Origin of the sequence: Persicobacter psychrovividus, from assembly GCF_036492425.1 — a bacterium.
GTDB lineage: Bacteria > Bacteroidota > Bacteroidia > Cytophagales > Cyclobacteriaceae > Persicobacter > Persicobacter psychrovividus.
This window is the reverse complement of record NZ_AP025293.1, coordinates 461,372-519,042: the sequence shown is the minus strand read 5'-3', so window position 1 is coordinate 519,042 and position 57,671 is coordinate 461,372. Positions and strand designations below refer to the sequence as shown.

At 44.7% G+C, this 57,671-nt stretch carries 34 protein-coding genes (2 of these 34 running past the window's edge); 21 read left to right on the top strand and 13 right to left on the bottom strand.

Going from position 1 to position 57,671, the window contains the following annotated elements; translation table 11 throughout:
* The 3 genes from AABK40_RS15625 to AABK40_RS15615 all read left to right on the top strand — a co-directional run.
* On the top strand, positions 1–520 hold the end of the coding sequence (locus AABK40_RS15625; RefSeq protein ID WP_338398590.1) for a SusC/RagA family TonB-linked outer membrane protein. The gene continues 2,678 nt to the left of window position 1, outside the view; 520 of the gene's 3,198 nt are visible here — the last part of the coding sequence; the start codon falls outside the window, past its left edge; its stop codon occupies positions 518–520.
* Between the two features lie 10 nt (positions 521–530).
* Entirely contained in the window at positions 531–2,096 is a 1,566-nt protein-coding gene (locus AABK40_RS15620) for a RagB/SusD family nutrient uptake outer membrane protein (RefSeq protein WP_338398589.1), read from the top strand.
* Positions 2,097–2,181: 85 nt separating this feature from the next.
* Positions 2,182–4,227, top strand: coding sequence for a T9SS type A sorting domain-containing protein (locus AABK40_RS15615; protein ID WP_338398588.1), 2,046 nt, complete (start codon positions 2,182–2,184; stop codon positions 4,225–4,227).
* Between the two features lie 260 nt (positions 4,228–4,487).
* Here the strand turns inward: AABK40_RS15615 and AABK40_RS15610 are convergent, their stop codons facing one another.
* Positions 4,488–4,799 carry a hypothetical protein gene (locus AABK40_RS15610; RefSeq protein ID WP_338398587.1) on the bottom strand — a complete coding sequence of 104 codons (312 nt, stop codon included), beginning with the start codon at positions 4,797–4,799 and terminating at the stop codon, positions 4,488–4,490.
* Between the two features lie 290 nt (positions 4,800–5,089).
* Here AABK40_RS15610 and AABK40_RS15605 point away from each other — a divergent pair, with 290 nt between their 5' ends.
* The 3 genes from AABK40_RS15605 (at position 5,090) to AABK40_RS15595 (ending at position 15,888) form a co-directional block, all read left to right on the top strand.
* Positions 5,090–6,736 (top strand): arylsulfatase, encoded by a 1,647-nt coding sequence (locus tag AABK40_RS15605; protein ID WP_338398586.1) that lies wholly within the window; start codon positions 5,090–5,092, stop codon positions 6,734–6,736.
* 261 nt (positions 6,737–6,997) lie between these two features.
* Positions 6,998–11,251: a PKD domain-containing protein gene (locus AABK40_RS15600; RefSeq protein ID WP_338398585.1), complete on the top strand. Its 4,254-nt coding sequence runs from the start codon at positions 6,998–7,000 to the stop codon at positions 11,249–11,251.
* A complete protein-coding gene (locus tag AABK40_RS15595; protein WP_338398584.1) occupies positions 11,248–15,888 on the top strand; it encodes a hypothetical protein in 4,641 nt (1,546 codons plus the stop codon). The genes AABK40_RS15600 and AABK40_RS15595 overlap by 4 nt, the downstream gene beginning before the upstream one ends.
* Before the next feature lie 1,518 nt (positions 15,889–17,406).
* Here the strand turns inward: AABK40_RS15595 and AABK40_RS15590 are convergent.
* The 4 genes from AABK40_RS15590 to AABK40_RS15575 form a co-directional block, all read right to left on the bottom strand.
* The gene (locus AABK40_RS15590) at positions 17,407–17,562 is read right to left on the bottom strand and encodes a DUF1328 domain-containing protein (protein ID WP_332921213.1); all 156 of its coding nucleotides are present in this window, start codon (positions 17,560–17,562) and stop codon (positions 17,407–17,409) included.
* A 279-nt stretch (positions 17,563–17,841) separates the two neighbouring features.
* Entirely contained in the window at positions 17,842–18,267 is a 426-nt protein-coding gene (locus tag AABK40_RS15585; protein WP_332921214.1) for a sll1863 family stress response protein, read from the bottom strand.
* A gap of 77 nt (positions 18,268–18,344) precedes the next feature.
* Positions 18,345–19,262, bottom strand: a complete 918-nt coding sequence (locus AABK40_RS15580) for a mechanosensitive ion channel family protein (protein WP_338398583.1) — start codon at positions 19,260–19,262, stop codon at positions 18,345–18,347.
* A gap of 15 nt (positions 19,263–19,277) precedes the next feature.
* Positions 19,278–19,472 (bottom strand): CsbD family protein, encoded by a 195-nt coding sequence (locus AABK40_RS15575; protein WP_332921216.1) that lies wholly within the window; start codon positions 19,470–19,472, stop codon positions 19,278–19,280.
* A gap of 356 nt (positions 19,473–19,828) precedes the next feature.
* Here AABK40_RS15575 and AABK40_RS15570 point away from each other — a divergent pair, with 356 nt between their 5' ends.
* A complete protein-coding gene (locus AABK40_RS15570) occupies positions 19,829–20,887 on the top strand; it encodes an AI-2E family transporter (protein WP_332921217.1) in 1,059 nt (352 codons plus the stop codon).
* A gap of 724 nt (positions 20,888–21,611) precedes the next feature.
* On the opposite strand, the gene AABK40_RS15565 is transcribed toward AABK40_RS15570, so the two are convergent.
* The 3 genes from AABK40_RS15565 to AABK40_RS15555 all read right to left on the bottom strand — a co-directional run bounded on the left by AABK40_RS15565 (position 21,612) and on the right by AABK40_RS15555 (position 25,667).
* Positions 21,612–22,709: a fibrobacter succinogenes major paralogous domain-containing protein gene (locus AABK40_RS15565; protein ID WP_338398582.1), complete on the bottom strand. Its 1,098-nt coding sequence runs from the start codon at positions 22,707–22,709 to the stop codon at positions 21,612–21,614.
* A 692-nt stretch (positions 22,710–23,401) separates the two neighbouring features.
* The gene (locus AABK40_RS15560; RefSeq protein ID WP_338398581.1) at positions 23,402–23,725 is read right to left on the bottom strand and encodes a hypothetical protein; all 324 of its coding nucleotides are present in this window, start codon (positions 23,723–23,725) and stop codon (positions 23,402–23,404) included.
* 307 nt (positions 23,726–24,032) lie between these two features.
* Entirely contained in the window at positions 24,033–25,667 is a 1,635-nt protein-coding gene (locus AABK40_RS15555) for an alpha-L-arabinofuranosidase C-terminal domain-containing protein (RefSeq protein ID WP_338398580.1), read from the bottom strand.
* A gap of 489 nt (positions 25,668–26,156) precedes the next feature.
* Between AABK40_RS15555 and AABK40_RS15550 the strand changes: the two genes are divergently transcribed.
* On the top strand, positions 26,157–29,771 hold the full coding sequence (locus AABK40_RS15550) for an Ig-like domain-containing protein (RefSeq protein ID WP_338398578.1): 3,615 nt from the start codon (positions 26,157–26,159) through the stop codon (positions 29,769–29,771).
* 618 nt (positions 29,772–30,389) lie between these two features.
* Positions 30,390–33,560 carry a TonB-dependent receptor gene (locus tag AABK40_RS15545; protein WP_338398577.1) on the top strand — a complete coding sequence of 1,057 codons (3,171 nt, stop codon included), beginning with the start codon at positions 30,390–30,392 and terminating at the stop codon, positions 33,558–33,560.
* A 74-nt stretch (positions 33,561–33,634) separates the two neighbouring features.
* On the opposite strand, the gene AABK40_RS15540 is transcribed toward AABK40_RS15545, so the two are convergent.
* Positions 33,635–33,781 (bottom strand): hypothetical protein, encoded by a 147-nt coding sequence (locus AABK40_RS15540; protein ID WP_338398576.1) that lies wholly within the window; start codon positions 33,779–33,781, stop codon positions 33,635–33,637.
* Between AABK40_RS15540 and AABK40_RS15535 the strand changes: the two genes are divergently transcribed.
* From AABK40_RS15535 to AABK40_RS15525, 3 genes are all read left to right on the top strand, one after another.
* Positions 33,780–34,178 (top strand): phospholipase D-like domain-containing protein, encoded by a 399-nt coding sequence (locus tag AABK40_RS15535; RefSeq protein WP_338398575.1) that lies wholly within the window; start codon positions 33,780–33,782, stop codon positions 34,176–34,178. The two genes, AABK40_RS15540 and AABK40_RS15535, sit on opposite strands and share 2 nt — an antisense overlap.
* Positions 34,179–34,614: 436 nt before the next feature.
* The gene (locus AABK40_RS15530; protein ID WP_338398574.1) at positions 34,615–36,528 is read left to right on the top strand and encodes a sodium:solute symporter family protein; all 1,914 of its coding nucleotides are present in this window, start codon (positions 34,615–34,617) and stop codon (positions 36,526–36,528) included.
* 44 nt (positions 36,529–36,572) lie between these two features.
* On the top strand, positions 36,573–37,544 hold the full coding sequence (locus AABK40_RS15525) for a glycoside hydrolase family 130 protein (protein WP_338398573.1): 972 nt from the start codon (positions 36,573–36,575) through the stop codon (positions 37,542–37,544).
* A 496-nt stretch (positions 37,545–38,040) separates the two neighbouring features.
* Here AABK40_RS15525 and AABK40_RS15520 read toward each other — a convergent pair whose 3' ends face one another.
* The 4 genes from AABK40_RS15520 to AABK40_RS15505 form a co-directional block, all read right to left on the bottom strand.
* Positions 38,041–39,060, bottom strand: coding sequence for a LacI family DNA-binding transcriptional regulator (locus AABK40_RS15520; protein ID WP_338398572.1), 1,020 nt, complete (start codon positions 39,058–39,060; stop codon positions 38,041–38,043).
* A 111-nt stretch (positions 39,061–39,171) separates the two neighbouring features.
* Positions 39,172–39,795: a hypothetical protein gene (locus tag AABK40_RS15515; protein WP_338398571.1), complete on the bottom strand. Its 624-nt coding sequence runs from the start codon at positions 39,793–39,795 to the stop codon at positions 39,172–39,174.
* Between the two features lie 59 nt (positions 39,796–39,854).
* On the bottom strand, positions 39,855–41,426 hold the full coding sequence (locus AABK40_RS15510) for a S1C family serine protease (RefSeq protein ID WP_338398570.1): 1,572 nt from the start codon (positions 41,424–41,426) through the stop codon (positions 39,855–39,857).
* 242 nt (positions 41,427–41,668) lie between these two features.
* The gene (locus AABK40_RS15505; protein ID WP_338398569.1) at positions 41,669–43,384 is read right to left on the bottom strand and encodes a sulfatase family protein; all 1,716 of its coding nucleotides are present in this window, start codon (positions 43,382–43,384) and stop codon (positions 41,669–41,671) included.
* Between the two features lie 981 nt (positions 43,385–44,365).
* On the opposite strand from AABK40_RS15505, the gene AABK40_RS15500 reads away from it, so the two are divergent.
* The 9 genes from AABK40_RS15500 to AABK40_RS15460 form a co-directional block, all read left to right on the top strand.
* Positions 44,366–46,645, top strand: a complete 2,280-nt coding sequence (locus tag AABK40_RS15500) for a GH92 family glycosyl hydrolase (RefSeq protein WP_338398568.1) — start codon at positions 44,366–44,368, stop codon at positions 46,643–46,645.
* A 97-nt stretch (positions 46,646–46,742) separates the two neighbouring features.
* Positions 46,743–48,023 (top strand): sugar isomerase, encoded by a 1,281-nt coding sequence (locus AABK40_RS15495; RefSeq protein ID WP_338398567.1) that lies wholly within the window; start codon positions 46,743–46,745, stop codon positions 48,021–48,023.
* Positions 48,020–49,381, top strand: coding sequence for an FGGY family carbohydrate kinase (locus AABK40_RS15490; protein WP_338398566.1), 1,362 nt, complete (start codon positions 48,020–48,022; stop codon positions 49,379–49,381). The genes AABK40_RS15495 and AABK40_RS15490 overlap by 4 nt, the downstream gene beginning before the upstream one ends.
* A 154-nt stretch (positions 49,382–49,535) precedes the next feature.
* A complete protein-coding gene (locus tag AABK40_RS15485; RefSeq protein ID WP_332921948.1) occupies positions 49,536–50,819 on the top strand; it encodes a class II aldolase/adducin family protein in 1,284 nt (427 codons plus the stop codon).
* Between the two features lie 245 nt (positions 50,820–51,064).
* Complete coding sequence (locus AABK40_RS15480; RefSeq protein WP_332921949.1) at positions 51,065–52,495, top strand: purine-cytosine permease family protein; 1,431 nt, start codon at positions 51,065–51,067, stop codon at positions 52,493–52,495.
* Between the two features lie 532 nt (positions 52,496–53,027).
* A complete protein-coding gene (locus AABK40_RS15475; RefSeq protein ID WP_338398565.1) occupies positions 53,028–53,216 on the top strand; it encodes a hypothetical protein in 189 nt (62 codons plus the stop codon).
* 615 nt (positions 53,217–53,831) lie between these two features.
* On the top strand, positions 53,832–54,257 hold the full coding sequence (locus AABK40_RS15470; protein ID WP_338398564.1) for a hypothetical protein: 426 nt from the start codon (positions 53,832–53,834) through the stop codon (positions 54,255–54,257).
* A 202-nt stretch (positions 54,258–54,459) separates the two neighbouring features.
* Positions 54,460–54,903 carry a hypothetical protein gene (locus AABK40_RS15465; RefSeq protein WP_338398563.1) on the top strand — a complete coding sequence of 148 codons (444 nt, stop codon included), beginning with the start codon at positions 54,460–54,462 and terminating at the stop codon, positions 54,901–54,903.
* A gap of 108 nt (positions 54,904–55,011) precedes the next feature.
* Positions 55,012–57,671, top strand: partial view of a BspA family leucine-rich repeat surface protein gene (locus AABK40_RS15460; RefSeq protein ID WP_338398562.1) — the start only. 3,394 nt of this gene lie beyond the right edge of the window; the window shows 2,660 of its 6,054 coding nt (coding positions 1–2,660); its start codon is at positions 55,012–55,014; the stop codon falls past the right edge of the window.

The following is a 57,671-nucleotide window of genomic DNA, read 5'->3' as shown; positions in this document are numbered from 1 at the left end:
CAACATCAGCTATAAGGGTATTTCCCTGAGCTTTATGTTCTCTTTCCGTCAGGGAAACTGGTTGTATGATGATGAATTGCACACCATGGCCTATATGAAAGAAGGGAACCAGCTGACCAACGTTCCGCAGATGTTTTTCGATGAGCGCTGGCAACAACCCGGAGATCAGACAGATGTGCCTGCACCAATGTACAATCACCCTTTTGGACAGGGAAATCCTGACCGCGGTTCACGTTCTACAAGATTTTTGTATGATGGTTCCTTCATCCGATTGCGAAACCTGACGGTTGCCTATACGCTGCCGAAGTCCATGACCAGCAAAGTGGGGCTTAACAATGTTCGTGTTTTCGCTACTGGAAACAACCTGCTGACTTTCACCAAATATCCAGGATGGGACCCTGAATCGGCCAACTCCATTGGTAATTTCAGCCCTACAGAAGCCAACATCGCTCCGGGGGTTATCAGTGGTAACCCACCTCAGGCAATGATGGTCAAATTAGGCGTGAATCTTAAATTTTAATCCCTGAGCCATGACATTTTTTAAACACTATAACTTTAGCCTTTTCGCAGCGGTTTGCCTGCTGCTGGCCACTTCATGTACAAAGTTCGAGGATGTAAATCCTACAGATGAATTCCCTGGCAGTGAAGTTCCGACAAGTACTTATAATATTGAATTGGTACTGACGCAAAGCTATACCTATTGGTCGCAGCTGATGTGTATGGATCATATTCCGGATGCCAATGTAATTGCCGATCATACCGATGCCCGTATTGATGGACAGAAACTTGGTGCTTACAAGTTCCGATATGAATATGCGCGATTCAACTTTAACAATGATGGGCTTTGGACTGATGGCTATAATGCCATTAACCTGGCCAACCATGTGATTAAATACACCGAAGGAACGGAAGAGATTGATAACATTTATGCGCTGCATAGAAATAGACTCCGTGGAGAAGCCTTGTTTATTCGTGCTTATGCCAACTTTATCCTTTTGAGGTATTATGGCGCACAATATACCACCGCGAATATGGACATGCCAGGGATTATCTTGCGCACCGAGCCTGCTGTGGGCTTTGCCAATGGTGGACGCGCTACGGTGGGCGAAGGTTATCAAATGATTAAAGAGGATTTGGAAGAAGCCATTTCATTGATTCCTATCCGTTTTGATGATACGGAGCACAAATCCTTTCCAAACTATCGTGTGCGTGCCAATAAATTTGACGTGATGGCTTTGTATGCGCGCGTACAGCTTCAGATGAATGACATTGACGGCGCAAATGAAACCGTCACCACTTTGATCGGTAAAGTACCGGGGGAAATCATGGTGAGAGAGGAAATTGCCCCAGCAGGGATGGATTTTGTGCCTATGGCACAGGTACGGTCACTGTTCAAGAATACCTCCATCACGGCAGCTTCACAGTTGCGTCCATTTGCCGCCAACTATGCGGTATCTGACCCCATCAACCTGATGCTCAATATGGATCAGATCACCGATTCGCAGCAATCAGCCATTTATCTTACCAAGTCGTTCATGAACAATTTTATGGATGAAAAAGGAGATTTTGCGAATAATGATACCCTACGCTTAAATGCTTTTGTGAAAGAGTATGCGATGGAAGACGCTGACGGTTTGGTTTACGATACTGCCTTCGTTTTCAATAAGTTCGCCCTCGATCCTACTTCTGAAACCAACTGGCCGCTGATTCGCCTGGAGGAATTACTATTGATCCGTGCCGAAACCTGGGCGTTGAAAGGCTCAACAAGTGGTGCTATTCCCGATATCAATAAGCTCAGAGCTTTAAGAGGAGCAAACCCTGTGGCCGGTTCTCCAAACCGAATACAGGCGATCAACTTGGTGGTGCGGGAACGTATGCTGGAAATGATTGGTGAAGGCGAACGTTTTTTCCACTGGAAACGCATGGGCGCTTTCAACGAAACAGTAGAGCAGGTGTACAGCCCGGAAGTGTATAGCACTTTCGACCGTGCCGAAGCAAAGGGAATTTCATGGAATGGGCCTGAAACCTTGTATCGTTTGCCTATTGCTGAATTGCAGAGAAATACGGATTTGTCTGAAGCAGACCAAAATCCTTAAGATATAATTAGGGGGGCGTATAAAGCGCCCCCTTACCAACTGTTCAACCTCATTTTTATATTTTTTTACGATTAATATTAACCCTATGAAAAAGTTTTTTTTACGAACAAAGGTGCTTTTTGTAGCATTAATTTTATGCTTCTTCGGAGGTTTAAACTTGCAGGCGCAGACTATTGGCGAGTTTAATGCGGGTGCTTTTCCTTCCGATACCTTGAGCCTTGCGGGCGAAGATTTATCGAAAGTAACAGCGATTACGATCAATTCACTTGATTGTAGTATTGTTCCTGGAGGTACAGATGAAATGATCTATTTTGTAGTACCTGCTGATGCTTCTACTGGCCCGATTGTATTTGTCGGTGAGACCACCTTCACGGCAGAGCAGCCTTTCAGTGTATTGGGTCGTATTTCTGATGCAGAACAAATGATTTTCTTTGAGCCAATGGAGAATTCTCCGTTCGGGGGTGGACAGGTAGGGCAGGTTGCCTCAGCATATCCATTCGATAACCAAGCACCTATTTCTTTTACCGGTACTGCTACTGGTAACTGGGGATGGCAGGGTGGAGGACACCCTTCCTACTCTGGGCGTATGGCGATGTCTATCACAGGCGGACAAGAATTGGTGATCTCTGGCATCAATACAACAGGTTATGAGAACATTCGTTTCGCCTATGCAATTGCCGGTGCTAATGGTTGGGATGTTGTAGATGGCCGTTTGAAAATTGCTTATTCTGCGAATGGTTCAGATTTTGTAAACATCAATCCAAGCACGCCTTGGGGTGCGGGTGGTTGGTATTCATTCATTCGTACTTCAGCACAATTGCCGGCTACAGAGAATCTGACGATCAAGATTTATGCTGAAGGTGATATGACTGGGACCGTAAATATTGATGATGTTCAAATTACAGGTTACCCAGAAGGTTCGGCCAACATTGCTGGCTTTGCACCTGCTCAGCAGGTAGTGGGTAAGCAAGTGGTTATTCAAGGTTCTGCTTTGACTGATGTAACCAATGTTGAGTTTGGTAAACTATCGACTACCGATTTCGAAATGTCAGCCAACGGCAAGACACTTACTTTTACTTTGCCTAAAGGAGCTGAGCACGAAGGTGATTCTGTGAAGGTGAAAAACGACAATGATGAGTGGGAGTGGGCAGGATACATGACTGGTGAAGCGAACGTTAAAGTGATTCGTTCCAAAGGTGGAAATGTTTCTTCAGTTGACAAACTCAAGGCTTTGCCGGCGGTTCCGACCATTGAAGCACTAAGCCCAACGCAAGCACCTGTAGGTGGAGCAGTTTACATTACCGGTATGAACCTTCATAAAACAACCAAAGTAATGTTGGGTGATGTGGAGATTACGGAATTCATGGAACACACCTACAAAATTGGCGAGGAAGGTAACATGAGAGACACCACCTTTTTGGAGTTCTATGTTCCTGAAGGTGCCGCTCAAGGGATGGTTAAAGTAGCTACGGATAACAACGATGATGTTGCAGAATCATCTGATCAGCTTGAGATTGATATGGAGTTCCCTGCGGTATCGATTACTGTAAGCGCAGAAGAAGGTAACGAGCAGGAAGAAACTGAGATTGATGTGATCCTCGAAGCAACAGAAAATGCTATTGATGAGACTTCATTCACCATTGTAGTGAGCGGCGAAGGCATCAACGATGATGACTATGATCTGTCTGCCGATGAATTGACGATCGCTAAAGGGGAGAAAATGTCTGATACAGCAGTATTGAAAATCTTGAACGACGGTGATGATTTGGAAGAAGAAGAGGTGTTGATCATGACTTTGGGTATGCGTATCGGTTCTGGTGCGGTAATCACTAAAGATGGTCGTCAGGCTTCTGTAACCATCACCTTACCATTGTCAATCGGTACTGAAGAGGTATTGGCAGATGATTTGGCGGTAATTGCTAAGGATGGTCAGGTGACACTATTCACTAAAGATGGCCGAGTATTGAACAACGCTCAGGTGGGCTTGTATGATGCTTCAGGTCGTTTGAAATCTGTTCATACCGTAAACGGTTCAGAAGTGAGCCTGCCAGCAAACGCACAGGTAGGAGTTTATTTCCTAAGAGTTGTTGAAGCGAACAAAGTAAGCGTAAAACGTTTCTTGATGCAGTAATTCAGCATTGAGCATACAAATTTATTGATGAAAGCCACTCCTGTTTAGGGAGTGGCTTTTTTAGTTATACAAAGGCACACTTTTAAGCGCCGAACAATAATGTTTTAGGGCTTATGATCAGGCTATTATTGTTGCTGTAAGGGCGCGCCAGATTGCTCGCGCAAATGCCATTAAATTCAAGATTTTAAGGTGGATGGATGCTAAATTTGAAATAGCTGTAGCGACCTTATTCTTAACAACTCACAAATCGAAACCCGACTTTATTTAACCGCTCCAATAGGATTTCCACCCTGACCATTTTCAAAATAAAATGTCATATTAACAATGCGAGTTGTCCGATACTCAAAGCATTTGAGCCGATCTGTGCGCGACAAATTAACCATGCTGAATAGAAGAAATGTAGCAATGAAATAGTGCACCAAAGGACAATTTTCACCTTCTGTTTTAGCCCTTGAATGATCATTCATTGCATGACACACCAGCCTATGCCATGAAGCAGAAAACGGAGACGTGGCAACCATCAGCCAGCCCAATAATGATCGGTGATGACTGAAAAGTAAATTGTAATCCATGATGACGATGGCTGTTTTTGGGCCGAAAAAGGCATGAGGAGTGGCTGTGAATTCAATCGGTCACTCATGGGCCTGTGGGTGGGGGTACTGTGTAAAACGCCGTTGAGCGGCTTCTACCGCACTTTTTTTCTCAATTTTTTAAAAATCAAAGAGATTTAAGCCACGGTTTTCCTCTTGAATCTCGAAAGAGAAGGAAGCTCTGTCGGGAAATTAGGAATATAGATTACCAATCGATGCTTTCCCCTAAAGGAAGGCAGATCAATTAAAGTGAAATTTTTTAATCCTATACGATGAATTATTGCTATACTTTTTTCTTCCGATGTTGCCTGATTTTGGGGCTTTGCTTCACGCTCAGTTGTAGCCAGACCAAAGAAAATACCTCTGCGAATTCGGCACCAAAGCCGAACATTATTTTGATCCTTGCGGATGATATGGGCTTCTCGGATTTGGGGGCTTACGGAGGCGAAATCAATACCCCTTCCATTGATAAAATGGCAGACAATGGTTTGCGCATGACCCAGTTTTACAATGCCTCGCGCTGTTGCCCAACGCGTGCGAGCTTGCTGACGGGCTTGTACCCGCATCAGGCGAATATGGGTTTCATGCAGGAGGATTGTCATTTGCCGGGTTACGGAGGGTTCATCCCGAATACGGCTGTTACGATGGCGCAAGCACTGAAGGCCAATGGCTATCAGACGGCCATGTCGGGGAAGTGGCATGTGGGCAATGATCCGCAGTATTGGCCAACGAAAAAAGGCTTTGATAAATTCTATGGCTTCCCACATCATGGCGGGGCTTATTTCTATCCATTCCCTGGCGATCAGGTGGTAGCGATTGGCGATAGCCTGTTGGCGCATCCGGGCGAAGACTATTACAGTACCGAGGCGATCAACGATTATGCAGGCAAATATGTAAGGGAGATGGCACAGCAGGAAGACCCTTTCTTCCTTTATTTGGCGCATGTAGCACCTCATTTTCCTTTGCAGGCACGGGCGGAAGACATTGCCAAATACAGAGGTAAATATAAAGTTGGTTTTGAGAAGATCCGTCAGGCGAGATATGAAAAGCAAAAGCAATTGGGCATCATCGCTCAAGATACACCACTGTCGAAAGTGGATGGATTAGTGCCCGACTGGGACAAACTTTCTGAGGCAGAAAAAGATGATTACGATTTGAGAATGTCGATCTATGCCGCACAGATTGAATGTATGGACCGAGGCATTGGTCAGTTGGTCAATACGCTGAAAGATTTGGGCGAGTTGGATAACACCATGATCATCTTCATGTCTGATAACGGTGGAACACGAGAAGATTATTCTTGGGGCGATGCTTCGATTCCATTAGGCGAGCAGGGTTCATTCGGTTGTTACAAGTTGCCTTGGGCGAATGTGAGTAACACTCCTTACCGCATGTTCAAACATTGGGGACATGAAGGCGGTATTCGCACCCCTTTCATTGTACAGTATCCGAAGATGATCAAGGCGGGAAGTATCGATCGTCAGCCGGCACACATTGTCGATGTGATGACCACTTTCATGGAATTGGCGCAGGGAGAATATCCAAAACAATATAAGGGTCATGAGATCCAGCCGATGGAAGGTATCAGCCTGGTGCCGGTGTTCAAAGGCGAGCAGCGTCAGGGACACGATGGATTATTTTGGGAACATGAAGGCAATAAGGCCGCAAGAGTGGGCGACTGGAAGTGGGTGAATATTTATCCTGAAGGAACCGACGAGCTGTATAACCTGGCTGAAGACCAAGTGGAGCAGACCAATCTTGCAGCGAGCAATCCAGAAAAATTACAGGAGATGAAACAAAGATGGCAGCAGTGGGCCGACCGTGTGGGCGTGCAGCCATGGGAGAAAGTCATCGAGGTGGAGCCGTCGCAGAAGCGCCTGCAGATTTGGTACGAGCATCCGCCGAAGGCGAATAGTTAACGATTAATCTTAGTGTAGGGTCAGGCCTATGTGCCTGACCTAACACGACCCATCCATGGTTCAAGCGTCCCGCTTGGACCATCATACCAGCTGTCTCAGCATGAACAAATTTCAACCCTATCGCAAGAGTCCCTATCGCGAGAGTCCCTCTCGTGATGGGGTACATATCTACATATCAGCTGTCACGAGACGGAGTCTCGCGACAGCTTACCTTACCCAACCCCAACGAAACAAATTTTTTAAATATAATCCAACATCAACATGAGAATGATTTACAGTTTTCATATGAGAATGCTGTGCCTGCTGATGATATTTTTTGGCACTTTCAGCCAGTCAGCGGTAGCACAGTGGCTCAATGCCAACCCCGGCCATGGGGGGCAGTTGCAGCACTTAATTTGTGATCCTAACACCGAAGGGCGTATGTACCTTTGTTCCGATATGGAGGGTTATTATGTCAGCGATGATTACGGTCAGCACTGGGCACCCTATACTTTTCAGTCACCTTTTAATAATGTATTCAATATTGCGGTCGCAAAAGGAAATTCCGACCGGATGTTGCTCGGTTCCACATATGGCGCGGCGGTCAGTCAGGATGGGGGTGAAAACTGGACAATCCTCGAGGAGCTTATCGGTACGCCGGTTTCAGCCATGACGATCGACCCTGCCGATCAGAACAATATGTACTTTGCGCCTTCATGGCTGGAGGATCTGGTAAGGGGTTTCAATGAGGAAGGACCTCGTAACGTTTACCGTTCGATTGACGGGGGAACCACCTGGAGCAAGCATACCTTCGCTTCCGGCAACGGGCCACGCAATGTACTGACCATTAATGTGCACCCTGCCAATGGGGAGGTGCTGCTGGCCAGTTTCGCCGGTCTATATCAGTCCACAAATCAGGGGCAAAACTGGTCGTTGGTGGAGGCACCTACGGGTACCGGTGATTGTATGGGGGCTGATATTACCCCTGACGGTCAGTATATTTATGTTATTTACAAAAGAACGGATGGCAACACAGGGCTTTATGTGCGCCCATATGCTGGAGGCGATTGGACGGAGCTTGACGCCAATGGGGTGATGCAGGCCAAAGCACAGGTACACTGGCGCCCGTTGGTGGACCCAAATTCCACAGGAACCACCCACCATGTCATGATGGGGACTCTCTTGCGTGGTGGAAACGGAAATGAAAATGCACTGCTCGAAGGAACGTTCAATGTTGTTGGCGACAACATCAGCGGGACGGTCAGTGAGGCTTTTAAATACACGGGCACAGAAAATATTGCCGATGCCGGATGGAACAAATACCACGGTGTATCGAGAACTTATGACTACTTCCCGGCTTCATGGAAAAATTATTCACAGCAAAGAGGCGCGCTGATCATGAATCAGCAGACCGCCATGATCGGGGACCTTACCGATAGGCTTTCCTGGAAAACGGTTTCTTCCTATCGCGTGCAGACCCTCAACGGGCGAGATTTTTACCGGACCACCGGTACCGCCTCTACCTATAACTGGGATATGGCCGGCACCGATAATTATGTGGTGGCAACATTGGCAGATAACGGCCTGGTGGAAAGTTATGATGGCGGTTTTTCCTGGAATCAGCCGGCAATTGTTACGCAGGGGAACTGGAATGGCGATGCCGCAGCGGTATTGAAAAGAGAAAATCAGCCGAGCATTATGCTTGTGGCTACGGCCAACGGATTTGGCGGTGCCGTGCAGGAGTGGGAGGGGCGTCTGTTAATGAAAACCCTCAACAACCTCAATGGTCCTTCAGACACTTATACCGTTTTGATCGACGGAAAAACGGCCAACAGAAAAGGCCTTGATGCTTCCCAAAACCGAATCAGCTCTATATATGTCGATCCCAATGTTCCGGAGCGTGTTTATGTTTCTACCATTGGCGGGGCATATGTAACAGACAATATCCATGAACTGATCGCCAACAATACGGAGCATTATTTCAGAAAAATCACCAATGGCGATGCCAATGCACAAGGCCGCGTGATCATCGGTGATCCTAACGATGCAGATGTGATTTACTACCGATGTGCAAATGGTACTTTCCGTGGAGACAGATCCAATACCGGTAATTACTCCTGGACGAAATTATTGATCAACGGCAGTAGTAATGGCATGGAAGGGCAGTGGGGATCCAATGGCGATTTAACCACCTGGGCCAATGGCGACAAAAGTTATGTGCTGATCACCAAAGGGAACTCGGGGACAGATATGAACTTTGAATTATACCTTTCTGATGATCAGGGGGCGAATTTCACCAAAGTAGTGGACCGCAGCATGGCCACGGCCTTTCATGATCCTCAATGGCTGACCACCTTCAGCGCCAAAACTTCTTTTGGTGGTTTAGTGGGGCATGGCAATGAGTTCTATTTTACCTTCCATGTGCGTCAGCACGGTGAGGCAATTTCCAAAGGAATAGCATTTTTTAAAGCCACCCTCAATGAGGATGACCTGTCGGTGAACCTGGAAGATTATACGGGAACCATTGGCGCCAATTTCATGGAGTTTCCAGTAGCTCGCCGAGCGAAAATCTGGGCGGATGAAACCGGTGAGCAGCACCTTTATATTGCCACTATGGGAACGGGCTTGTGGAAGCGTGATCTAAAAAAGGCAGACGCACCGACCTCGGTAATTGAAGCTGACCGGACCGAAGCGGAAGTACCCGCCACCATTCAGTTTGATGGTACCAAATCTACGGCTGTTGATGGCCGCACGCTCGTCTCTTATGAGTGGGATTTCGGTGATGGCACCACGGCAGAAGGGCAGACGGCAAGCCATACTTATACCGAGGAAGGACAGTACACCGTGAGCCTGAAAGTTACCGATGATGCCGGTGAGGAAGACGCTTCCTCGCTACGGTTGAAGATGATCGACAACAGCGTTCGCGCAAATATTACGGTGCCATTTACCCGCGGCTTTGCTCCTTTATACATCACCCTCGATGGCTCTTCTTCAAAATCTCCTTTGAGTCCGATCACGAAATACACCTGGTATCAGGGGACAGAAGTGATAGGCAATACGGAAAAAATGACCCACTTTATGGCGGCTCCTGTGGAGGCAAAAATTAAGCTGGTCATTGAAAATGAGGCAGGGGAAACGGCCGCAAGTGAAGTCACCATTGAGGTACTGAAATTTACCGGAGAGCAGGACAACTATGTCAAACTTTTGCAGGAAGATATGGAGGGTTTTGAAATTATCGACCCTGACAATAACGGTCAGCAGTGGGGAGGCGAGCCCAAGTATGGGGAAGTGGCGGAGGACAATACAGCAAAAATTCATTACGGACGGGTGTGGGGAATCCATGAGAGCTCTGGTTATAATGGCGCCTCAGGAAAGTACAGCGCACTGATTCAGCCGGGCGAAGAGATTTTCTCATTGCAGTCGCTGGATGTGTCAGGGCACGAGCATGTAAAGTTAGCCTTCGGCATGATGAAAATGTCGGTTGTTGATGGTGAGGCAGTGCCCAATAATGACAATGGCGAAGGGATGAAATTTGAATATTCTACCGATGGGGTCAATTATACTGAAATCTCACTGGTGAACCGTTTCGGCAACCCGACGGCCACAAATCCTATATGGTATTGGGTGACCCTCGAAGAGGAAATCCCTTCGGTGGAAAATCTCAGGTTGCGATGGACAAGGCAGGGCGATGCCAACGATTACAACACTTTTTGGCGGGTAGATGACCTGCTGGTAACGCACCCTTCAGGGGTAAGCATGACCAAGCCAAGCATGCTCGTGATGTCAGATAAAACTTCTGCCAATAAAAATGAGCAAGTAACCTTCTCTACGGCCATCGACGGTACCGCCTCGATGATCGAATGGGATTTCGGTACAGCGGCCACACCAAGGCATGCTTTCGGAACTGGCCCTCACGAAGTGATTTTCGGTAAAGCCGGTTTACAGAAAGTTACCGCTAAGGCCATCAATCAGGTGGGCTTTTCTCTGGCGGAATCGCAAATCGTGATTAATGAACGCACCGAAGCACTTTTCGGGGAAATTGTACCAAGTGTAGATGAAGCGGCAAAAAATCAGCAAGTCGCTTTCTCGTTCCGCACCACGGATAAAATCTATTCCTACAAATGGAATTTTGGGGAGGATGCCTCAAGTCCAACGGCTGAAGGTGCCGGCCCGCACTTTATTGCTTTTAGTGAAGAAGGCTGGAAAACCATCTCGGTAAAGGTAGTCGCTACGGACGGTACCACGGGCGAGTTCACGGCAGAAGAACTGATCGAAATTCTCGCCGGCCCACTGAACAACGACCAGCAGTCGGTCATCAGTATTTATCCAAATCCGGCAACGGATCATATTCGGGTAGATACCGCACTCGAACAGGCTCAGCTGGTGATATTCGACCTCAACGGCCGTCAGGTATTGGAGCAGAACCTCAGTTTCAATACCGAGATCAGCACCGCAAACCTGTCCTCAGGCATGTATATCGTGCAAATTGTTGCTCAGGGGCAACTTGTTGAAACCCAAAAACTTTTAATCAAATGAGGAAGTTAAGTCAATCAAATTATATAGGAAAGGCACTGGCGCTTTTAGCCGCCCTGCTGATCCACGGGAGCCTTTGGGCTCAGGAAATCACGGATTTTTATCCGAAGCAGACCAAAGAAACTGGTGCCGTAACGGTTATCGGATCGGGATTGAGTGCCGCAACAGGCGTGACGATCGATGGGCAAAGCAGTCCTTACTTCAAAAAAATATCCGATACCCGCCTGACCTTTCAGGTACCAAAGGGAGTAACCACTTCCACTTTTACCATTGAAGGGATTAACCTTACCTCTTCCGAAGCGGTGAAGGTCAATGATTTTGCCGGCCGTACCTCCTTTGGTGTGGAGGCTTTCAGCAATACCACCAATAATGGCACAGACATCAGCGATTTGGGCGATGGCGCACCTTATACATTAAGTGCAGTTGCTGGCGATGGTCTGGAGAAATTCATCAATAATGGAAATGGGCATTCCAGCGACGCCTATCAAGGGGGCAGTGGCCCGAACTATTTGCGTCTGGAAAACAACGGAGGTGCATTGTTCTCAGGAATCAACACCATGGGTTATGGCGATATCCGCATTCAGTTTGGTTTTGCCTCCTGGCAGAACAGAAACATTGATGATGTGGTGGAATTATCGTTTCGGGATGCCGCAAACAATGGCGCATGGACGTCGGTGGACTTCCCAAGCTTTAATAATAATAATGCGCACCTCTGGCTTTATATTGTTGCGGGGCATGGGGTAAATATCCCGCAGACTGAGCAATTGGAGGTGAAAATCATGACCAAGAATCCAGGAAATAGCTGCGCCATGCGTATTGATGATTTTGAAGTGACGGGCAGGTTATTGCCTCCTTATGTTGCATTCAATCAATCAGAAATTGTCAGCAGTGAAGATGCCGGGCAGGTAGAAATTGGGGTCACCCTGACCAAGGCTGTGGAAGCGGACAGAACAATAAGCCTGTCGGCGAATTTTGACGAGGCTAAATATTCCTTGACCGACAAAAATGGAACGAATGCGGCCAATACCATCACCATTGTGGCGGGAGAAAACACAGGAGCAGCGATTCTTCATATTACTGATAATGATATTGCCGATGGAACGGATGAGTTCACAATTCAGATGCTATCGGCAGATGCACCTGTTGAGATCGCCAATCCATCGGAAGTGGCCGTTACGGTTTTTGATGATGACGGTCCAGCATTGATCTATGCGCTGGAGGCGGACATGGAGCAAATCACCGAAGGTAGTGACGAGACCATTACGGTTACGGCCAAATTCACTAAAGAGGTTACGGGCGATCAGGAAATCACTTTCACCTTAGGCGAACGAACACATGCACGTGAATATACTTTTGGCAATGAGTTCAAAATGATGGTGGCCGACGGTACCAAAGAAGCTACGGCTGTTTTTGCGGTAGTGGATGATGAGCTTTTGGAGCAACCTGAGCAGGTAATGCTTTCAGTAGAAAGTGTAACGGATGGGGTGTCTTTGGGTGAGCTGATCCCGTCGGTAGGCTTTATGGTTTATGATGATGAATTGCCAACAGTAACGATTGCCTTGGATCAGGAAGTGGTTCAAGAAGAAGCGTCTCCAGAAGTAACCATTACGGTTACGGCAGAGATTCCGGTGGTAGAGGATCAAGTTATCAGCCTTGATATTGCTGGTGAGGGTATCGATGAAAATGATTATCAGATCACAAGTAGCATTGGTGAAGTGGGAGTGGCAGAGGTGTTGATCCGTGCCGGGGAGCAAAGCGGACAGGCAACGATGACCATTATCCGTGATAAAGTGAATGAAGGCAATGAGCAGATGTTGGTGGGTATGGCTTCGGCCACTTCGGGAATTGATACAGAGCGCGAGGTTGTGGCGGCGGAATTATTGATTTTGGATGAGTTCGTGCTTCAATATTTTATTGGTCCAGAAACCAACGGATGGAGAGAGAATGGATCGATTGACACTTATCGTAACAATGGATATTTTGATTTGGATTATCAATACACTGGTACGGCCAAAATAGGGAAAGCAGCAGTAAGTGGAGGTGAGCAGGCTTTTGATAGCTATGTGAAATTTACAGGCAACGATGGCACTAATAACCATACCAACACCTTCATCATGCCGGGCATCAACACAACAGGGCACGACGACCTGAAGTTGGGCTTTTTGCTAAGACCTGAAAAGGCAGGTAATTCAGCCACGGCAGATTTCCGGGTAGAATACAGCCTGGACGGCGGATCAAACTATGCTGTTTTGGATCTGGCTTATGACCATAGTGGTGATCAGGTTTATGAGCAGATGCAGATCGAAGGCTTCTTGCCGCAGGCAGAGAACATGACGCTGCGTTTTACCAATTTGGAAGACAACAGCAAAAACGGCTGGTGGATGGATGATTTGTCGATCTACCATCATGTGGAACGTCCGTCGGTTGTATTCAGTGTGGATCAAACCATGGTCAATGAGGCGGACAGTCCAACCGTAACGATCTCGGCGACTTTAAAAGAGGCTTTGGAGTCAGATGAATATGTGTTCTTGAAAGCACCAAAGGGTTATCATTATGCCGCAGAGATCGACCCTTCTAATGGGGGAGCAACGGTTAAACAGGTGGCGAGTACAGCGGAAGATTTCCAAATCAGTGGTACGGTGATTAAGATTCCGGCAGGGGAACTGAGTGCTTCGGTAAGTTTGCAGGTACTGGATGATGATAAAAAGGAGTATGATGAAACGATCGAGTTGGAGGTGGATGGCACTTCGGCAGGCTTGTCGGATATTGTTCGTCCTTCAAGGTTGAGCGTGCAGGTGTATGATAATGACTGGGGAGGTGTAGGTGAATTTTGGTTAAAAGAGACACTGAATAACTATGAAAACCTTGAACGAAATCCTTGGTATGAAGGGCCTACATTCTTGAATAGGGAAAACCGTCCGTGGTCAAACATGCGGGATCATATGTTGCGTCAGCATTTCTGGAATGCCAGCACCATTCATACCGCTGCACCTCACTACATTACTGGCAATGCCAAAATAAGTTGTGAGGCCTTCCTTGGGGGGATGTCCAAAGAGGAACATTCGGATTGGAACAAAGGAGCAGAAAAATACCCTGGGGCATCCGGCGAGCATTATTTCTTCTTTGATCATGAAAATGATTATGTGCAGATTGATTTGCTGAGAAACTATAAGGCTAATGCCACCCTTCAGTTTGGCTTGTATCGCTTCGAGAACTGGGCATCGGATGGAACAGAGATGAAGGTGGAATATCAGGTGAATCATGATGGGCAATGGCGTGAAATGACCTTTGATCCTCTGCCTAATCAGCAGACATGGCATTTGGTTACTTTGAATGAAGACCTGCCTCGCAGTGGAACGGACATTTTGACCGTTCGCTTTCAGGTACGGGGTTTAAAAGGCAGTAACATCTTTAAGATTGATGATATTGAGTTGGTTGAAAGAAAACTTGAAGTTACCGGACTCGACAGTGATTACAAAAAAGTTGGTGAGCAGTTCGTTATTCAAGGTCGCAACTTCCTGAATGTTTCTTCGGTGAAGATCGGCGAATATACTTTGGCAGCAGAGGATTACCGCACCTTGGACAGCAAGCGCATTCAGGTAACGGTGCCTGAAGGATTGACTGTTGGTGGTGAGGTGAAAGTTTATGCTCCGCATGGAGTAGGCATCGGGCCGGTGTTCAAGCTGGACGATCGTGCTTTGATGACACTGAAGGTAACCAAAGACGAATTGCAGGAGGCTACCGAAGAGGAAGCGATTATTACGGTCGAAACCGACAAACCAGTGGCCGAAGACAGCTATGTATCGATTGCCATCTTGGGCAATGCGGCGGATGTTCGTTTGTCGGCAACAGAGGCATTCATTCCTAAAGGGGCATCGGTCTCGGAGCCGGTAACCATCAATGCGGTTTATGATGATCATATTTTTGAGATTGACAATACGATTACTGTTCAGCTGTCGGGTGTGATCGAAGGACCAGTGGATATGGGCGATCAGACCACCCACGCCATTACGATCATCAATGAAGAGAAAATCAGAATGCGCCTGCGGGTTACGGGGGAAGAATATCTGTATGAAGATACCCGTGATGAGTTGTTGGTCTTTGCCACGGTGCCTTTCCCAATGACTGAGGACTTTGATTTTACGGTTGGCTTTGAGGGCGATGCTGTTTTGGGCGAAGATTTCGAGATTATCGGTGGGGGCGAAACTTTGCGCATCGCCGAAGGACAGATGTTCTCTGACACGCTTCATATCAAGGTCATCAATGACGGTGTGGAGGAAGAAGAATTCGAGTCGCTGGTGGTCGGAACGACCTTTGAAGATATGGGCGAGGTGAATATCGTTGCGGAAACTTTTACCCATTATATTGTTGATGGCACCACCCCTGAGCCTGTAGAACCACCGTTGGATGCGGAAAAACTTTCCCATACTTTACAGATCAGCAAACAGGGGAATCAGCTGCAAATCAGTGCAAATACAGCCTTGCAACAACTGAAGATTTTCGGTCTCAGTGGTCAGCTTTTACATCAGTCGAAGCCTCAGCAAAAAGCGGTAACGATACCGTGGACAGCAACAGGTGTATTTGTTGTTCATGGCTTTACAGCCGATGGCGTAATGACCAAACGTGTTTTTCTACAGTAAAAATTCATCAGCAAATTTCAACCTTATAAAAACAAAAACAGCCACCCGATTATGGGTGGCTGTTTTGCGTTGATATCATTACAGTAGGAGGTAAAGTACCTTATCACTATCGCGAGCGTCCCTCTCGTGAAAACGCTTATCCGAGTTTTCTGTCACACGATAGATTACCCGAAAGGCGGTTAAACACCTTATCACTATCGCGAGCGTCCCTCTCGTGAAAACGCTTATCCGAGCTTTCTGTCACACGAAAGATTACCCGAAAGGTGGTTAAACACCTTATTACTATCGGGGGTTGTCACGCAACTTGATTGTAGTTTATATCACCAAATAATATTTCATTTTGGTAGGGTTAGACCCAATGTCATTAAGTTAAGGGCATATTGCTTGAAGGTATGTATTAATTTGAGCAATTCTTTGAATAATGAAATGAAAATCCCGAAGGGATGATATATCATAGCCCGGGGTGAAACCCCGGGATAATAACCGACAAAATACTGAGCCCTGAAAGGGTGTAATATAAATTTCTATACAAATAAAGAGTTGCACCCTTTCAGGGTTATAGGTTTTAGGGGAGGGAGATTTCGAGGGGTTTCACCCCTCGCTATGGTATGTAATCCCTTCGGGATATAAAAACAGAAATTTTAAATACACATTAAATAACCTTTCAACTCATACCTCTCTGAATACCCTTTGGTTTAATCTGCTTTAAAGTCATAATTTCGAGCAAATGATCGACTGTTTCTTAACTTAATGACATTGGGGTTAGACCCGTGTGTCTGCCCAAATCATCATAAATTTTGTTTGGTTTGGATACACACACAGGTGCATCCGTACAGCTCATGAAATAATCTTTTGTGTTAAATTCATAGAACTGAGTTGTGCGACAGCCCCTGAAAACGCTTACCCAAGCTTTCTGTCACACGATAGATTACCGGAAATGCGGTTAAACACCTTATCACTATCGCGAGCGTCCCTCTCGTGAAAACGCTTACCCGAGCTTTCCAATCACGAGACATCGTCTTGCGAAAGATTACCGGAAATGCGGTTAAACACCTTATCACTATCGCGAGCGTCCCTCTCGTGAAAACGCTTACCCGAGTTTTCCAAACACGAGACAGTGTCACACGATAGATTACCGGAAATGCGGTTAAACACCTTATCACTATCGCGAGGGTCTCTCTCGTGAAAACCCTTACCCGAGCTTTCCAAACACGAGACAGTGTCACACGATAGATTACCGGAAATGCGGTTAAACACCTTATTACTATCGCGAGAGTCCCTCTCGTGAAAACCCTTACCCGAGTTTTCCAAACACGAGACATCGTCCTGCGAAAGATTACCGGAAATGCGGTTAAAAACCTTATTACTATCGCGAGAGTCCCTCTCGTGAAAACCCTTACCCAAGCTTTCCAATTACGAGACATCGTCTTGCGATAGATTATCAGAAAGGTATAATACACGCTATTAATTTCACCTATCAGTGGACAATATCAAATTCCTGCCGCGTAAGGCTGCGCACTACAGCCCCCCAGAGATCAGCGATACAATCACCAGTATAATGAAAATGAAGAAAATAATACGGGCGATACTTGCTGCCCCACGGGCAATACCAGTAAAGCCGAGAACGCCAGCAATTACGGCAATAACGACAAATGCGATGGTCCAAGATAACATAGTAGAGTAGTTTAAATCTTTATAAATCATCAGGGAAACTGCGGGCCCTGCTTATCCAAAAAACCTTGAAGGGGCAGGCCACAGTTTTCTGAAAACTGAAAATAGGCGTGATGCTCAAACTGCCATAGTTAATTAATCATGCGGATAAAATTCGTGGTCGAAAAATTTATCATGTCTGTAAATCAGACTGTTGATCCATTTTGTTATAGCGCATAATCAAAACTTTATCCTTTAGGAAAGGCAGGTACTGAAGGCGACCAATAGACCTGACCGTTTCAATTAGGCGTCGAAAGCATCTTCAATATCATCGCCAATTTCTTCGATTTTGGCCTGCATATCTTCAAAGTTATCTTCTACTTCATCTTTAAAATCAGCCCAGCCGTCTTCGGTATGGTCTTCAATTTTATCGAGTGTTTTCTCCAGTTCCGAACGGTTACCCTTTAAAGTAGCAATGGTTTCCTTCCACTCTTCCTTGGTCTCTGCTTTGGCATCTTTCAAATTGCCCTGAATGTCCTCAAGTTCTTCGTCAATTTCATGAATCATCTCATTAACTTCATGCTTCATTTCCTTTTTCTCTTCTTTCCATTCGTTTGCCATGCGCTCTGCTGATGAGGTATTTTTGCTTTCACACTGAACAAAAAACAGGCTGGTAGCCAATAGCATAAAAGGAATTGCGAAGGTGGTTTTTGTGTTGATCGTTTTCATAGTGTTTGAAGGTTAAGTTTAAAAATTTAGGTAGAAAATTGCGAATCAATTGATCGTCAGATCGTATTTCGCAAGTGTTATGGCTGACTTGTTTCACTTTCCATACTGCTGATATTGATCAGCGGGGATTCGGACTGTTTGTTGAATTCGATGGTCCTTATTGGGAAAGGAATAGTGATATTATGGTCATCGAAAGCCGCCTTAATGGCCATGATCGCATTTTTTTTGACCGTAAGATAGCCCAGTTCTGGGGGGCCGGGGAAGTCGATCCAGAAGCGAATCATAAAATTGATGGAGCTGTCGCCAAATTCATAATAGTCAAAAATGAGGTCATCGGGCGCAATTACTCCCTCCAGCTCACGGATGCAGACGGTTACAATCTCCTCCACCTTGCTCAGGTCGTCGGCATAAGAAACCCCGACGGGTAAATCGATCCGCCGTTTGCCCAGCTTGCTGAAGTTGTAAATAGGGTTTTGCATTACATCCTTATTGGGAATATGGACTTCCTGCCCCTGAAAGGTGTGCACGACCGTTACTCGGATCACTGTTTCCTTCACCGTTCCCATAATGCCGTTCAGTTCCACCACATCCCCTATTCGGAAGGGCGTTTTAAAGGCCAAAATGATTCCGGAGATAAAATTTGCAGAGATGTCCTGAAAGGCGAAACCGAGAGCGATACCAATGACACCCACTCCAGCGAGCAGGGAGGTGACGGTTTTCTCAAGGCCAAGCACACTCAGCACTATAAAAAGGCCGAGCCCCAGCACGGTATAGTAGAAAATGGTTCCCGAAAGATTTTGGAGCACCTGATTATCAGTGGCCTTGCTCAGCAGCTTACTGAAAATCCGTTTGGAGGACTTTGCTAAAACAATGAATAGCATCATGAGAAGGATGGCGATGGCCATATTGGGCAACATGGTGATGAAGGCCTCAATCCATCCTTCTATTTTTGTCAGTACTTGATCTATAGGTTGTTGAATATTTATTTCTGGCATAAAAAATTAAGGGGTTTATGATGAAAAAAGCTTGTTCATTTCTTCTTTAATAGCTTCTTTCGTTTTGCCTGTTTTCTCCTGAAGGGCACCGATCAACCGATCGAGGGAGCCTTCGGCATACATGGAATCATCGTCCACAAACTCGCCATACTGTTGCTTCAATTTTCCCTTTGCATCGTTCCAGTTTCCTTTGAATTGTAAGTCGTTCATATTTTAATAGTTTTGGTTTAACAAGTTATTCTGATCCATTAAGTAGAAATATTGTACCAGTAAAATCAGAAAATTTGAAAAAAGCCTCTCAGCGGCTCAGAGCCCCATTTTTGCCTAAATTGAAGCTGAGTCGTTCAGCAATAGCAAAGAAATGATGGGGAATATTTACACACTATGAGGACTGCTGACCTCATTTCGTTCCCCACTTTGACTGATTTCAACAGTTGTGGAGGGGCCATTTTTTTGTGGCAGGCAACTGATCGGCATGAAATCAGGAGGATGAACCTCTTTTTATTTGTGTAAATAATCTTAAATACCCAATTTGGTATGATCTACCATAACAGCGACCAAATCAAATGACCATCTCTATTCACAAGACCTTTCACCTGTTGGGCACCATACTGATCGTGTTTATCGGACTGTATTTTGGAAAGCCCGTGCTTTCAATCGGCCTGTCGGCATTACTTTTATCATTCATGATATACCCTTTGGCTTCAAAGATCGAATCCTGGGGGGTGGGCAGGATCACCGCAGCCATATTGGCCATGGGCGGGCTGTTTACGTTGATCAATGGCTGTATTTACCTGTTTTCCAATCAAATCCTGAACCTGTTGGGGGATTTTGACCAGTTTCAGCTCAAGCTATCGATGCTCCTTCAGAATGTGGTGGACTTTTTCAATCACAAAATAGAGATCATTCCGACTTTCAAGCAACAGGAAATTGTAGATGCAGGGCAGGCACTGATGAAAGACTCTGGCCTGAACATGATGTCGGTAACGGTGAACAATCTGTTTGGGGTCTTTTCAGGCGGCGTGATGATTTTTGTATGCTGTTTTCTGTTGCTGATATACAGGGGAGGGCTGCGGAAAATTCTGGTGCTGATGGCCGAGGAAGGCAACCGAAAGCAAATGTCGGCCATGATTGGTGAAATTCAGCAGGTAGGGCAACAGTATTTATTGGGCATGGGCATCGTGGTGGTTATTCTGGGGGTCGCCAACAGCGTGATTCTGCTATTGTTTGGGCTGGAGCACGCCATTCTTTTTGGGCTGCTTGCCGCCGTACTGGCCATTATTCCCTACGTCGGGACGGCACTTGGGGCGGCAATCCCTGTGTTGTTTGCTTTCTTTACAAAAGACTCGATCTGGATTCCGCTGGGCATCGCAGGTTGTTTTTGGTGCGTGCAGCTTGCAGAAAGCAATGTGCTGAGCCCAAAAATTGTAGGCGCACAGCTCAAGATTAATGCCCTGACGGCCATCGTAACGTTGTTCATTGGCGGTTACCTTTGGGGTGTTGCAGGCATGATTCTTTTCCTGCCATTAACGGCGATTTTCAGAGTGATGTGCAACTATATTGAGCCCCTCAAACCGATCGGCCTGCTGATGAGCGATGATCTATACCAAATCCGCAGAAAATAAATGCAGCAGCATTTGGGGCGGTTGCCAATTATTGCGCGATTTTATATTGTCCACAGATGCCACAGATTTCCACAGATTTTGTTTGTATGGAAATTTATATTTAACTGGCGCGAGCGTCTCGCTCGTGACCACGTTCTGAATATCATCAGTGGGTTGGTGTTTTGATATTGTCCACAGATGCCACAGATTTCCACAGATTTTGTTTTTGTGCAAATTTATATTTAACCCTTTCTGAGGGCTGTATTTTGTGGATTATTTTCCCGTTTATGTACTTCGGGTTAAAACCCGAAGCTGTTACAAAATGTACCTTCGGCACATCAGTCCTGAAAGGACTTTTTGTAATAGCCATGGAATTCATTCTATGGAAAAAATAGGCGAGAGCTCAATCAATCTATTTTAATATCCCGAAGGGATTACCTATCATAGCGAGGGGTAAAACCCCTCGAATTATCCCCCAAAAAACCTATCACCCTGAAAGGGTACAACTCGTTATTTATATAGAAATTTATATTTACCTGGCGCGAGCGTCCCGCTCGTGACCACGTTCTGAAAATCATCAGTGGGTTGGTAGACGTTAAAAATAACGTCTCTACGGGATGATGCACTGCACTTGATGCTATAATTTTTTGTAGATCAAATATCAAAACAACAGAGGGCTTGGCATATTGCCTGAGCCCCCTGTTGATTTTCAGCTGAAGTGAAAAATACTGGATGTTTTATGAATTTATTTTTTAAGTAGTCTTATGCCTGCGCTTACTGTTTCTGCGTAAATACCAAAAAATCCTTCAGCGGCACGTAGAATTCGTGGATATTCAGTATCAGCATGTAAATAGAATGTAGATAGTTTTTTAAACTCATAAAGATCAATGTAATCCCCACTAAACCGATAATCTCCACGTCCCCTCATACCAAGACCTGAGGAGTTATTTCCTTCAAAAACGCCTTCAAAAGACCAATACTGCTCATCATCAATTAATACATCATTGGCTATATTCGGGTAATTAGTTGCCCAATGGTTAGGATCCTCTGCTATTCCTCCTAATGATGTCAGTAGCTCATGTGCCTGTTCAACCGTAGCCACCTGCCAATCTGCGCCTTCAAGCGCTGTGATTATTGGAACTACATCAGCATCATATTTATAAGCATGCCCATATTCAGTAACATAATCAGAAATTACTTCTCCCCCACGGATTTTATACACCTTCCCACTATTGGTCGCCGTCTCCATCTTCAAATTCTCCGCCATCCAGATTTGCTCACCGATCTTGACAGTTTTATAGATGTGGTCATCGGTATATTCCCCAAAGGTACCGAGGGTCATGGTGCCGAATTTACCAATCTCGATTTGGGCATCGGTGGTGCTTTCCTGCTCGGTAGCGTTGGCATCGGTGCTTTCCGCTACGGCACGCAAGGCAAATACCTCTAACATTTGGTCTTTGAACAAGTCGGTGATCTCCGCAGAAATATAGTGGTCGCCTTCCTTGGTCAAGGCAATCTCTTTTTCTTCCTCGCCCATGGTCACAAACAATTGTGGATCGTCCATCTCTGCATATTCTTTGCCCTCTTCCACCTCGAAGTGCAAGGTGAATTGTACCACATCGCTTTCGGTGAACAAATCGGCTTGGTCATTATCAGCAGGGTAGGTAGAACGGACGTAATCTTGGGTCACTTCCAAGTGCAGGCTTGGGGTGATTTTTTCTACGGGCTCTTCAATAGGTGGCTCAGGAATTGGATCTGGCTCGGTGGTTTCGCTGGAGCAGGCCACCATTAAAAGTGATGCCATGAGGAAGGCAAATAGTCGGTTGATTGAGATGATTTTCATCAATAAAAGTTTAAGTTTTAAAAGTCATACTTACATCACATATCAAATCAAACCACCTTTCCCCGACACTATTATCATGCTTTTCAATATGATATAAATTGTATTCTGCATAAATATAGTGAGGATAAATATAAATAAAGAAGTTTATCGCGGTAAAATTCCATCTATTTTACAGATCGCCCCTGCTGATGCTTGAGGAGGGTTGAATATTCTTTTTGATGAACAGGGCTTCCAAAAATAGGGTGGGTTATTGTCGGGTTGTACTGCAAACCTTAATCATTGCGCGGTTTTGTATTGTCCACAGATGACACAGATTTCCACAGATTTTGTTTATATGGATATTTATATTGCGCCCCTTCAGAGGGCTGTATTTTGTGGATTATTTTCCCGTTTATGTACTTCGGGTTAAAACCCGAAGCTGTTACAAAATGTACCTTCGGCACACCAGCCCTGAAGGGACTTTTTGTAATAGCCATGGAATTCATTCCATGGAAAAAATAGGCGTGAGCTCAAACGATCTATTATTATATCCCGAAGGGATTACCTATCATAGCGAGGGGTAAAACCCCTCGAATTATCCCCCCAAAACCCGATCACCCTGAAAGGGTGCAATTCTTTGTTTATATAGAAATTTATATTTAACTGGCGCGAGCGTCTCGCTCGTGACCACGTTCTGAATATCATCATTGGGTTTACCAGGCTTTGACTTCTTCCTTTAAATGGTCGAACTTTTTCATCTCCTTTGCCCATTTTTTTTCTAAATATTTATAAACGGCGTAGGTTGTCAGGATGCCCCCAGGCAGTGCCAGAATGGCAAGAAGATATTCGTTGATGCGCTCGATCAGGCTTGGGTCTATGAGTGAGAGGATGACGCCAATCAGGAAGCCAAAAGACAGTAGTCCAGCGTAATAAATGCCAATGCCCAAAAAGGCGAACCCCCATTTGTGCTTGTCATGTTCATCAGCAAGATTATAATAGTATTTTCCGATCCAATAAATTAAAAAGATGCCTAACATGTTGATGTTGTTTTTAAGGTTGTGGAGTTTTGAAAAGCCTGATCAGGGGAAGCTCATCAGCCGTAATTTAGGCAGATAAAATGGGGTGACCAAAGGCGTAAAAAAATAGGGGGCATTTCCCAAAATGCCCCCTTCAAAAGAAGTAATGAGTAAGAGGGTATTTAAAACGGACTATCCTACGACAAATTCGGATTATTGGAATTGATTTTGAATTATTGATCACTTCCACAATCCACCAAATTTTCGTTGTGAATTTTAAGTTTCAAATGGGCTAAAACAAAGTGCTCGGTTACCCTTGACCAAGTACTTATCTGTTGTCTTTTTGTATTTTAAAAATTGTAATAGATTTTGGACTCACACAGACGGTCAGTTGGCGGTCAGTGCTATTGTAATTTTGGTGATTCAAAGTGGTGATGCCCGCATAGGGGCTCATCGAGTGGTCATCACTTTCCGCCAGGCGGTATTCCGTATAATCGTCGGCAATTTCCTGCTCAAATTCAAAAGTGAGCGGTCGTTTTTCATCGTAGGAACGATTTAAAATATGGAGGTAGTAATGCTGCGCGTCTGCCGTAATCACAATATCCTGCTCGGCGACTTTTGGCTGAGGCTTCAGGAGGCTGAGCTTGAAGGGCTGCTCATAATAATGCAGGGCTGTTCCTTCAAAAGGTAAAAGCTGCTGCCCATGATGTCGGCTGTACAAGCCCGTAACCATGGCCGACGGGTACATAATCGGCCTCTGCTGTTCGGTGGTATCAACACGAATACCACTGATTTTCCATCCCGTACCCAGCAACATGGACTGATTGGCCACCTTAATTTTATCCGCCTGCCGCATAATAGCGTGCAGGTAACTTCCCGCGCCGAGCCCGTAGGCAAGCAGTTCGTTGGCGGGTTGCTTACTTTTGGCTTCCCCATCAAACCAGCCATTCCAGTTCCATTCTGTTACCGCCAGTGGTTTGTCATTTTTCTGAAGCACACTGCTGTTCAGCTTCGAGTAGCCTGTTTGCTGATCAATGAAGGGCGCCGCCACCAATGCCTGCCAAACGGCCTTATCACTCACCTCCTGCGGATCGATCGGCTGGTCGTCCTTTTTAAAATTCCGAATGCCCCAGGGGGTATAGCTGTGGAAAGTGAGGTAGTCGATGTCATCAGGGATGGCGGCAAGAATTTGCTTTTCATTATCGTCCGTAGCATCTATAAACAACTGAATCGTAGGGTCAGCGGCTTTCATGGCTTTGGCATAGGCGATCATCGACTGCGCATATTGCTTCACACTTTCGGCATTTCTGTTGCGTGGGTTCAGTCCTTTAAAAGCCCAGGGTTCATTGCCAATTTGCCAGTATTTGACGGCAAAGGGCGCTGGATGGCCGTTTTTTGCGCGGAGATCCGCCCACCGTCCTTCTGTATCATTACAATAAGAAACAAAGTCAGCCCCAAGATTTTGCGCCGCCTCTTCAATGGTCTTTTTATGGAAATAAGCATCACCCACATTCACCACCAACATAGGTTCCATATTGGTCTGTCCGCAGAGGGTCATGAACTCATGCAAACCCATTCGCCCATCAGAGGAATGGTTGATTTCTTTGTTGATGGCTTCGTAATGCAGGTTCGCGGGGCGTTTATCGTGATGCCCAGGCATATGATCTATCAGGTTATACCAGGGGTAGTAATCAATGGCCGTTCCTCCGGGGAATCGCACCACAGGAATGTTCATCCACTTCATGTAGTCCAACACTTCGGGAAAAACCGCTTTGGTTTTCAGGCTGATGGCTGCATCGGCACCAATTTCATGATCCCAGGTGGCCTTTTCAAAAAAAGCACCAAAAATGCGGTCATCAATATCAGCAATAGATTGATCTGAAACTTTATAAAAGGGCGTTTTAGTTTGGCAGCTTACAGCAATGCAGGCCACAAAAAATACGATTAGTTTGTTGTACCTCATAAAAAAAATGTTTCCTGAAGATACACAAAAGCAGGTGGCGGTTTCTTTGAAAACAGGATCAATACACATGAATTTTTAGACTCAAAGATAATCGGCTAACATTAACGCGAGTTGGTCATTAAAAACCCCTATTTCATCCATAATCTTTCTTTATTCCATAGATTTCCACTTTTCAGGTGATTTTTTTATTCCTGCTATTTTTCGAATCCGAAGGAAAACAGCACGCGCATAGTGCAATTTCCTTTCCGCCGAGCGATGGATATCCAAAGACCATTACTTTTTTTTGCCTTGAATTATTCCTGCTTCAATCATTGGCCGAGGAGCAATATGGATCATCAATACCACCCCCAAATTTAAGCTGATCATTTACCTGATAAGCGGGATAACAATTTCTGAGGAAGCGAAAGGAGGGGGTGCATTCAAGGGGACGGAGCATAATTTGGATCATTGCGTCAGGCACTTCATAACATCACCCAAAATAAACACAAAATGAAAAACTTTTTCTTTCTGCTGACCTTGCTCTTGAGCCTGGTGGGCACTGCAAACGCACAGTATTGGCAATCCCTGAACCCTGGGGCAGGAGGTCGTGTTCAGGGGCTTTCCTGCGACCCGACTGTTCCTGGCCGAATGTTTATGGCTTCGGATATGGAAGGATTTTATTACACCAGCGATTATGGTACTTCCTGGCAATGGGCGGCGAAAAACTTGCCTACCGCATTTATTTTGGTCGCCAAAGGGCATGGAGATACCTTCTATGTTGGGCATGCCAAAGGCTTGAGCATCAGTCCAGACAAGGGAGCGAGCTATACGCATCCTTCGGTTATGGCGGATAAAACCATAGGGGTAATCACGGTTGATGCGCAGCAGCCCGACCATATTTTTGCGGGAATAAACTGGCGGGGGAACGACGGCCATTTGCGCCATTATCCGCAGGAAACCACCGACGTAAAGCAGCTGTTCTACTCTACGGATGGAGGTCAAAACTGGCACAAAAGTTCCTGGGATGCCTATGCTTCGGGCGACCCTCGGGTGCAGTCGATTACCGTTCACCCAAACCACAGCAGCCAAATATTCATCAGTACCGCCGATGGCCTTTTCAAATCCACCAATACCGCTTCAAGCTGGTCATTGGTGAGCGCCCCTGCCGGTTTGGATGGCGCCGCCTGTTGGGGAGCAGATATTTCCGCCGATGGCAAATGGCTGTTTGCTTTATACCGCAAAGGAGGATTTGCCCGCCTGTTTGTGCAGGATTTGGCCAATGGGCAATGGCAGGATCTGGGCAAAGGCAGCTGGGATAGCCACCAGATGTGGGAGCCGCTGGTGTATCAGGATTCCCAGAACGACACCTACCATGTGTTGGTGAGTCAGCGGGATCAAAATCCAAATGAAGGGCTTTTTGAGGCCACCGTGGATTTGTCTTCCCATGCGAGTGCCTCGGCTGTTTTTCAGGTCGTGATGTCGCATAACGGCAACAACAGCTCCGTACCCTACGACATCGGCTGGAACTATTATGTGGCCAACTGCCGAAATAAGACTTATTTTCCTGCGGCATGGAACCTTCCCGAGGTGGAACGCGGGGTATTCACGCAGGCGCAGCAATCTTACTTTACAGGCGATGCGGCCAAGGGAAATGAGGGCTGGCGAGTGGTGAGTACAGGTTATGTGAAAACGGAAAACGGCCTTGACTTTTACCGCTCCCGAGGAACGGCCTCTACTTTTACCTATGATATGGCGGGACATGGCAATTACCTTATTCAGGGGCAGGCTGATAATCTTGCACTGGAAAGCTGGGACAATGGCGGCTCGTGGGTGCAAAGTCGCACCACCTTTGGCGTGCAGGATGGTCACGGCGTACATATTATTCCTACTGATCCTGCCATTGTGCTCATGGATGCCGCCTCGGGTTATGGTGGTGGGAACCCTGCGGCCAACTCGAATTTGCTTTACAAAACCCTCGACCTTGACCAGCCGAATCACAACTGGCAGAAGCTGGCTTTTGGTACCAGCGCAGCCGATAAAAAGGGATTGCCCAAAAACAGAATTTGGCAATTTCATGCCGATCCCGAGGACTATAAGCGGCTGTATGTCATTACCCATACTGGCCTTTACCTGTGTGACGACATCGTTTCGCTGATCAATACTGGTGCGCCTTATTTCAGGAAAATTCACAGCGGAACCTCCCTCGGGGCTGATTTCGCTTTCGATACCGAGAACACCGACAAAGTGTACTATAAGGATAATTCAGGCACCTACAAAGGAAGCCGAAACAGTGATGGCAGCTACAGCTGGCAACAAATGAGCCGAAGCACAGGGCAGACCAACAATATGCACTGGGGCGGGCTGGCCGTGGTGAACAGGGATGGGCACCGATACACCTATACTTATGAGCGGTACAAGGGGATTGTGCTGGCCAAAGATGAAGCCACCACTTTCGAGGCTTCGGCCGTGCTCTGGGATGCCGATTTGTTCAATTACCTTGAGCAACCCGACTGGTACGATCCCTCGCATCATATTATCCAGACCAACGATATGCTTGCCGATGGTCATACCCTTTATGTAACCTATCAGATTTGGGAAGATGTGCGCTGGGGATATGGGGTGATGAAGGGGATCGTTCAGGCCGACGGCTCCGTGCAGTGGAGCAGCTGGACGGACGACCTGCATTATTCTACCACCAAGAAGATGAAACTGATCAACGGAAAACTCTACCTTGCCACACAGGGTGCTGGTTTGCTTGCGCGGAAAATCAATGGGCAAACGGCGGATCCGCTGCCACCAATTGATGAAGGCGGTTTGCAGCCACCTGTAAACATCATCTATAATATTTATACCGATGCCGCTACCACTGCTGGACTCGCCTGGGGGTCTTTTGGGAATGTGGAATCGTCGGCAAGCACGGCGCAGGCGGCAGAAGGGAGTGCCTCGAGGTATGTGCAGGGGCTCGATCAGAGTGTAGCACCTGGCGCAGACCACGCCCTGACGATCAGTTTTGATCCTTTGAAAGCAACAGGAGGAACCCTGGAACTGAGCGGTTATGGCATTGGCGGCAGCATGAATGGCCTCAATGTGAAGCTGCAAAGTGCTGATGGCGGAAATATCAACCACACCAATAAAAGCTTTCCCGCTAATCAGTGGGGGACAGTGAGCGTGCCTTTGAGTGGGGGCAGTTTTGATGCTTCACAGTTCAGCCAAATTACTATTGAGCGCTGGGGCGGCGGTGCTTCGAAGGCCTATATCGATAAAATACTGATTTCAGGGGTGGAGGTAAGTCCTGGCAACCCCTCAACAGTTCCTGTAACTGGGGTGCAGATCAGTACCGCGCCTTTGCGCCTTGCTTTGGAGGAGGAACAGCTGTTGGACTTTGCCGTGCTGCCTGCCAATGCAACGAATCAGGCGGTGATTTTCAGCAGTCAAAATGAGGCGGTGGCGACGGTCAGCAGCGAGGGACTTGTACGTGCAAGTGGGCTGGGCAATACCACCATTACGGTAACCACTGCCGACGGAGGTTTTACGGACGTGATTGATGTGGAGGCTTATGTAAACACCAATGGCGACTGCGATGCGGTAAGTGGAGGCGATAAACCCAATCCGCCATGCCAGGTATGGGCGCAGGTAACATCGGAAAGCAGTGTGGTGCTGCACTGGCAGGACAATTCCGATAATGAGGCTTTTTTCGAAGTTCAGGCGCAGGAAGAAGGGGATAGCTTTCGGGGAGCCAATATGCCAAAACCTGCCGCCGACAATGAGGCTGTGAGTATTTCGGGGCTGAATATTGGCCGAAAATACACCTTCAGAATTAAAGCCAAAAACAGTGCTGGGGCATCGATATGGGTAGAAAGTTCGCAGGTGGAGCTGATGGAAAATTTGAGATTGATGAACGATGCTTTTAAGGAGAAGGGGAAGGTTTATCCCAATCCAGCCTCAGGGCTGTTGACGATCACCCATCGGAAAGGGGAACGGCTGCATATTATTGATGCCACAGGTCGCCCGCTGAAAATGATCGACATCAGCAGCTCCTTACAGACGATAGATGTCAGTGATTTGCCCAGAGGGCACTATTTTATCGGCAACAGCAGACAATGGTCTGCACTGATATTGCAATAAATTAAACCACTGAACCCAAAGAAAAGACTGATGACCCGAAACGCAAATAGGCTCGGGCATCAGTCTTTTTTTAAATAGGAATTAAAACAGAATTAGTATTGGTATTGCGGCTTGGTGATTGCATTATTTTTGTTTCAATTAAAGTGAATGGAAGGTCATGTAAGTTTTTTAATTTTTTACACAAAAAAGATGAGTTCTGTAATAATTGGAAAAAGGAAAGAAAGGCATTCCTACGGTAGTGGTTTTTTTAAAAGGGGACAGGACTGTTGTAAATACCTGTTGATTTCAGGAATCTGTTTTTTTATTAACCCAAGTTTCCCATTTTTGTGGTTTTATTGATGTCGATAGGGTTAAAAATTAAGGGGAATGGGACGTTTTTGTTTTTTGCCGCTGTTCATGATTTCATTTTTATGAAATAGAGTTTCGAGTAGCGATCCAACAGTTTTTTCATTTTTTTGGCGAAAATGGCGGTGCTTGGGTTGAAAATATTTATTGTACTTTTACAATAATTAGGAGTGTCTTATCCGTTTTTGTACGATTTGGTGGGTTTGAAAACGTGCTGCAAATCAGTTAGGTTTGCATCAAATTTTAATGAATTATTAATTTCATTTAACTAAAATGCACAAGAACTTTTACTCGTTTGTTGCTTTATTGCTGGGCTTTGTGTTTTTCACTGGCAATCTTTCAGCGCAAAACACTACAGCAGCGCTAACTGGCGTCATCTCTTCGCAGGCCAAAGAAAACCTGCCTGGCGCAACAGTTATTGCTGTTCACACACCATCAGGAACCAGGTACGGAACCACTACCTTGGTGGATGGTCAGTTTACCATTCGCGGGATGCGTGTTGGTGGGCCTTATCAGGTATCGGTTTCCTTTGTCGGTTATCATGCCCAACAAGTGGACAACCTCTTCCTCAAATTAGGGGAATCGCAGAAATTAAACATTGCACTTTCGGAATCTACGGTCAACCTTGAAGGGGTAGAGATTGTAGCGAATGCCAATGCAGACATCAATGGTGAGCGCACAGGGGCAGCCACTTCAATTTCTTCCGAACAATTAAAAGGTTTGCCGACGATCAGCCGTTCGGCAGCAGATTTCACACGTTTGACACCACAGTCTGACGGGAACTCTTTCGGTGGACGAAACAACCTGTACAATAACTTCTCTCTTGATGGATCAGTGTTTAACAACTCCTTTGGTCTGGATGTAGCAACTCCTGGTGGACAGGCAGGCGCACAGCCAGTATCGTTGGATGCACTGGAGCAGGTGCAGGTTTCTTTGGCGCCATTTGATGTTCGTGAAGGTGGTTTCACGGGTGCTGGTGTAAATGCGGTAACCAAATCAGGAACCAACGAATTCCACGGTACAGCTTATATGTTTGGCCGTAATCAGGACATGATCGGTAGCAAAGTTTCAGGAACAGAAATTCCGAACCTTGATTATAAAAACTATCAGGCAGGGGTTTCATTGGGTGGAGCTATTGTAAAAAATAAACTGTTCTTCTTTGTCAATGGGGAAATTGAGCAAGCTACAGAGCTGGCACACGGTTTCCGTGCCCGTCGCGAAGGGGAGCAAGTTGGTGGCAACATCACAAGTGTGGATTTTGATGCGGCTTCAGCAGTGAAAAATCACCTGATGAACGAATGGGATTATGATGCTGGTGAATTTGAAGGCTATAACCATCAGAAGGAAAACAGAAAACTGTTGGCAAAGCTGGACTGGAACATCAATGATGATCAGAACTTCTCGCTGAGATACAACAGCTTGCGTGCATGGAAAGATATTTTACCTCACCCTGAGGCGATTGGCGGCCGAGGTGCTACGCCTTACCGTTTGCCTTTCTCAAGCTCATCTTATACGATCAATAACAATATTGATTCTTGGATGGCAGAACTGAACAGCCGATTTGGTAACGTCGCTTCCAATAAACTGCAGGCCGGTTATTCCAAATTCCGCGATTTCCGTGATCCATGGTCAAAGCCTTATCCGGTGATCGATATTTTGAATGATGCAGGGCAAATCTCAATGACGGCTGGTTCAGAGATGTTCTCTACCAACAACATGTTGGATCAGGATATCTTCCAGTTCCGTGATGATTTCACTTTGTACTTGGACAAGCACACTGTTACAGTAGGTATGAATGTTGAGGCTTTCTTCTTCAACAACTCATTCAACTTGTTCTATTACCCAGGTCATACTTTCTTGAATGTTGAAGATTTCCTTGCTGACCGTGCTTTCAATGCTATCAAAGGTGAGTACGAACAGGTAGATTACGATGCAGATGTAGCAAATAATGCTACCAAGCCTTACCAAATGGCAGAAGTGGATGTAGCGCAGGCGGCATTCTATATTCAGGATGAATGGCAAATGGCGAGCAATTTCAAATTGACGGCAGGTTTGCGTGTTGATAAGCCGATTTATATGAGTGAAATTGCTTATGATGCGGAAGTAGCTGAATTCGATGGCTTTGTAGATACCAATGGTGAGGCTGTAACGGTTGACCCTTCAAAATTCCCTGATGCTAAACTGTTGTGGTCGCCACGTGTAGGTTTCAACTGGGATGTTAATGATGACCAAAGACAACAATTGCGAGGTGGATCGGGTGTGTTTACTGGTCGTATCCCATTCGTATGGTTGGGTAACCAGGCGTCGAACCCAAGCATCAACCCGGGCTATACTTTCCAGGTGAACGCTACGGCTTCTGATTTCAACTTCCCACAGGTATGGAAAACAAACATTGCCTATGACCATGATTTTGGTAGTGGATGGTTCGCTTCGGTAGAAGGTATTTACTCGAAAGATTTGAACGCAGTGGTTCACCGCAACTATAATATGCGTAAGCCTACGGGCAAATTGCAGGGCAATGGTCAGCCAGTATTCCAAGGCGATGAGGCCAATATTTATTCAAATGCCAAGAATTTTGAACCCTTCCTTGATGCAGGTGCAATTGTTTTGGAAAATGTGGACGAAGGGTATCAGTACTCTTTGACGGGAACAGTAAAAAAAGCGTTCCGTTCTGGTTTGAACGTGATGGCGGCTTATACTTTCATGGAGTCCAAAGATTACACTTCAATTCCTGCCGAGATTGCTGCGGATGCTTTCCAGCGTAATCCTGTGGTCGGTGATCCTAACCAATCGCAGTTTGCACACTCTCGCTACGGTTTGCGTCACCGTTTCATTACTTCGATTAATTATGGTAAAGTATATGGTGGAGGCCAGTGGAAAACTTCAGTTTCTTTGTTTGGCGAAGTGGCTAAAGGAAACCGTTACTCTTACACTTATGCAGGTGATGCCAACAACGATAACATCCGTTTCAACGATTTGATCTTTGTTCCTGCTTCAGCAGACCAGATCAATTTGGTGGACATGAATGGTGTTTCTGCAGCAGAGCAGTGGCAGGCACTCGATCAGTTCATTGCGCAGGACGATTACCTGAGCAGCCGTCGTGGTCAGTTTGCAGAGCGTAATGGCGCCATGTTGCCTTGGTTTGCACAATTTGACTTGAGAATCCTTCAGGATTTCAACTTCAATATCGGTGACCGAAAAAATACCCTTCAGTTATCTTTGGATGTGCTGAATATCGGAAACATGCTGAACTCCAACTGGGGCGTTCGTCAGTTGCCATACAATGTGAACCCAATTTCAGTGGAAAGTGTAGACGCTACCACTACCGATGGGGAATATACGGCAACTTATACCTTCAACCCAGCAACACAAAATTCATTCAACGACGACGTGTCGCTACTGTCGAAATGGCAAGCGCAAGTAGGTCTGCGTTGGATCTTCTAATTAATCCTTGATACATCATGTTGAAGCCGTGCCTCCAAAAGCACGGCTTTTTTTTGTGCCTTTTTTAGTGAATTTTAGTTGCCATATGCCAATGCCTGCAGCAGCCCAGCAGCCAAAAGCATAGCCATACCCGAAGCCTTCCAATGCGGACTGTCAAGGCATTCAAAAGTGTTTTCAAATAACAACTGATCCTCTTTGGCCGCCTGTAGGAGTGCCCGCATGGCAACCCCTACATATTCTTTTGCGGTATGCGCTGAAATTTTCGACCAGCTTGAACAGGGCGATCGGGTACGGATTGCAAACTCGAAATGGGAAGATGACCGTCCTGACCTGAGGGCATCTATGGAAAATTTATTACGCAGGGGCGTGCGCCTGCAAGTGATGGCTCCAACATTGCGTTCGGAGAATATTGACCAAAGCTGGGTGGACCACCTGAGTAACTGGCAAGAGGAATATCCGCATTTTGAGGTTAAATGGGTCAGCTCTCCTGTATTGCACAATAAGAATATTTTTATCGAAAGGAAAAATGGTGAACGTTCTGCCTGGACGGGTGCCCATAATTTTCGTCGGCGTTCGCTGATTTATAATTTTGAATTGCTGATGTCAGTTCAAGATTAGCCTGTCGAAAATATGAAATTATTCCACACAAAAATGAGATTTATGGTGTGTAGGGACGTTGCATGCAACGTCCGTACCGATAGGTACAAAAATATTCGACAGCCCAGTTCAAGACCAAACGATATGTCAGCAATATATCGACTGGTTCGATGCCGAATTTGTCATAAACTAACAGCACCCCTGAAGTTTGAAATTGAGGCGGAGTTTGCGGTCTTGCAAAGGGGGTAATGGATCGTTTGGGAAACCACCGCGCCGCAGCTCCTTTGCAGACCGATAGCACCCTTCCCAATTTCAACCCAAAAGGAAACAGAACAGCCGTCAAATTCCGCTGTAATTTAGATTGTAATTCAAAAACACCCCCCTTTTTATCTCCGCTGACTTTGATTTGTAAGGCGCCCATTGCTGGGTGGTGTACAAATTTTTTAAATCAAGTTTTATGGAACTATCACAGTGGGATGTAGGCATCATTGTCTGTTATTTTTTACTGACCGTCTTTATCGGTTATTTCATTGCCAAGCGGGCATCAAAAAACCTGGACAGCTATTTCCTCGGCGGAAAAACGATCCCCTGGTATATTCTAGGCGTCTCCAATGCCTCGGGAATGTTCGATATCACGGGCACCATGTGGATGGTTTCGCTCGCCTTTATATATGGGGTGAAGAGCGTCTGGATTCCCTGGCTCTGGCCGGTATGGAATCAGGTATTCCTGATGATCTTTTTGGCCGTATGGCTTCGCCGATCCAACGTGCTTACTGGTGCCGAATGGCTCACCACCCGATTTGGAAAGCATAAAGGCACCACGCAGGCGCATATTGTGGTGGTGATTTTTGCCATTATTGCGGTGGTAGGATTTATTACTTACGGCTTCGAAGGTATCGGCAAGTTTACGGCTACCTTTATGCCCTGGGATTTGAGTTTTCAGGTAGGGGGATTTATGGTCACCTCGGCGAAGGTATATGCGATGATCGTGATGGGTTTTACGACGCTGTATGTTATTAAAGGAGGAATGTATTCGGTGGTGATGACCGAGCTGTTGCAGTTTGTGATCATGACGGTGGCCTGTATTGCAGTGGGCTGCATTGCCCTGTATTTGGTGTCGCCAGAAATGCTGTTGAGTAGCGTTCCTGAAGGCTGGACCGATTTGCATTTTGGCTGGAGCCTCGGCCTCGACTGGTCGGAGCGGTTGCCGGCACTTAACAGTAAAATTATAGAAGATGGTTATGATGTTTTCGGGGCGCTGTTGATGATGATGCTCTTTAAAGGATTCCTCGTGTCGGTTGCGGGCCCAGCACCAAGTTACGATATGCAGCGGATTTTGGCTACCCGAAGCCCTAAGGAGGCGGCCAAAATGAGTGGCATTGTTTCGCTGGTGCTTTTCATTCCCCGTTATCTGATGATCTTCGGCCTGGCGGCCATTGCGCTTGTTTTCCTTCAGGCTGATTTTGCGAATATGGGTGATACCGTGGATTTTGAACTGATCCTGCCCATGGCGGTCAGGGCTTATATTCCAGTCGGCTTCAAGGGGCTGTTTATGGCAGGACTGATATCGGCTTTTATGTCCACTTTTGCCGCCAATGTAAATGCGGGGCCGGCCTATATTGTCAATGATTTATACCGAAAATACATCAATCCTCAGGCCTCCGACAAACGCCTGATCAGGATGAGTTACCTGGCCTCGTTTGCGATTGTATTGGTGGGAATTTTCTTTGGTTTATTTGTCAGTTCTATCGACAGTGTGCTCAAGTGGATTGTCGGTGCTTTGTTCGGCGGCTATACGTCGGCCAATTTGCTCAAATGGATCTGGTGGCGATTCAACGCTCAGGGTTATTTTTGGGGAATGATCTCTGGCCTGGTTACCGCAGTGGCGATTCCCCTTTTAATGCCGTCGGCTTCAGTACTGATCAGCTTTCCGCTAATTTTTGGGGTATCCATGCTATTTTCTGTCGGGGTTTCTTTAGCAACTCCTCCTGAAGACATGCAGGTGCTGAAAAGCTTTTACGCTTCGGTTCGGCCCTGGGGTTTTTGGCGGCCTGTTGAAGCGGCTTTGCGCCAAACGAACCCCGATTTCAAGCCCAATACCAATTTCAGGCTCGACCTGTTCAACTGCCTTGTGGGCATAATATGGCAACTTTCACTGCACCTGATTCCTGTTTACCTGATCATTGGCGATTATTTGCTGATGTCGGTAAGTATTGGACTGATGGTGGTCAGTATGTGGATACTGAAAGTGAAGTGGTGGGATAAACTCGAAGATTATCCTGCCGATTTAGCCACCACTCAACAATTGATGCAACAGGAACAAGTGGCAAAAGCCCAGGGGATGGAAGCAACCGCCATGACCGATCAGTAGGCTGCTTTTCTCTGCCGTTCCTTTCACTATAAAATTTCAAAACAATGAAAAATCAAGTCAATATTCCCTGGGAAGAACGCCCTGCGGACTCCCAAGCACCCATATGGCGATACCGCCACAACCCCGTGATCAAGCGGGACTCATTGCCCAATTCCAACAGTATTTTCAACAGTGCTGTGGTTCCTTTTGAAAGCGGATTTGCAGGGGTCTTTCGTTGTGATAATACCAGCAGGCAGATGCGGATTCATGCGGGATTCAGTAAAAATGGGATTGACTGGGAAATTAACCCTGAGCCAATCCAGTTTTTGCTTGGCGATGCTGAATTTGTGCATTCAGAATATGCCTACGATCCACGGGTGGTCTATATCGAAGACCGGTATTATGTACAGTGGTGCAATGGCTACCATGGCCCAACGATTGGCCTGGCCTATACTTTTGATTTTAAAACTTTTCACCAGTGCGAAAATGCCTTTTTGCCTTATAACAGGAACGGGGTGCTGTTTCCGAAAAAGATCAATGGGAAATTCCTGATGCTCAGCAGGCCTTCCGATACCGGGCACACCCCTTTTGGGGATATATTCTTGAGTCAGAGTCCCGACCTGAAATACTGGGGGGAGCATCGGCATGTAATGGGCCCCGCCGCCTTTGAGGATTCTGCATGGCAATGCCTGAAAATTGGTGCTGGGCCTGCACCAATTGAAACAGCAGAAGGCTGGTTGCTTTTTTACCATGGCGTACTCCGCTCGTGCAATGGCTATGTGTATGCTATGGGGGTGGCATTGTTGGATTTGGAGCAACCCTGGAAGGTACTGCTGCGGTCGCAACCCTACCTTTTATCGCCGCAAACAAACTACGAATGTGTGGGCGATGTGCCGAATGTGGTTTTCCCCTGTGCAGCTTTGCGGGATGATGCTGGACGCATCGCGATTTATTATGGCGCCGCCGATACCGTAACAGGTCTGGCATTTTGTCGGCAGGATGAAATCTTGGCCTGGCTGAAGGAAAATTCCCTGTAAAATGGCCTCCGCTATTGGAAGGTTTACCAGTGACAACCGCTGTCACGTCACCCTAATTTTAATCAGTATGAATTTAGGGTGATTTGGGCAGCCTCGTGCGCCTGTCTGAAAGTGTTTTTTCATAATCATTTCGGGCGAACACGCGGGTTTGCCCACCCACATCAGCTGATGGTTTGGATGGTGATGAATTGCGGTTTGTTCAGCTCCTCCTACATGGGCCGAACACCATCAAGTTCACAATAAAATTAGGCTTGAAGAACTCCCCGAAGGGGGCTGACTTAGCTCAGGGGGAGAAGCCTGTGAAAATAGCCCACAACTTGCTGCTTCCTGAAAGGGCGTAATATTGTTTGTCGTGGAGGCCATGAATCTCTTATAAAATCCCTTTCGGATAAAACTTATTCAAATATGCTTCATCAGCGGTTTGTCTGTGCGCATACCGACAAGAAGACCTTTAATTCTATAAATCTGTGGGCAAAACAGGCGACAATAAAGGGGGCTACTGGTATCGCTGCGAGGATTTCCGGAGGATCAGCTCACTTTTCAGCGTGGAGGTTTCTTCCACAGCAATAGGGTCAGGGTCTTCAATAAAATCAATGATTTTTTTTGCCGCCATATAGCCGAGTTTATCACCATTCTGATCTACGGTCGTGATCGGTGGGGAAGAAAATCTACTGAACATTTCATTACTGAATCCACTGATAAGTACCTGATCGGGAATAGTGAATCCCGCCTTTTTCAGTGCCTCTTGCGCACCGAGTGCCGCCATATCGTTCATGGCCATTACAGCATCAAATTCGAAGGAGCCTTCCTGAACGATTTGTTCGATCAATGCTGAAGAAGATTCATAGGTAAGGTTGGTTTCCTGCACCATCGCTTCAGGCAGCTCGTAGTCGGCAAGCATATTGTTGATGCCCTGCAAGCGATTTTGATAAATGCTCGTTTTCAGGTCGCCTGAAAGTACCAAAAAGCGCTTTGCCCCCTGCTGTATAATGTTGGAGGCAAGGGCTGCGGAAATTTGCTGATCGTCCATCAGCACCCGGGTAGTTTCAATATTTTTATAATGGCGATCAAAGAAAAATACAGGCGTTTTTCGGTCGATAACCTCCTGAATATGCTGTGCGTCCTCATTGCCGAGGGCGGGAGAAATCAGGATCCCATCGACCCTGCTGTTCATAAGGGTCTGTACGCTTTTCCGCTCCCTTTCCAACATGTCTTTTGATTGGGCAATAATGACATTAAAGCCTTTTTGTTGAGCGTATTCCTCCACGCCAGCAATTACATTCGAGAAAAATGCACGGGAAATATGCGGGACCACAATCCCCAACGTATTGCTGCGTTTGGTCCGTAGGTTGGCCGCCAGCACATTGGGCTGATAATTCATTTCCTTGGCCATCTCAAAAACCTTTTGCTTGGTTTTGATCGAAACCCTGGGGTGGTCGTTCAGTGCGCGGGAAACGGTTGAACTGTTAATGCCCAGTGCTTTGGCGATATCGTGTATTGTCGTTTGTTTTGCCATAATAGTGATGGCTGTAAAGGTAAGGAAAAAATTGTAAGGAGATAAAAAAACAACGCACCGAAGCTGATGCGTTGTTTGTCTGACCAATACTGAACTGTTCAATGTCAGTCTTTATTTTTTTGTGCCTTGATTAATGCGTTTAAGCGTTAAATTTAAGGTAAAGCTCTTGTCGGTGTAAATGTAGCCTCCGATGGTTTGACCTGGTTGAACGATTTTATTTTTAAGATCGAAAGCAACCAATTCTTCATTCAAAGCTCTATTGGCAGTACTTGCTACAGCCATGTTTCCAATCGCTAAGCCCGGTCCGATAACTACCCCAATAGGATAGGAATCTGTTGTCTGACCTGTCCCATCCTGAACATTTAACTCAAGGATAGTTAATAAAAGATAAAATAGGTGAGTGGCAGGTTTTTGTTTAATACTTGAATAAACGTATTCAGCCTCGTGGGTGGGAATTATTATACCATTACTTTGTACAGCGATATCTTGGCCGAAAATTAAGGGGGTGTCCCCCGTATTTTCAATGGTTACAGCTACTGCATCCAAATTGCTTTTCATCATCTTTTTCCCGTATTTTTTACCATTTCTGTAGTTGAGTTGGTTGGGTACAATTGAATACTTAAATCCTTCTCCCTCATGGATTGCAGGAAGTCTTGACCCTCCCATAGGTTTGTAGTTTCCAGCACAGCTAAAGGCGAATAAAGCTAAAAGGCAAATGATTAAATTGTTTTTCATTGGAATATAACGAATTAAGTGTTAGAGATTTATAGAGGAATATCTTGTTATTTAATGCATCACTTGAGCACTTTTGCTTCTTGTTGCTCGGAGGTGATAATATTTAGTTTCAGTTGATCAATAATCTCATACGCGGGAATACCAAAGGCGACACCTTCGATACCAATTCCTTTAAGTTTTGATGCTACTACTCCTAATACATTACCTTGTTTATCCACCAATGGGCCACCACTATTTCCGCTATTCACACTGGCATCTGTTTGGATTCGCTTAGAATATCCAGTATCTCTGATCCCTGAGATAATCCCTTTAGAAATGGTCTGGGAAAGATCTTCTTTATTCGGGGTCCCTACGGCGTATACTTCTTTCGTGAGTTCTATATTTTTTGAAGTATTGATATGGAAAGGGGTTAAATTGGTGGCTTTAATTTTTAACAGGGCAAGGTCATGGGTTTTACTTTTTCGGACCAGTTCAGCCTCATATTCCTGTTGATTGTTTAGAATGACAGTGAGGTCTTTTTCAGGAGCAACAACATGGTAATTGGTAATAATATAACCGTCGTTACTAATAATAAAGCCACTGCCAAAACCTTCTTTTGTTTTTATGGTGAGGCTTGATTTTATCGCCTGCCCCAGGTCATTAACCCCTGATTTACTAACAAAAATATCAATAGGTTTCATGTTCCTCTCTTCTTGCTCGTTGCTACGGTCATGCAATTGATTGACCACATTTTTATTGGACATGAATTCGATAAAGCCAATTTCTATCGCATCTTTAAAAGTAGCTTTTATTGTTTTCTCACTGTCATCTTCGTCATAAAATGCAAACTCATCGGAGGTTGATTTGGTCGTCAAGCTGTAAATAGGCCTCTTATAGTAATCAAGGATTTCCCATTTTATTTTTAAATCGATCACCATCATACCACTATTTTCTTGGTAATCATTTAATACCACATTTGCTTCGTAGTCTGTGATCTCAGCATTGATTAACAAATTATCGGCGTAGCTGTAATTGAGGATGCTTGCTGTGGTATCAATAAATCCTTTATCGACAAGGATATTATTCAATGCTTGGTCAAAAATGGTATGTTCAAGCTTTATATTTTCAGTTTCATTAGCAGTTTTTGTAAGCGCCTCACTCTTTCTACCTGCTCTGTAATCTCTATATCTATGAATATTGACGACCAGTTTTTTTTCGGGGATATCAAAGCTCACTTTATTGATGTGAATTTTCTTTGAGACACTATCCCGAGCGGAGATATCATTGGTGTTTGTTATTTTGACGGTTTTTCGGTCATAATCAAATGACTTATCCCCTGAGTCGAGGATCATTGGAAAGAATAGGATACCAAAAGGAACGACAGAAAGGATGTAAAATGGTGATTTGTTGCTTTGAATCACAACGATATTTTTATCCTTTTGACCTTTGGATTTGACGGTGATTTGTTTTGGTTTGAGGTCTCTTTTTAGGAGATATTTTCCGCTCCTTTTTTTAGGTCTTTTCCCATCAATCAGAATAGTTGATGATCGCTTTTTTTTAATCGCTACCGGCTGGTAGGTACTGTTCAAAATGGTAGCACAGCTTGATAACAACGAGCTGCCAATTAGCAGTAACGCAAGTAATTTTCGCATGAGAAGGTTGAAGTTGTATATAAAAAATCAGTTAATAATATGGCTTATTTGTATTAATTATCCTACAATATTCAGATTTTATTTTTAATTAGAGTGTTAATTCAGCCTATGTGTGCAATCATGATAGATTATGCAATTAAGGTGGGTGTAAAGATTATTTGATCCGGTGGGCGAAAAAAAAACAGCACACCAAATAAGATGTGCTGCTTCAAACAAACTAACTTTTACAATTTAGTATTTTATCATGATGCAGGTTGGACTACCGGCACCACTGGGCTTTCTTCATATCCGTAGCGGATCGCCTTAAGTAGGAGTTTTTGGTTATTGTTGATCTTCAATGGCTCGTGATAAATGTGCCAGCGCTGGTCATTTTCAAGCTGATAGGCAATGGTGGCGCCTTCAGTATCACAAGTCAGTATTATTTTATCGTTTTGAATGTCATATGCCGGCGCAGCAGTTTTTGGCTGTTCGCCGCCAGGCCACATTTTTGCTGCCTGATCCACCTCAGCCACCTGATAGAGGTCGTTGGTTTCATCGAGCCAGCGACTCATTTCAGTGCGCATCTCCTGAAGTACCTGTGCATATTTTATGGTATCAGCCGCCAGGTTATTCATCTCAAAAGGATCCGTATTGATGTCGTAAAGTTCTTCGGCCACATTCTTAGGATAATACAACCAATAAGATTGGTCGTGGGTCAGTTTTCCCGCTTTATCAAGTGTAAGGATTTCATGCATCAATGGCATGGTGTTCAAGAATTTGATGGGCTGACTGTAGTGGACTTCGGGCAGGAAGTTACGGATGTATTTATAGTCTTTTGAACGAACCGCGCGACGGGTGTCATAGCGGTTGTCCATACGATCGCGACCTGCATGAATGTAGGTTCTTGGCTTTTCCTGTAGCTCACTGAACATGGCACGTCCCTGCATCCATTCTGGGCGTTTGATTCCTGCAAAATCAAGTACCGTTGGCGCAAAGTCAATAAAGCTGTACATGCGGTCGTCGCGTGCGATATTCTTCAAAGCTTCAGGCTTCAGGTGGTCGGGGCAATAAACAATCAGCGGGCATTTAATCCCACTGTCGTAAATCCATCTTTTACTTCTTGGCAGGCAGTCGCCGTGATCTGTGGTAACAAAAATGATGGTATTGTCCGCCAGGCCATCTTCTTCCAATTCCTTAAGGATGGTGCCAATTTGCACATCCATTCGGCTGATATTGTCATAAAGTCGGGCAATGGTGCGTCGGGAAATTTCTGTATCGGGCAAAAATGGAGGGATCGATACGCTGGCAGGATCCACCTTTTTTGATTCATCATAAGGAGGTCGCTTCACCACGTCTGGAGCAAGTTTGCTCACGTCCACATTGTTTCTTTTAAAGAAGTTCTCTTTGGTAGAATCTGGCCAGATATTCACTTCATGCGTAATCTCGAAAGTATAATACATGAAAAACGGGCGATCTTTGTCTGCCTCTGAGCGATGGCGCCAAGAAGGGTAGGGACCGACTTCATCCCAGATGGTAAATGGAGCGCCGAACTGGTAATCGAGCTTGCGGTAACTTGCCGTCCAGTAGCCTTGTGATCTTAACAATTCTGGGAATGCCTTCACCTGTGCTGGTGGCACGGCATTATAGTTTGGTACGCCTTTCAGCGGAATTACCCCTTTGGCCTGACGCATATGTTGCGTGCCAATACTGGTAGAGTAGCAACCTGTAATCAGGCCTGCGCGGCTCGGCGCACAAACACCCGCAACGGAGAATACATTGTCAAAAACAACGCCTTCTTCTGCCAATTTATTGATATTCGGTGTATAGGCCAGGGAGTCTCCGTAACAGGCCCACCGTGGGCTTAAATCTTCAGCAACAAGCCAAATGATGTTTGGTCGCTGATCAACGGCTTCCACTTTTTGACTGATTTTATTACAGCCCAAGAGTGCAAGCGCAAAAAATAGAAAAGGTTTATACATATCCTTATTGCGTTTTAAAAATGCAAGAGTCTTTATTTGGAATAGCAATATTGGAAATTTCCGTGCTAATCTCCTTCGGAATTGAAAGATCAATAGTGAAGAACAACTATTTATCGGGGATTAGTATTAATCAGCTGTTTTTTAAAGTGTTAGGGTTTGGTGTGGTGGGCGTTGAATTCTCTTTCATTTTTAGAAATAGAAGGGAATCGGCGAATAATGAGTCCGTAATGTGCATTTTGTATCAGTACTCCGTCACGAATTAAGCGTTATCCTCAGCCTTTATTAGCGGGAGCAATTTTCCCCTGATGCCATGTGAGATCGATCCTGCACGATTTTTTAAACGGGAACTCATGGGTGATTTTTAGTTTGAGTAGACGGCTTCATCGGGTGCCTCCCTACCGTTTTAAAAATCAGTTATTGCAGAAATTTACAGCGGGCTATTCTGCAACCCCACCTGACCAACTGATCACCATAAATAATGATTGCGATCGGGATGCGTGTGATCGAATAGCACTTTGATCAGTAAGGATAGAAGTCATAAAAGGCAGTGGTGAATCCTGCCCCTTGTTTCCGTTCTGAGGGTGGGCTGCGTCAAGGTTTGTTTTGCACAAAATCAAAGGAGTTTGCACAAAATGATATTTAGCGTTTTTTCCATGGCTCATTTGCGGTGAACAACCTTCGTCAAAGTGTTTTTGGGGGAAGTGCGCAAGTATTGCCCCTCGTTTGTTGGCGCTTAAAGGGCGGTATTGACTGTGGATTTACATTTCCAAAGAAAATGTTAAGCTTCATAGGTGGTTGATAATCAGTATTGTCCGTTTTTTTGTCTATTTTGATTATTGTATTTTCTTTTTCTTCTTCTAATTAACGAAACAAGACATTCGGTAAAATTGCGCTTTATATATTGCCGATGTATCCTCTTGAAGAGGAAGATTTTTTTTGACCTAAGACTTGTCCTTTTTGGGACAGTAATTTTAAACTAATATGAGCTTATTTAATCCAAAGCATTTGCTGTCGGCCTGTATGCTTCTTGCGATGGGATTGACCTCCTGCGGAGAGCAAACCACCTCGACGACAGCCGAAGTAGCGGTGGTTCAGCATCATTTGATCCAGTCCGTTAATCCGTTTATCGGTACCTCCAACAAAGGGCATACTTATCCAGGGGCAACGACTCCCTGGGGAATGGTTACACCAACGCCTCATACCGAGGATTTTCGTCAGCCTGCCCCAACGCCAGCAGTGTATGAACACCATGATCCTTATATTTTTGGTTTCGGAACCGTCAATATTTCGGGTATTGGTTGTCCAGCTTCAGGAGCGATTCCTTTGAAAGTCTCTTCGGGGGATTTTGACATCAAGGCAGAAGCCTTCAAATCTACCTATAAAGATCAGGTGGCTACTCCTGGTTATTATAGCGTGTTCCTTGACAAATCAAAAATCAAGGCGGAAATGACGGCCACAAAGCGGACGGCACTTTACCGATTTACACCAAATGCCGAAGCGAAAACCACCAATCTTTACCTTGATTTGGGAGCTAACGTGAGTCATATTAAAGGTGGCGCATTGACCGTGCACGACGATGGCGTGATTACAGGATACAACCTCGACGGACTGTTTTGTGATACAGATGCGGAAGCCAAAACGTATTTTGCGATGAAAATCCATCAGCAGAATGTCGGTACGCAAGTCTATAAAGATGGCAAGCCAACAGATAAAACAGCAGTAGAAGGCAGTGATATCGGTATGGCTTATGTTTTCGACAATTCAGCGGTAAAAAGCCTTGAGGTAAGTGTCGGCATCAGCTTCGTGTCTGCAGAAAATGCACGCATGAATCTTGCTCAGGAACAAAACCAATTGTCTTTCAGTGAAATTCACGAACGGGCAGAAAACGAATGGGAAAAACAACTGGCAAAGGTAGAAATTGAAGGTGGGACTGATGAGGAACGCACGATTTTCTATACGGCATTGTATCACTCGATTTTATTGCCACACGTCATTAGCGATGTCGATGGCAGTTACCCGAAAATGGGCGGAACAGGCGAACCAATGAAAGCGGAGGGTTATACCCGTTACAGCACTTATTCTTTGTGGGATACTTATCGTTCGGTGCATCCGCTGATGGCCTTGCTGTACCCTAAACAACAACGCGACATGGTGGTAACCATGGTTGAAATGTACAAGGAAAGCGGCTGGTTGCCAAAATGGGAGTTGTTTGGTGCAGAATCTCATGTGATGGTGGGCGATCCTGCTGTGCCCGTAATTGTAGATACTTACAGGAAAGGAATTACCGATTTCGATGCAAAAACAGCATTGGAAGCGATGGTGAAGCAAGGGACACAAATCAAGGATAATCCTATTCGTCCGGGCTTGGCCAACTACCTGAACCTGGGCTATATTCCGATTGATGACCGTGGTGGTGACCCTAAAAAATTCACCTTCCAGAACGGTATCGTTTGGGGACCTGTTTCGACGACTTTAGAGTATAATTTTGCAGATTATTGTGTGTCAGCTTTGGCAAAAGAGTTGGGTAACACGGCCATTGAGGAGCGATTCTTCAAGCAGAGCCAGTCTTTCAAAACGCTCTATGATCCATCGACAACCTTCTTCCGTCCGAAGAAGAAAAATGGCGAATGGATGAGTCCTTTCGATCCACTGGATCGCCATTATGATATCCGCTGGAAAGGAAGTGGAGGAAAAGGATATTGCGAGGGAAATGCCTGGCAGTATAATTTCTTTGTACCGCACGCCATGCCTGCCCTTAAAGATTTAATGGGAGAAAAAGTGTTTGTCGACAAGCTTGAACAGCTGTTTGCAAAAGGCCAGTTTGATATTACCAATGAACCAGACATCACCTTCCCTTACCTGTTCAATTATGTGGATGGGCAGGCGAAGCAAACCCAGCGCATCGTTTGGGAGGAAGCAAAAACGCACTTTGTGAACGGTCCGAAAGGGATTCCTGGCAATGATGACGCAGGTACGCTTTCTGCATGGTTGGTCTTCTCGCAGCTTGGTATTTTCCCGGATGCCCCAGGTATTCCGACTTACCAACTGACAACACCGAAGTTCAAAAAAGCGACGCTTCATTTGGATGAATATGTTTATAATAACCAAACGATTGTGCTGGAGAAGCCAACGGCTGAAACCCGCTATTTCGAAACAGTGAAAAAAGCAGACGGCTCCTTGGTGGAAGGCTTCAGTATCTCGCATCAGGACCTGATCAAGGCGAAGCATTTGTCCTTTGAAGGCGAGCCGGCCGTGAATTAAGTAACGATTTTGTAGGGACGTTGCATGCAGCGTCCGTACTCAGTTGTGCAATATTTTTATCAATAAATTAACTAACTAAGTATAAATTTTTTCAGATATGGATCTTCTTAATATTGACATTCCGTCATTCAATAATAAACACAAAGACCTACACCAAAAATCTTTGGGCTTGGCGCAGGCAATTTCAGGTAAGGACAATGATACCTTCTTGGAAATCATCGAAAAAGTAAAAGCTTTTCAGGTTGCGATCCCATCATGGGCTTTGGGGACTGGCGGAACGCGCTTCGGTCGTTTTTCAGGATCAGGCGAACCAAGTACTTTGGAAGAAAAAATCAGTGATATCGGTTTGTTGCACGCCATTAACCGTTCTTCGGGGGCTGTTTCAATGCACATTCCATGGGATCAGGTAGAAGGCGACGGGCAGGAGATTAAAGCTTTTGCCGAGGAGCAGGGAATTATTTTTGATGCCGTGAATTCCAATACATTTCAGGATCAGCCTGGTCAGGAAGTATCTTACAAATTTGGTTCCCTTTGTAATGTGGATCCTGCGGTGCGTGCACATGCAGTAGCACATATGAAAGAGGTGATTGACCAAGGGGTGAAAGTGGGGTCGAAAGCACTAACAGTTTGGTTGTCTGACGGATCGAATTTCCCTGGGCAATTGGACTTTAAAGGGGCTTTGGCACGTACGGAAGCCTGTTTGAAAGAGGTGTATGACTATATGCCTGAGGACTGGACGATGTTGGTAGAGTACAAGCCTTATGAGCCGAATTTCTATTCTACGGTAATCAGCGACTGGGGAACTTCTTTCATGCTGGCAAATGCTTTGGGTGAGCGTGCAAAAACATTGGTGGATTTGGGTCACCACCTGCCGAATACCAATATTGAGCAGATTGTAGCCGTTCTTTTGGCCAAAGGTAAGCTCGGTGGTTTCCACTTCAATGATTCCAAATATGGCGATGACGATGTTACGGTAGGAGCACTAAAGCCTTACCAGTTGTTTTTGATTTTCTGTGAGCTGGTGAAGGGGATGAATGAAGATCCTTCTTTGGATTTGGCTTGGATGATTGATGCTTCTCACAATATCAAAGATCCGCTGGAAGACATTTTACAGTCGGTGGAAGCGATGAAGCTGGCCTACGCTCAGGCATTGTTGGTAGATTATAAAGCTTTGGAAGAAGCACAAGCCAACAATGATGTAACCTTGGGGCAGGAAATTCTACAAGCGGCTTTCCGTACCGATGCCCGTCCGATTGTGGCGGAAGCACGCATGCAGGCCGGTGGTGCTTTTGATGTTATTAAATGCTACCGCGAAGCGAAAGTACGAGCGCAGCTGACTGCGCAACGTGGAACTGAAGTGAAAGCTACAGGACTATGATACCGATTACGGTTGATCTGATTTTTGATATTGGCAGGACAAACAAGAAGGTCTTTGTTCTGGGTCAGCAGTCGGAAATCCTTGATCAGCAATATAAAAATTTTGAGGAGACCGTCGATGAAGACGGTTTCCCCTCAGAAGACCTTCAGGCGGTAAGTGCATGGGTGCTCGAAATGGTCGATCATTATGTGTTCTTGCCAAAGTACAATGTGAAAGGGGTTAATTTTTCTACCTATGGGGCCTCTATGGTGCATCTTGATGAAGATGGAAAGATTGTCGGCACCTTCTACAATTACCTTAAGGAATTTCCTGCAGAAACAGCGGCACGGCTTAAAAAACATTACCCTAATTTGGATGATTTTTCCATTGCGACCCAAAGCCCTTATATGGGTTTTCTGAACAGTGGTTTGCAGTTGCTTTTTTTGAAATATGAGCGCCCGGAGTCCTTCGCGCGTATTGATTGCAGCTTGCATCTTCCGCAGTATTTTACTTTCTTATTGACGGGGCAAAAATACAGTGAATTTACCTCGATTGGCTGTCATACGGGATTGTGGGATTTGGAAAGAAAATCCTGTGCTAAATGGCTCAAGGACGAGAATTTATTGAAACTATTGCCTGTGCCAAGCCCAACGGATCAAGTGATTGAAACCGTGTATAAGGGCGTGAAATTAAACGTAGGATTGGGGATTCACGATAGTTCCTCTACTTTAATTCCATACCTTCAGCAGACCGAAGAACCTTTTGTTTTGCTGAGCACTGGCACATGGAGCATCAGTATGAATCCATTCAATCAGTCGATGCTCGATGAGCAAACCCTTGCGCAGGATTGTATGAATTTCATGACCATCAATGGGCAGTCCGTTTTGGCTTCACGCCTGTTGTTGGGTAAGCATTATGCCGAGCAGGTCAAGTTGTTGAATGCCCATTTTGGCGTTAATGAAGATCTGCATAAGACGCTTCCTTATCAAGTCAAAAAATCTAAAAGAAAAGAAGCGAATCAATGCTTGTTCAATCATCATCTGATTGCGATTGAACGTTTTGGACTGCAATCGGCAACGAAGGTTGATTTGTCAATATTCCAAGATTTTGAAGAGGCCTACTGGCATTTGATGGACGAGCTGACCGATGCGCAAGTGAAAGTGTTGGAGCTCGCTTTGGGTGGTCAGACCTCAGGTAAAATCTTCGTCGATGGAGGCTTTGTGCATAATCAGTATTTCATGCAGATGCTCAAAGAGAAGTTGCCAACGCATCAGTTTTTGGTCACCGAACAAGGCAATGGTGCCTGTATCGGCGCGGCCATCATGCTGAATGATACGGCGGTGTTACACCATAAATTACAGAATAAAGTTATTTGTTGATTTGAAATGTGTTGGAGCAGGACATGCCTTGTTTTTTTGATCGGTCAAGCGGTTCGCTTGGGCAATGAAAGATTGATTAACAGGCTTTGATCCAAGCGGGATGCTTGAACTGAAGAAGCAAGTCCATACCCACAAACTTATAAAATTAAATATCATGAAATTAACCAAACATCCATCCGTGATTATCTCTGAAATCATGGGCATTATATATAAAGGAGAAATGACCACACTTTCTGGTGGAAATATCTCCATGTTGGACGAAGAAGGCAACCTTTGGATCAGCCCTGCTGGCTATGATAAAGGTTCCCTGACGCCTAAAGATATTGTTTGTGTAAAAAAAGATGGTTCGTATGAAGGGATTCATCGGCCATCAAGTGAATTCCCTTTTCACTATGCCATCTATGATCGTCGCCCAGACCTGAAGGCGGTCATTCATGCCCACCCAAAAGCGTTGGTTTCTTTTTCTATTGTTCGGGAAATTCCTGACATGAAAATTCTTCCTCATACTGCTGATATTTGTCCTTCGATTGGTTACGCACCATACCGTTTGCCAGGTTCTGAGGCTTTGGGAGAAAGTATCGCCAATGAATTTGAGAAAGGTTTTGATGCGGTGATCATGGAAAATCACGGTACGGTTGTCGGTGGGAAAGACCTGTTGAGTGCTTTCCAGCGTTTTGAAGCCATGGAAACGGCAGCATTGTCTATTATCGATGCTAAAAAACTGGGCGGATACAATGTACTGACGGATGAACAGGTGCAAAAATCCTTCACCCAATTCCCACAAACGCGTACGGGTAAATCCGAGATCGCCTACACCACTTATGAACTTGCGGTAAGGGATGAGATTATCCGTTTCGTTAAGCGTGCCTGTAAGCAGAAATTGATGAACAACTATTTCGGTACGGTATCGCACCGAACGCATGGGGATGATTTTTTGGTTACCCGTCGTCATATGGCGCGCCGATTTATCCGTAACAAGGATGTGGTGAAAATTACCAAAGGGGAATCGGAAGCAGGCAAGGAAGCATCGAACCTGCACCAATTGCATGAGGCTATTTATGCCAAGCACGATCATGTGAATTCGGTGATTTTTACACAAGGGAAAGGGATTTCTGCCTTTGCCATTTCTGATGCTAAATTTGATACCCGCACCATTCCAGAGAGTTATATCCTGCTGAAAGATATTCCATTTATTGGCTATGATGAATTTATGGCGGACCCTTCTGTTTTGGTGAATACTTTGAATAAAGAAACGCCGATTGTGGTGATTCGAAACTTCGGTTTGGTGGTTACCGGTACTTCGATGCTGGATGCTTATGACCGCCTTGAAGTGGCCGAGTTCAGTGCAGAATCCTTGATCGAAAGTACGCTTATTGGAAAATTGGCGCGCATCGGCGATGGAGAGATTCAAGATATTGTAGATAAATTTTTGAGTTAATTGAATACAATTGAAATTAGTTTGAGAGGGTGGCAGCATGCTGCCCTTTTCTTTTGAATCTTTAATTTTCTGTGAATACAACACAATCAAAGGATTGCAGTTTGGGTAAATGATGGGCTGGTTGCGGTTGTAGGCCGTTATTTTTCAGTGAATTATAATTATAGGAGAAAATTCTGCTCCGTTTTTCTAAAGTAGTAGCCTATTACAACTGCAGTGCCATACCTTGGATTTATAAATTTTTTCAAATGAAGCAAATTAAAAAGTTGTTTACCGATCAGGTCAGCAGTGTCAATGAATACGAGCGTGAACCTGTGCCTGAATCCGAAGTAAAAGGATTTAAGAGTTTTGTAGGGATGGTGTCCGGAGAACATATTGCCGGAACCGAATTTGTTATTGGCCCCTTGTTTGTGCTCCACGGCGCATCAGCTATCGATGTGGTCTTTGGCCTCCTTTTGGGGAATATTCTGGCGACCTTAAGCTGGGTGCTGGTCTGTGCTCCTGCCGCCGTGAAAGTCCGTACGACCATCTTTTACCAGCTCGAGCGAATCAGTGGTAAAGGTATCGTTACGTTGTACAACAGTATAAATGGTTTACTTTTCTGTGTGGCCGCCGCTGCTATGGTGGGGGTTTCTGCCTCTGCGGTAGGGATCATGCTCAATATTGAAGGCCCGGGCATGACCGACCTCTATCCGACGAGTCCTGTTTGGGTAGGGATTATCTTTGCTATTGGCGCCGTAATTGCGATTGTCGCAACTTTCGGTTTTGATAAAGTATCCAAGTTTGCAAACATCTTTGCGCCATGGATGCCATTGATTTTCTTCTCGGCAGGTTTAGCGATGTTACCCACATTGGGTGTGCATTCTTTAAGTGATTTTTGGACGGTAGCTCAGGAGAAAATTTGGACAGGTGTACCAGCCGCAGGGCAAACAAAATATACATTTTGGCACATACTTATTTTCTCTTGGTTATGTAACAGTGCAATGCATTTAGGTTTAGCTGATATGTCAATTTATCGATATGCTAAAAAATCATATTATGGAATTGCCTCTGCCTTTGGAATGTTTATCGGCCACTTTATGGCCTGGATAGCTTCGGGGATTTTATGTGCCGTAGCGGTGCAGGCAGGAAACGCCAACCCTTCACCTGGGCATATCGCTTTTATGGGGGCTGGTTATGCTGGTTTGATTTGTGTGATTATTGCCGGATGGACTACCGCCAACCCAACAATTTACCGCTCAGGCTTAGCCGTTCAGGGTTTGTTGCCCAATATGAAACGTTGGAAAATCACCCTTTGGGTAGGTTTGGTAACCACCATATTGGCCTGTTCTCCAGCGATTATTGCCAAGCTTGATCAGTTTTTAGGGATATATGCGCTTTGTGCAGCACCTATTGGCGCAATTGTAATGACCGATATTTTTGTTTTTCCTAAGTTGAACTTGATTTCTAATTTAGCGGAAGAAACAAAGAAGTTTATTAATTGGTCAGTCGGACTAAGCTGGGCAGTGTCAATTCTGGGTTCATTCGCTGTTTATAAGTATTTTGAATTTGATTTTTACTTTTTTGCAGCAATACCTGGTTGGCTTATAGGAATATTTAGCTATATTATATTCGCTAAAGCACAGCAAAGAAACTTAATTATTGAGAAACAAAAAGTTGAAGAATATGAAGTCCATTAAGTATATTATCAGACCGATTTCATACATTGGTTTGGCGTTGACTTTACTGCCTTGTTTCTTTGTTTTTTCAGGGCATTTAGATTTAGATTCATACAAAAAAATTATTTTGGCAGGTACCGCAATTTGGATTTTTACCGCGCCATTTTGGATTAATAAATAATATTGATTTCGATTGATTTGGGGGAATTGATCGACAATTGTAGTCTATCTAAGTGATACTACGGCAAGGCTGTTCTCGTGAGGGCAGCCTTTTTTCTTTGTCTAATTTTGTATGGGACTTTTTATTTTTGCAGGAGGTTAACAGTAGCGGCCTTTCGGTGTTTATGCTTTAGAACGTGTTTAAAACTGAAAATTCAGAGGATTATCGCAATGATGGATTATTTTGAGCGCATAGCAGCGCTATTGTAGACAAATCATTCAAAATCAATACCTATATTCTGAACTTGAAGGAAGAAGCTAAATTTTTGAACACGCTCCTAATACCTATCGGGGAAGGTTTCCTTGGGTAGGGTACTAACAGAAAATAAATACTATGGGAAGCAATAAAAGTACATTAAAAAAGGTGGCAGAAGTTTTCACGATTACCTCAAGTGGTCTTGCGCTGGGGATGAAGGTGGGGAAAAATTTTGGTAAACGTAAAGGTATATTGGGGGTCGGTTTTGCAGTTTTTGCTTTACTGACTTACATCCTCTTGGAAAAAAAGGAACAGGCTGAGGCTTAAGGGCTCTTCAGTAGTAAGGCGGGCAACATATGGCTCGCTTTTTCTATTTTGAATCAGTTTAACATAATGCATCCGGGGTGTGTAATGCATTGTTTTAAAAGTTAAGCAGTCAAAATTTTTCAGCCACTCATTATGATCGATGCATCCCATGGCGTTGCGGTAACAGGAGGGTATTTTTGGAGGCCATTTTGGTTCATTCCAACAGGGCTATTTTATGATGAGTTGATTAGCGAATAAATGAAAAGTGATAAGATTGACATTATTATTTATATCGTATCGCACTAATTTAAATTATATTTGGTATTGGTTAAGTTATTAAATGTCCTGATAGTGTGTTTTAAGCAACATAATAATCTATTTTTATGACTAAAAACATCATTTATCTGAGCTGCTTTTTTAGATGTTTGGAGCACTTTTGCCCTGTATACTGAGGCAGTAATATAGTAATGAACGCGATATATTTGGGGAGCTACGGGGCTTTTTGGCGAGTTCTAAACGGAAGTTGATTTAGCTCTCTAAAATATTTGATAGCCTTACAGCTTCCCTAATACTTTTTGAAAGATCAATTTATACGCGATAATAGAAACCTATTTTTTATTAATACCATCATTAAACATGAGACCTACTATTATAATCAGCATATTTTTTCTTCTCACTTTAACCGCTTGCGATCCATCCTATATTGCCACAAGCATTGTGGATAATCAATTAAGTGAACCGATCATTTTCAAATTTTATGCAAGTAATAGGAGTATAGATTTTCGAGACACGGTGGTCATTTTTGAGATGGAGAATGGTCAAAAAACGGTTATTCAGAAGGAAGAAAATTTAGGAGGAGGGCACGGTTTTCCACGGGGAATAGATTCTGTTTTTGTTATTACACAGAATGATGCTGTCAAATGGATTAATCCAATATATAGAGATGAGACACATCATGCAAAACGACCAGACATCTATAACCAGATGAATTGGATTCCACAAAATGGCAACTTCAAGGACGATGATTATCTCTTTGTTATAGATCATCAGTTATTTGAATAGGCAGTTTTCAGGAAGTGAATCATCCCTTTTTTACCCAAATAACCGGCAGGAAACATAACCCGCTACAAGAGAGAAGAGAGCAACAACCTTTGATCCACCCAGCATTACTTTAAGTTAACCAACATCAACTAATCTTTACAATAAGGAGTATTTATCAAAAATCCGAATTGGCCGTCATGTTTTGTTACTGAATTGCTTAATCATGCTGTCTGCATTTTCATGCTATGATTATGAGATATCTGCAAAAATTGAAAATAGAACAGATTTTGACTTATTATTAATTCAGAGAGATACCGCTTTAGGCCACCAAACATCAGACTATACTTTTACTATTCCAGCGAAGAGCTCATTCGATTTTGCTTGGGGCACCTTCAATGAAAATGATGGTAAAAAATTCAGGGTAACACAAATATTGTCAGGCACAAGAGCCCCCGATACGAAAACATCATTATACATCTATGATACATTAGTTCCTGAATGGAAATTAGTGACGAATTGGAAAGGAGGCTGGTTTCATAAGCCCTCTGCTACGGATAATCATTTTTATAATGTTACAAGTTGGGAAGAGAAACAAATTGGTGCCGACCATTACCAAATTACCTTCACGATTACATCGGATGATTTTGGTAGGGGAATATCAAAATAGAGATTTGATTTTACTTTATAAGTTGAATATTAATCGATAAAAAGACTGTTTATATAGTATTCATAGTGTATATTTAGTAATCAATTTTTATGATTCTTCCTATACCTTATGATAAAGCAATTATTACAATGGAGTTGCTTACTCCTATTTTTTGCGCAACCCTTTCAAACACTGGCCAACGAGGAGAAGCGCCCATTTATTTTTTCGGTGAATGTTTCAAGTGGAGATCGTTCCTTTTATTTATGGGTTAGAGCAGATGAAGAAGACCCTGATTACGGGGAATATGTGATTGACTGGGGCGATGGGACTGCCTTGGAAAGCTACAAGGTAGATACGCCTGTTAAAAAAATTGGACATACCTTTCCTATTCGGGGGAAGTATGAAATAACGATATATGGGACGATACCGCATATTACTTTTTTTGATATTGAAAATCCCTATGAACATAGGAGCGGCCATAAGATAGCTGAGATCATTCAGTGGGGAGATAACGATTGGCGTTCGATGGCACATATGCTTCGAGGTACGGGGGATTTACATATTACCACATCAGATGCACCAAATCTTTCAAAAGTAGAGGACATGAACTCGATGTTTAGCTCTTCGGATTTAACCGGTAGTATTGATCATTGGGATGTCAGTAAGGTGAAAAATATGAAATCGACGTTTAGATCGGCAAAGCTGGGGAATTCAACATTGAAAAACTGGGATGTGAGCAGTGTAACGGCGATGGACTCGATGTTTTATCAAGCTTTTAGTGTCCCCACTCTTGACGCGAGTGATTGGAATGTTGGGCATGTAGAGAGTATGCGTTCTATGTTTCAAAAAACCTCTTTTCAAGGGGATATTAGTAATTGGGATGTCGGCAGTGTTCGAAACATGGAATCGATGTTTGAAAATATTTATACTTTGGAAGTCGATTTAAGTAAGTGGGATGTACACAATGTAACAACGATGGAACGCATGTTTTATGGTACGTACAGTTTTAATTCAGATTTAAGTCGATGGGATGTCGGTAATGTGACCACGATGGAAGGTATGTTTTATGCTGCGAACGGTTTTGATTCAGATATAAGCCGATGGGATGTAGGCAATGTAGCGACGATGAATCGTATGTTTTATGGTGCGAGCGGTTTTGATTCAGACTTAAATCGTTGGGATGTGAGTAATGTAACAACGATGGAAGGTATGTTTTATGGTGCGACCAGTTTTGATTCAGACTTAAATCATTGGGATGTGAGTAAGGTGGTGAGCATGCGTGAAATGTTTTCAGGAGCACATTATTTTAGTGGCAATATAGCAGATTGGGATGTTGGTAACGTTCGGAATATGGAACGGATGTTTCGTTATGCACGAAAATTCAATTGTGATATCAGTCAATGGGATGTAACTAATGTAACCAATATGTATGAAATATTTGCGTATGGCAACCTTAGTCCTTTGTATTTTGACAAATTAGTGAAAGCATGGAGTGCATTGGATTTGCAACGAAATGGATACTTTTCTTCTCCTACTTTCTATTATTGTAATGAAGAAAGTAGGGACTATCTGAAGAAGTTAGAAAAAGAGTTTAGATGGACTGTTAGTGGGAGATTAACGAAAGTTTGCACGCCTATAGTAATTTTTGATAGTAATGGAGGGGAACCGTCAACCTATCAAGAAAGTTATCCTAATGCAAGATATATGGTACAACCTCCGGAGATCGTTCCTACAAAGGAAGGCAGGCCCTGTTTAGCTTGGACGATAAGTCCTGATGGAGGCACTACATGGGATTTTTCAAAAGACATGGTTAGTGATGCAGGAGATACTTTGTATGCAAAATACGATTATCAGATTTGGGCATCTGCTTTGGAAGGAGGAACGCTCTCTGAAGAGCATGTAACCGTAGTACCAAATCAGTCGAAAACATTTAATTTAACGCTTGATGAGGGCTATAAACTTTTTTGTTGGAGCTTAGATGGTGAGCTACAGCCTGAAACTTCCCTTTCTTACACATTGGAAAATATCACTGCCGATCATCGTTTAGAAGCTTGTGTAGGGAAAGAAGAGGATTTTATTATAAATATCTCGATTTCAGATGATCATGATTTCCGCTTGTATATTGTTGGAGATGTAAACGGTTCTGAATTTGGTGAGTACACGATAAATTGGGGCGATGGCACAACAACAAGTGGAACAACAACATCGGAAAGGCAAAAGGAAATAGCGCATAACTATTCTGAAAGTGGGAATTATTTTGTGAGTGTAAGAGGAAGAATTCCACAATTGAACTTTACAGATGCTTCACCTATTGACTATACAAATGTGGCTAAAGTAACCGAAGTACTGAATTGGGGAGATAATGAATGGTACAGTATGGAGGGTATGTTTCATATGGCACAAAACCTGGAAAAAGTAAGTCCACAAAGCCCGAATTTGTCTAAAGTAAAGAACATGTCTGGGATGTTTCAACTCGCAACGAAATTCAAGGGAGATATCAGTGAATGGGATGTGAGTAAGGTGACCAACATGGAGTCAATGTTTCATTATGCAAAATCATTTCATGGAGATCTCAGTCAGTGGGATGTAAGCAGTGTGACGGATATGCGATGGCTGTTTGATAAGGCAGAACAATTTAATTCGGACTTGACAAATTGGGATGTGAGTAAGGTCACTGACATGACTGGTGTGTTTCGACTCACAAAGGAATTTAATGGAGATATCAGTCAATGGGATGTAAGCAGTGTGACGAACATGGAAGGAATGTTTACTGGAGCAAAATCATTTAA

Bases quoted from the DNA above. Each gene is read 5' to 3' on its own strand.
- AABK40_RS15620 (WP_338398589.1), top strand. From the start codon at position 531: ATGACATTTTTTAAACACTATAACTTTAGCCTTTTCGCAGCGGTTTGC.
- AABK40_RS15615 (WP_338398588.1), top strand. From the start codon at position 2,182: ATGAAAAAGTTTTTTTTACGAACAAAGGTGCTTTTTGTAGCATTAATT.
- AABK40_RS15610 (WP_338398587.1), bottom strand. From the start codon at position 4,799: ATGGATTACAATTTACTTTTCAGTCATCACCGATCATTATTGGGCTGG.
- AABK40_RS15605 (WP_338398586.1), top strand. From the start codon at position 5,090: ATGAATTATTGCTATACTTTTTTCTTCCGATGTTGCCTGATTTTGGGG.
- AABK40_RS15600 (WP_338398585.1), top strand. From the start codon at position 6,998: ATGAGAATGATTTACAGTTTTCATATGAGAATGCTGTGCCTGCTGATG.
- AABK40_RS15595 (WP_338398584.1), top strand. From the start codon at position 11,248: ATGAGGAAGTTAAGTCAATCAAATTATATAGGAAAGGCACTGGCGCTT.
- AABK40_RS15590 (WP_332921213.1), bottom strand. From the start codon at position 17,562: ATGTTATCTTGGACCATCGCATTTGTCGTTATTGCCGTAATTGCTGGC.
- AABK40_RS15585 (WP_332921214.1), bottom strand. From the start codon at position 18,267: ATGAAAACGATCAACACAAAAACCACCTTCGCAATTCCTTTTATGCTA.
- AABK40_RS15580 (WP_338398583.1), bottom strand. From the start codon at position 19,262: ATGCCAGAAATAAATATTCAACAACCTATAGATCAAGTACTGACAAAA.
- AABK40_RS15575 (WP_332921216.1), bottom strand. From the start codon at position 19,472: ATGAACGACTTACAATTCAAAGGAAACTGGAACGATGCAAAGGGAAAA.
- AABK40_RS15570 (WP_332921217.1), top strand. From the start codon at position 19,829: ATGACCATCTCTATTCACAAGACCTTTCACCTGTTGGGCACCATACTG.
- AABK40_RS15565 (WP_338398582.1), bottom strand. From the start codon at position 22,709: ATGAAAATCATCTCAATCAACCGACTATTTGCCTTCCTCATGGCATCA.
- AABK40_RS15560 (WP_338398581.1), bottom strand. From the start codon at position 23,725: ATGTTAGGCATCTTTTTAATTTATTGGATCGGAAAATACTATTATAAT.
- AABK40_RS15555 (WP_338398580.1), bottom strand. From the start codon at position 25,667: ATGAGGTACAACAAACTAATCGTATTTTTTGTGGCCTGCATTGCTGTA.
- AABK40_RS15550 (WP_338398578.1), top strand. From the start codon at position 26,157: ATGAAAAACTTTTTCTTTCTGCTGACCTTGCTCTTGAGCCTGGTGGGC.
- AABK40_RS15545 (WP_338398577.1), top strand. From the start codon at position 30,390: ATGCACAAGAACTTTTACTCGTTTGTTGCTTTATTGCTGGGCTTTGTG.
- AABK40_RS15535 (WP_338398575.1), top strand. From the start codon at position 33,780: ATGGCAACCCCTACATATTCTTTTGCGGTATGCGCTGAAATTTTCGAC.
- AABK40_RS15540 (WP_338398576.1), bottom strand. From the start codon at position 33,781: ATGCGGGCACTCCTACAGGCGGCCAAAGAGGATCAGTTGTTATTTGAA.
- AABK40_RS15530 (WP_338398574.1), top strand. From the start codon at position 34,615: ATGGAACTATCACAGTGGGATGTAGGCATCATTGTCTGTTATTTTTTA.
- AABK40_RS15525 (WP_338398573.1), top strand. From the start codon at position 36,573: ATGAAAAATCAAGTCAATATTCCCTGGGAAGAACGCCCTGCGGACTCC.
- AABK40_RS15520 (WP_338398572.1), bottom strand. From the start codon at position 39,060: ATGGCAAAACAAACGACAATACACGATATCGCCAAAGCACTGGGCATT.
- AABK40_RS15515 (WP_338398571.1), bottom strand. From the start codon at position 39,795: ATGAAAAACAATTTAATCATTTGCCTTTTAGCTTTATTCGCCTTTAGC.
- AABK40_RS15510 (WP_338398570.1), bottom strand. From the start codon at position 41,426: ATGCGAAAATTACTTGCGTTACTGCTAATTGGCAGCTCGTTGTTATCA.
- AABK40_RS15505 (WP_338398569.1), bottom strand. From the start codon at position 43,384: ATGTATAAACCTTTTCTATTTTTTGCGCTTGCACTCTTGGGCTGTAAT.
- AABK40_RS15500 (WP_338398568.1), top strand. From the start codon at position 44,366: ATGAGCTTATTTAATCCAAAGCATTTGCTGTCGGCCTGTATGCTTCTT.
- AABK40_RS15495 (WP_338398567.1), top strand. From the start codon at position 46,743: ATGGATCTTCTTAATATTGACATTCCGTCATTCAATAATAAACACAAA.
- AABK40_RS15490 (WP_338398566.1), top strand. From the start codon at position 48,020: ATGATACCGATTACGGTTGATCTGATTTTTGATATTGGCAGGACAAAC.
- AABK40_RS15485 (WP_332921948.1), top strand. From the start codon at position 49,536: ATGAAATTAACCAAACATCCATCCGTGATTATCTCTGAAATCATGGGC.
- AABK40_RS15480 (WP_332921949.1), top strand. From the start codon at position 51,065: ATGAAGCAAATTAAAAAGTTGTTTACCGATCAGGTCAGCAGTGTCAAT.
- AABK40_RS15475 (WP_338398565.1), top strand. From the start codon at position 53,028: ATGGGAAGCAATAAAAGTACATTAAAAAAGGTGGCAGAAGTTTTCACG.
- AABK40_RS15470 (WP_338398564.1), top strand. From the start codon at position 53,832: ATGAGACCTACTATTATAATCAGCATATTTTTTCTTCTCACTTTAACC.
- AABK40_RS15465 (WP_338398563.1), top strand. From the start codon at position 54,460: ATGCTGTCTGCATTTTCATGCTATGATTATGAGATATCTGCAAAAATT.